General features: G+C 60.7%; 56 protein-coding genes and 5 pseudogenes (2 of these 61 only partly in view). 22 read left to right on the top strand and 39 right to left on the bottom strand.

What is annotated here, in order from left to right:
* The 7 genes from MTX19_RS27440 to MTX19_RS27470 all read right to left on the bottom strand — a co-directional run.
* A protein-coding gene (locus MTX19_RS27440) for an ABC transporter ATP-binding protein (RefSeq protein WP_280972780.1) crosses the window boundary here: on the bottom strand, window positions 1–319 show its 5' portion. Its footprint begins 413 nt before the window's first position; only the first 319 of its 732 coding nucleotides appear in the window; its start codon is at window positions 317–319; its stop codon lies off the left edge, out of view.
* The gene (locus MTX19_RS27445; protein WP_280980180.1) at window positions 316–1,395 is read right to left on the bottom strand and encodes an ABC transporter permease; all 1,080 of its coding nucleotides are present in this window, start codon (window positions 1,393–1,395) and stop codon (window positions 316–318) included. The genes MTX19_RS27440 and MTX19_RS27445 overlap by 4 nt, the downstream gene beginning before the upstream one ends.
* The gene (locus MTX19_RS27450) at window positions 1,392–2,291 is read right to left on the bottom strand and encodes a branched-chain amino acid ABC transporter permease (protein WP_280972782.1); all 900 of its coding nucleotides are present in this window, start codon (window positions 2,289–2,291) and stop codon (window positions 1,392–1,394) included. Before MTX19_RS27450 ends, MTX19_RS27445 begins: the two co-directional genes overlap by 4 nt.
* Before the next feature lie 88 nt (window positions 2,292–2,379).
* The gene (locus MTX19_RS27455; protein WP_280972783.1) at window positions 2,380–3,888 is read right to left on the bottom strand and encodes an ABC transporter substrate-binding protein; all 1,509 of its coding nucleotides are present in this window, start codon (window positions 3,886–3,888) and stop codon (window positions 2,380–2,382) included.
* Window positions 3,889–3,918: 30 nt separating this feature from the next.
* Window positions 3,919–4,959 carry a sugar-binding domain-containing protein gene (locus MTX19_RS27460; protein ID WP_280980181.1) on the bottom strand — a complete coding sequence of 347 codons (1,041 nt, stop codon included), beginning with the start codon at window positions 4,957–4,959 and terminating at the stop codon, window positions 3,919–3,921.
* A gap of 565 nt (window positions 4,960–5,524) precedes the next feature.
* Window positions 5,525–6,892: a phenylacetate--CoA ligase family protein gene (locus MTX19_RS27465; protein ID WP_280980182.1), complete on the bottom strand. Its 1,368-nt coding sequence runs from the start codon at window positions 6,890–6,892 to the stop codon at window positions 5,525–5,527.
* A gap of 193 nt (window positions 6,893–7,085) precedes the next feature.
* Window positions 7,086–7,763 (bottom strand): protein-L-isoaspartate(D-aspartate) O-methyltransferase, encoded by a 678-nt coding sequence (locus tag MTX19_RS27470; protein WP_280980183.1) that lies wholly within the window; start codon window positions 7,761–7,763, stop codon window positions 7,086–7,088.
* A gap of 800 nt (window positions 7,764–8,563) precedes the next feature.
* Between MTX19_RS27470 and soxC the strand changes: the two genes are divergently transcribed.
* The 3 genes from soxC (at window position 8,564) to MTX19_RS27485 (ending at window position 10,749) form a co-directional block, all read left to right on the top strand.
* Window positions 8,564–9,853 carry a sulfite dehydrogenase gene (gene soxC, locus MTX19_RS27475; protein ID WP_280984894.1) on the top strand — a complete coding sequence of 430 codons (1,290 nt, stop codon included), beginning with the start codon at window positions 8,564–8,566 and terminating at the stop codon, window positions 9,851–9,853.
* Window positions 9,840–10,412 carry a cytochrome c gene (locus tag MTX19_RS27480; RefSeq protein ID WP_280980184.1) on the top strand — a complete coding sequence of 191 codons (573 nt, stop codon included), beginning with the start codon at window positions 9,840–9,842 and terminating at the stop codon, window positions 10,410–10,412. Before soxC ends, MTX19_RS27480 begins: the two co-directional genes overlap by 14 nt.
* Before the next feature lie 100 nt (window positions 10,413–10,512).
* Entirely contained in the window at window positions 10,513–10,749 is a 237-nt protein-coding gene (locus MTX19_RS27485; RefSeq protein WP_280980185.1) for a hypothetical protein, read from the top strand.
* A 583-nt stretch (window positions 10,750–11,332) separates the two neighbouring features.
* Here MTX19_RS27485 and tnpA read toward each other — a convergent pair.
* Window positions 11,333–11,797 carry an IS200/IS605 family transposase gene (gene tnpA / locus MTX19_RS27490; protein WP_280984622.1) on the bottom strand — a complete coding sequence of 155 codons (465 nt, stop codon included), beginning with the start codon at window positions 11,795–11,797 and terminating at the stop codon, window positions 11,333–11,335.
* A gap of 194 nt (window positions 11,798–11,991) precedes the next feature.
* Between tnpA and MTX19_RS27495 the strand changes: the two genes are divergently transcribed.
* Window positions 11,992–12,603: a mechanosensitive ion channel family protein gene (locus MTX19_RS27495; protein ID WP_280980186.1), complete on the top strand. Its 612-nt coding sequence runs from the start codon at window positions 11,992–11,994 to the stop codon at window positions 12,601–12,603.
* A gap of 14 nt (window positions 12,604–12,617) precedes the next feature.
* Window positions 12,618–13,163 carry a DUF4337 domain-containing protein gene (locus MTX19_RS27500; protein WP_280980187.1) on the top strand — a complete coding sequence of 182 codons (546 nt, stop codon included), beginning with the start codon at window positions 12,618–12,620 and terminating at the stop codon, window positions 13,161–13,163.
* 130 nt (window positions 13,164–13,293) lie between these two features.
* Here MTX19_RS27500 and MTX19_RS27505 read toward each other — a convergent pair whose 3' ends face one another.
* The 5 genes and pseudogenes from MTX19_RS27505 to MTX19_RS27525 form a co-directional block, all read right to left on the bottom strand.
* On the bottom strand, window positions 13,294–13,536 hold the full coding sequence (locus MTX19_RS27505; protein WP_280980188.1) for a hypothetical protein: 243 nt from the start codon (window positions 13,534–13,536) through the stop codon (window positions 13,294–13,296).
* 138 nt (window positions 13,537–13,674) lie between these two features.
* Window positions 13,675–14,118, bottom strand: a complete 444-nt coding sequence (locus tag MTX19_RS27510) for an OsmC family protein (protein ID WP_280980189.1) — start codon at window positions 14,116–14,118, stop codon at window positions 13,675–13,677.
* A gap of 444 nt (window positions 14,119–14,562) precedes the next feature.
* Window positions 14,563–15,054 (bottom strand): hypothetical protein, encoded by a 492-nt coding sequence (locus MTX19_RS27515; protein ID WP_280980190.1) that lies wholly within the window; start codon window positions 15,052–15,054, stop codon window positions 14,563–14,565.
* A 673-nt stretch (window positions 15,055–15,727) separates the two neighbouring features.
* Window positions 15,728–18,109 carry a hypothetical protein gene (locus MTX19_RS27520; RefSeq protein ID WP_280985560.1) on the bottom strand — a complete coding sequence of 794 codons (2,382 nt, stop codon included), beginning with the start codon at window positions 18,107–18,109 and terminating at the stop codon, window positions 15,728–15,730.
* A gap of 295 nt (window positions 18,110–18,404) precedes the next feature.
* A pseudogene (locus MTX19_RS27525) lies at window positions 18,405–18,959 on the bottom strand (ParB/Srx family N-terminal domain-containing protein); the annotation flags it as partial.
* Between the two features lie 310 nt (window positions 18,960–19,269).
* On the opposite strand from MTX19_RS27525, the gene MTX19_RS27530 reads away from it, so the two are divergent.
* The 4 genes from MTX19_RS27530 to MTX19_RS27545 all read left to right on the top strand — a co-directional run bounded on the left by MTX19_RS27530 (window position 19,270) and on the right by MTX19_RS27545 (window position 22,781).
* Complete coding sequence (locus tag MTX19_RS27530; protein WP_280980193.1) at window positions 19,270–19,674, top strand: hypothetical protein; 405 nt, start codon at window positions 19,270–19,272, stop codon at window positions 19,672–19,674.
* The gene (locus MTX19_RS27535; RefSeq protein ID WP_280980194.1) at window positions 19,637–20,731 is read left to right on the top strand and encodes a tetratricopeptide repeat protein; all 1,095 of its coding nucleotides are present in this window, start codon (window positions 19,637–19,639) and stop codon (window positions 20,729–20,731) included. Before MTX19_RS27530 ends, MTX19_RS27535 begins: the two co-directional genes overlap by 38 nt.
* Before the next feature lie 1,006 nt (window positions 20,732–21,737).
* The gene (locus MTX19_RS27540) at window positions 21,738–21,959 is read left to right on the top strand and encodes a hypothetical protein (RefSeq protein ID WP_280980195.1); all 222 of its coding nucleotides are present in this window, start codon (window positions 21,738–21,740) and stop codon (window positions 21,957–21,959) included.
* A gap of 639 nt (window positions 21,960–22,598) precedes the next feature.
* Complete coding sequence (locus MTX19_RS27545; RefSeq protein WP_280980196.1) at window positions 22,599–22,781, top strand: hypothetical protein; 183 nt, start codon at window positions 22,599–22,601, stop codon at window positions 22,779–22,781.
* 13 nt (window positions 22,782–22,794) lie between these two features.
* On the opposite strand, the gene MTX19_RS27550 is transcribed toward MTX19_RS27545, so the two are convergent.
* The 5 genes from MTX19_RS27550 to MTX19_RS27570 form a co-directional block, all read right to left on the bottom strand.
* Window positions 22,795–22,977 (bottom strand): hypothetical protein, encoded by a 183-nt coding sequence (locus MTX19_RS27550; protein ID WP_280980197.1) that lies wholly within the window; start codon window positions 22,975–22,977, stop codon window positions 22,795–22,797.
* 688 nt (window positions 22,978–23,665) lie between these two features.
* Window positions 23,666–24,070, bottom strand: a complete 405-nt coding sequence (locus tag MTX19_RS27555; protein WP_280980198.1) for a hypothetical protein — start codon at window positions 24,068–24,070, stop codon at window positions 23,666–23,668.
* 384 nt (window positions 24,071–24,454) lie between these two features.
* Window positions 24,455–24,649, bottom strand: a complete 195-nt coding sequence (locus MTX19_RS27560) for a hypothetical protein (protein ID WP_280980199.1) — start codon at window positions 24,647–24,649, stop codon at window positions 24,455–24,457.
* A 21-nt stretch (window positions 24,650–24,670) separates the two neighbouring features.
* A complete protein-coding gene (locus tag MTX19_RS27565; RefSeq protein ID WP_348638206.1) occupies window positions 24,671–25,069 on the bottom strand; it encodes an SGNH/GDSL hydrolase family protein in 399 nt (132 codons plus the stop codon).
* A gap of 32 nt (window positions 25,070–25,101) precedes the next feature.
* On the bottom strand, window positions 25,102–25,683 hold the full coding sequence (locus tag MTX19_RS27570; protein WP_280980201.1) for a hypothetical protein: 582 nt from the start codon (window positions 25,681–25,683) through the stop codon (window positions 25,102–25,104).
* Between the two features lie 450 nt (window positions 25,684–26,133).
* Between MTX19_RS27570 and MTX19_RS27575 the strand changes: the two genes are divergently transcribed.
* The 3 genes and pseudogenes from MTX19_RS27575 to MTX19_RS39310 form a co-directional block, all read left to right on the top strand.
* Window positions 26,134–27,858, top strand: a complete 1,725-nt coding sequence (locus MTX19_RS27575) for an adenylate/guanylate cyclase domain-containing protein (RefSeq protein WP_280980202.1) — start codon at window positions 26,134–26,136, stop codon at window positions 27,856–27,858.
* A gap of 75 nt (window positions 27,859–27,933) precedes the next feature.
* Complete coding sequence (locus MTX19_RS27580) at window positions 27,934–28,383, top strand: nuclear transport factor 2 family protein (RefSeq protein WP_280980203.1); 450 nt, start codon at window positions 27,934–27,936, stop codon at window positions 28,381–28,383.
* A gap of 345 nt (window positions 28,384–28,728) precedes the next feature.
* Window positions 28,729–28,803: pseudogene (locus MTX19_RS39310) on the top strand (PRC-barrel domain containing protein); the annotation flags it as partial.
* A gap of 602 nt (window positions 28,804–29,405) precedes the next feature.
* On the opposite strand, the gene MTX19_RS27585 reads toward MTX19_RS39310, so the two are convergent.
* The 8 genes from MTX19_RS27585 to MTX19_RS27620 form a co-directional block, all read right to left on the bottom strand.
* Window positions 29,406–29,561 carry a hypothetical protein gene (locus tag MTX19_RS27585; RefSeq protein ID WP_280980204.1) on the bottom strand — a complete coding sequence of 52 codons (156 nt, stop codon included), beginning with the start codon at window positions 29,559–29,561 and terminating at the stop codon, window positions 29,406–29,408.
* A 109-nt stretch (window positions 29,562–29,670) separates the two neighbouring features.
* Complete coding sequence (locus MTX19_RS27590; protein WP_280986142.1) at window positions 29,671–30,051, bottom strand: DUF2255 family protein; 381 nt, start codon at window positions 30,049–30,051, stop codon at window positions 29,671–29,673.
* Window positions 30,052–30,093: 42 nt separating this feature from the next.
* Window positions 30,094–30,858: a glucose 1-dehydrogenase gene (locus MTX19_RS27595; protein ID WP_280980205.1), complete on the bottom strand. Its 765-nt coding sequence runs from the start codon at window positions 30,856–30,858 to the stop codon at window positions 30,094–30,096.
* An 8-nt stretch (window positions 30,859–30,866) separates the two neighbouring features.
* Window positions 30,867–31,112 carry an aldo/keto reductase gene (locus tag MTX19_RS27600; RefSeq protein ID WP_280980206.1) on the bottom strand — a complete coding sequence of 82 codons (246 nt, stop codon included), beginning with the start codon at window positions 31,110–31,112 and terminating at the stop codon, window positions 30,867–30,869.
* A gap of 13 nt (window positions 31,113–31,125) precedes the next feature.
* Entirely contained in the window at window positions 31,126–31,521 is a 396-nt protein-coding gene (locus MTX19_RS27605) for a cupin domain-containing protein (RefSeq protein WP_280984895.1), read from the bottom strand.
* Between the two features lie 122 nt (window positions 31,522–31,643).
* On the bottom strand, window positions 31,644–32,342 hold the full coding sequence (locus MTX19_RS27610) for a carboxymuconolactone decarboxylase family protein (protein ID WP_348638365.1): 699 nt from the start codon (window positions 32,340–32,342) through the stop codon (window positions 31,644–31,646).
* 89 nt (window positions 32,343–32,431) lie between these two features.
* Window positions 32,432–33,637 (bottom strand): arabinose transporter, encoded by a 1,206-nt coding sequence (locus MTX19_RS27615; protein WP_280985563.1) that lies wholly within the window; start codon window positions 33,635–33,637, stop codon window positions 32,432–32,434.
* Between the two features lie 12 nt (window positions 33,638–33,649).
* Window positions 33,650–34,396, bottom strand: a complete 747-nt coding sequence (locus tag MTX19_RS27620) for an SDR family oxidoreductase (protein WP_280980208.1) — start codon at window positions 34,394–34,396, stop codon at window positions 33,650–33,652.
* A gap of 117 nt (window positions 34,397–34,513) precedes the next feature.
* Between MTX19_RS27620 and MTX19_RS27625 the strand changes: the two are divergent.
* The 3 genes and pseudogenes from MTX19_RS27625 to MTX19_RS27635 all read left to right on the top strand — a co-directional run bounded on the left by MTX19_RS27625 (window position 34,514) and on the right by MTX19_RS27635 (window position 36,415).
* Window positions 34,514–35,374 (top strand): annotated as a pseudogene (locus MTX19_RS27625) (LysR family transcriptional regulator).
* A gap of 455 nt (window positions 35,375–35,829) precedes the next feature.
* Window positions 35,830–36,102, top strand: coding sequence for a hypothetical protein (locus MTX19_RS27630; RefSeq protein ID WP_280980209.1), 273 nt, complete (start codon window positions 35,830–35,832; stop codon window positions 36,100–36,102).
* A gap of 136 nt (window positions 36,103–36,238) precedes the next feature.
* Complete coding sequence (locus MTX19_RS27635; RefSeq protein WP_280985007.1) at window positions 36,239–36,415, top strand: hypothetical protein; 177 nt, start codon at window positions 36,239–36,241, stop codon at window positions 36,413–36,415.
* A 187-nt stretch (window positions 36,416–36,602) separates the two neighbouring features.
* Here the strand turns inward: MTX19_RS27635 and MTX19_RS27640 are convergent.
* A pseudogene (locus MTX19_RS27640) lies at window positions 36,603–36,917 on the bottom strand (FAD-binding protein); the annotation flags it as partial.
* Between the two features lie 214 nt (window positions 36,918–37,131).
* Between MTX19_RS27640 and MTX19_RS27645 the strand changes: the two are divergent.
* Both MTX19_RS27645 and MTX19_RS27650 read left to right on the top strand, forming a co-directional pair.
* Window positions 37,132–37,509: pseudogene (locus MTX19_RS27645) on the top strand (AraC family ligand binding domain-containing protein); the annotation flags it as partial.
* 71 nt (window positions 37,510–37,580) lie between these two features.
* Window positions 37,581–37,940, top strand: coding sequence for a helix-turn-helix domain-containing protein (locus MTX19_RS27650; RefSeq protein WP_280980210.1), 360 nt, complete (start codon window positions 37,581–37,583; stop codon window positions 37,938–37,940).
* Window positions 37,941–38,336: 396 nt separating this feature from the next.
* Here MTX19_RS27650 and MTX19_RS27655 read toward each other — a convergent pair whose 3' ends face one another.
* The 7 genes from MTX19_RS27655 to MTX19_RS27685 form a co-directional block, all read right to left on the bottom strand.
* Window positions 38,337–38,798: a zinc ribbon domain-containing protein gene (locus MTX19_RS27655; protein ID WP_348638207.1), complete on the bottom strand. Its 462-nt coding sequence runs from the start codon at window positions 38,796–38,798 to the stop codon at window positions 38,337–38,339.
* Window positions 38,795–39,991: an acetyl-CoA acetyltransferase gene (locus tag MTX19_RS27660; protein WP_280980212.1), complete on the bottom strand. Its 1,197-nt coding sequence runs from the start codon at window positions 39,989–39,991 to the stop codon at window positions 38,795–38,797. Before MTX19_RS27660 ends, MTX19_RS27655 begins: the two co-directional genes overlap by 4 nt.
* A complete protein-coding gene (locus tag MTX19_RS27665; protein WP_280980213.1) occupies window positions 39,988–41,280 on the bottom strand; it encodes a CoA transferase in 1,293 nt (430 codons plus the stop codon). Before MTX19_RS27665 ends, MTX19_RS27660 begins: the two co-directional genes overlap by 4 nt.
* A 73-nt stretch (window positions 41,281–41,353) precedes the next feature.
* A complete protein-coding gene (locus MTX19_RS27670; RefSeq protein ID WP_348638208.1) occupies window positions 41,354–42,541 on the bottom strand; it encodes an ABC transporter substrate-binding protein in 1,188 nt (395 codons plus the stop codon).
* A 69-nt stretch (window positions 42,542–42,610) separates the two neighbouring features.
* Window positions 42,611–43,573 (bottom strand): PDR/VanB family oxidoreductase, encoded by a 963-nt coding sequence (locus tag MTX19_RS27675; protein ID WP_280980215.1) that lies wholly within the window; start codon window positions 43,571–43,573, stop codon window positions 42,611–42,613.
* Window positions 43,574–43,627: 54 nt separating this feature from the next.
* A complete protein-coding gene (locus tag MTX19_RS27680) occupies window positions 43,628–44,857 on the bottom strand; it encodes a Rieske 2Fe-2S domain-containing protein (RefSeq protein WP_280980216.1) in 1,230 nt (409 codons plus the stop codon).
* Window positions 44,858–44,983: 126 nt separating this feature from the next.
* Window positions 44,984–45,295, bottom strand: coding sequence for a hypothetical protein (locus MTX19_RS27685; protein WP_280980217.1), 312 nt, complete (start codon window positions 45,293–45,295; stop codon window positions 44,984–44,986).
* Window positions 45,296–45,504: 209 nt separating this feature from the next.
* Here MTX19_RS27685 and MTX19_RS27690 point away from each other — a divergent pair, with 209 nt between their 5' ends.
* Window positions 45,505–46,002, top strand: a complete 498-nt coding sequence (locus MTX19_RS27690) for a MarR family transcriptional regulator (RefSeq protein ID WP_280980218.1) — start codon at window positions 45,505–45,507, stop codon at window positions 46,000–46,002.
* Here the strand turns inward: MTX19_RS27690 and MTX19_RS27695 are convergent.
* From MTX19_RS27695 to MTX19_RS27710, 4 genes are read right to left on the bottom strand one after another with little or no spacing between them, the layout of a single operon-like run.
* The gene (locus tag MTX19_RS27695; RefSeq protein WP_280980219.1) at window positions 45,999–47,192 is read right to left on the bottom strand and encodes a CaiB/BaiF CoA-transferase family protein; all 1,194 of its coding nucleotides are present in this window, start codon (window positions 47,190–47,192) and stop codon (window positions 45,999–46,001) included. The two genes, MTX19_RS27690 and MTX19_RS27695, sit on opposite strands and share 4 nt — an antisense overlap.
* Window positions 47,193–47,201: 9 nt before the next feature.
* A complete protein-coding gene (locus MTX19_RS27700; protein ID WP_280980220.1) occupies window positions 47,202–49,442 on the bottom strand; it encodes an acyl-CoA dehydrogenase in 2,241 nt (746 codons plus the stop codon).
* Between the two features lie 8 nt (window positions 49,443–49,450).
* Window positions 49,451–50,260 (bottom strand): enoyl-CoA hydratase-related protein, encoded by an 810-nt coding sequence (locus tag MTX19_RS27705; protein WP_280980221.1) that lies wholly within the window; start codon window positions 50,258–50,260, stop codon window positions 49,451–49,453.
* Window positions 50,261–50,316: 56 nt separating this feature from the next.
* Window positions 50,317–51,243, bottom strand: coding sequence for a GntR family transcriptional regulator (locus tag MTX19_RS27710; protein ID WP_280985564.1), 927 nt, complete (start codon window positions 51,241–51,243; stop codon window positions 50,317–50,319).
* A 22-nt stretch (window positions 51,244–51,265) separates the two neighbouring features.
* Here MTX19_RS27710 and MTX19_RS27715 point away from each other — a divergent pair, with 22 nt between their 5' ends.
* Window positions 51,266–52,405, top strand: coding sequence for an acyl-CoA dehydrogenase family protein (locus MTX19_RS27715; RefSeq protein ID WP_280980224.1), 1,140 nt, complete (start codon window positions 51,266–51,268; stop codon window positions 52,403–52,405).
* A gap of 41 nt (window positions 52,406–52,446) precedes the next feature.
* Entirely contained in the window at window positions 52,447–53,658 is a 1,212-nt protein-coding gene (locus tag MTX19_RS27720) for an ABC transporter substrate-binding protein (RefSeq protein WP_280980225.1), read from the top strand.
* A gap of 238 nt (window positions 53,659–53,896) precedes the next feature.
* Here MTX19_RS27720 and MTX19_RS27725 read toward each other — a convergent pair whose 3' ends face one another.
* Window positions 53,897–54,532, bottom strand: a complete 636-nt coding sequence (locus MTX19_RS27725; protein WP_280980226.1) for a TetR/AcrR family transcriptional regulator — start codon at window positions 54,530–54,532, stop codon at window positions 53,897–53,899.
* Window positions 54,533–54,783: 251 nt separating this feature from the next.
* On the opposite strand from MTX19_RS27725, the gene MTX19_RS27730 reads away from it, so the two are divergent.
* Together MTX19_RS27730 and MTX19_RS27735 are read left to right on the top strand one after the other, a co-directional pair.
* Window positions 54,784–56,094, top strand: a complete 1,311-nt coding sequence (locus MTX19_RS27730; protein ID WP_280985565.1) for an FAD-dependent oxidoreductase — start codon at window positions 54,784–54,786, stop codon at window positions 56,092–56,094.
* A gap of 5 nt (window positions 56,095–56,099) precedes the next feature.
* A protein-coding gene (locus MTX19_RS27735; RefSeq protein ID WP_280980229.1) for an ABC transporter ATP-binding protein crosses the window boundary here: on the top strand, window positions 56,100–56,630 show its 5' portion. The gene runs 324 nt beyond the window's last position; 531 of the gene's 855 nt are visible here — the first part of the coding sequence; its start codon is at window positions 56,100–56,102; its stop codon lies beyond the right edge, outside the window.

Consider the following 56,630-nt stretch of genomic DNA (forward strand, 5'->3'; position numbering starts at 1 on the left):
TCTGTGCGACCGTCAGGTCGCGATAGATGCGGGTGGTCTGAAATTTCTGGCACAAGCCCTTGCGGACCCGGCGATGAGGCGGTAGCCGGGTGATGTCCTCGCCCTTGAACCAGATGTGACCCCGGTCTGGTCGGTGAAGGCCTGACAACAAGCCGAACAACGTTGACTTTCCTGCTCCATTTGGACCGATGAGGCAACGTAACTCGCCAGCAGACACCAGCAAACTGAGATGATCGACGGCCATAACGCCGCCGAAGGATTTCACGAGATCTTCGGTCCGCAACAGCGGTCGCGCATCTCGATCAGTGAGCTCGCTCATTGCCGCACCCGCATCACATCATGTGCCTTCGGTCGCCAACGCCGGTAACCGCGCGCCAACGACATGATGATCCCTTCCGGGAAGAACACCATGGTCAGGAGCAATAGAACTCCCATGATCAGAAAGGCATATTCACCGCCTCTGACCGCCAATGTGTCTGCCAACCAACGCAGGATCAATGTTGATACCAAAACAGCGACCAAACTCTTGCGTCCGCCAACCGCCGTCCAGATCACCGGCAAGGTTGCCATCAGCATTCCCGTGCTTGCGGGGTTGATGTAGTTTCCCCAGGAGACGTAGAGGACACCACTGAGTCCAGCCAATGCCGCGGCCAGGACAAACACCTGGATTTGAATGATGGCAACGTTGTATCCAAGCGAGCGCGTACGCTCAGAATCGTCCCGGATCGCGATCACAACGTGTCCGTATCGGGAATTCACCAAGATCCGAAGGCCGAGATAAATCATCAGCGTCAGCACGACGACGAGGTAATAAAGGGCTGCGCTCGCGCTGACGAAAGTGATCGAGCCGATTTGAATCGACGGAATTCCGGTCATCCCATTGTAACCGCCCAACAGCACGCCGCCGACACGCCACTGGTAACCCGCCGTTTGCCCGAGGAAGGTTTCCAGGATCAACGACAGTACCAGAAGCAGCAGCGGGATGATCCATCCACTGACCTGTCCGTAAAAGACGAAGTATCCGAAGACGACGGCCACCAGGGCAGACGCCGAAATTCCCGCCGCCACGCCGACGAGCGTGCCGCCTGGAACGTCGCTCAGGTTGCCCGCCACCAATCCATAAACGTAACCGGCGATCACGAAGAACGCGCTCTGCCCGAAGCTGAGCACGCCGTTATAGCCCCACAAGAGCGAAAGCCCGAGTGCCATCGGAACGTAAAGACAAAAGTTCGCAATATTGGATAGACCGAACGCTGAGCCAAACGTCGGATACGCCAGGGCAATCACCGTCACCGCCACGAAACAGGTCCAGAACGCGGGTCCGTGTCCGAGCTCTTGGGGGCCATTGAGGATCCGCCACATCCTCGTCCCGGTGTTGGTGATTGGTGCTTTCACACCGACGCCCTCCCCATGCGCTGGTAACGCAGCTCCTGCCAATAGCCGGATAATCCGCGCGGAAGAAACCTGATCACCACGAGTGCCGCGACGAGTAGGCCGATGCGCCCGATGAAGGTGCCGAGAACACTGGACAGAGGCGTCGAGATCACGGCCAGCAACGCGGCGCTCGATAGCGCTCCAATGATGGGGTTGGCGCCGCCCCCGATCACGACGGTGATGAATGCGACATCGACGAATTGCGTACCCATCAGCGGAACAATCGTCGTGGTGGGGGCGTACAGCGCACCGGTGAGGCCGGCCAAGGCAGAACCGGCACCGAATGTGAGCAGGTAGATGTGGCGGGTGTCTACGCCGAGGGCGCGCGCCATATCCGCATTTTGCATTGTCGCCCGCGTGCGCACCCCGATCTTGGTGCGATAGAATGCCCACCAGGTCGCAAAAATCGCCGCAAGCGCGATGGCGAAAAGAAGAAGCCGATAGCCCCCGAACGAGTAGCCCCCATACGAGAAGGTCCACGCCGGCAGCGGCACGGACTGCATCGACGGACCAAGCGTCAGCAGAGTGCCCTGGCTCAGGATCAGACCGACGCTCCAGGTGGCGACAAGCGCGCCGAGCCTGTCACCGTAGAAGCGCCGGACAATGAACCGCTCCAGCGCCATGCCGAACAGACCAACGCCGACGACGCTGAGCATCATGCAAATCGGCAGTGGAAGATGGGCGCGGTTGTAAGCAAGCGTCGTGATATACGCGCCGAGCATTATCAACTCGCCATGAGCAAGATTGATGACGTTCACCACCCCAAGGATGATGATCAACCCGAGCGCGGCCAACAGCAGAAATGCCATGTTGTCCACGTACTGATACGCGAGGCTCACGAGGTCGGCATAGCTCATCGGTCCACCTTCCTCCAAGGAACATGCAATCCACGAGATCGGCGCACACCGGCGCTCGCTCCCCTGTCCCTCGACGTCCCGAATCGGACTAGGTCTTCTTCGCAAACTTCTTGAAGAACGGATCCTCATCCGGGATGTACTGTTTGGACTCCGACTTCCGCACCAGGTTCACGCCGAGCCGGCGCGTCCACCAGGGCTCTATGTGGGGCCATTCCGTCACGAACTGGATGTTATGCTTCTCGTCACAACGCGCGAGGCGGATGTATTGGCTGAGATGATGCGTGGCGGGATCCATAAAAACCCAGCCAGCCGGCGCCTCAACGCCGATGCCGGATTCCAGCGCCTCGATTACGGCCTCTTTCTGCGTCGAGCCGGCGAGGCGGACGGCCTTGGCATAGAGATGGGTCGCGACGTAGGCGCTATGGCCTTCCATGGCCATGTAGGGCTCGTCGGGGAACATCGCGCGCCAACGTTGCACGAACTTGTGATTACGCGGGGTTGGTATCTCCTCCATGTAACTTGCGGTCACGTGGAAGCGATCGAGAGACGGCGGTTGGAAGCGCCTATGCTCGTAGCCTTGCGCGATATTGATGCTCGACCCCATGGGGATTTTGAGGCCCGCGGCATTTGCTTGCGGATAGTAATTCGAGTGGTTCTGGCCCGTGATGTACATCATGAGCCAATCGGGCTTTGCCTGCTGAATACGCGCGATACTTGACGAAAATTGCGAAACGCTGAGCGGGATAAACTCCTCGCCAATCACCGTTGCCTTGAGCAGTGGAGCCATCGCCCGCGTCCACGCGGCGCTCAACTGGCCGAAATTGTAGTCCGCCGCCAAGGTGTAGATCTTTGGACCAAAGTTTTTGATCATGTATTGCATGACCGGTACGATCTGCTGTTCAGGGATTGCACCGGTGCAGAAGGTGTATTTGTCGGCTACGCCGCCTTCGTACTGGTTGTTGTAGAAGTAGAGCATCTTGTTTTGATACATGATCGGACGGATCGCCTCGCGCTCCGCGCTGGCGAATCCCGCCATGATGACGTCCACCTTGTCTTCGAGAATGAGTCGCCGTGATAAGGCCTGGAACTGGGTATTATCGGATTGCGGGTCGGGCGCAATGAGTTCAATCGAGCGACCGAGCACCCCCTTCTCGCCGGATTGGACCAGATACTCGTCGCCTTCCTTCCAAACCGTCGCGTCGAGCGTCTCGTCACCACCTCGGTCCACCACCTCCTTGATGTTGGCGGTCGGCGGATTTGCCGCGGTTTTGGCGAACACGCCAGGACCACCAGGCCCCTGAACACCGCCGTCGAGCGTCCAGCCATCGTTGATTTCCTTGATAGCCAATTGGGTCCCGTGCCACTTGTTGAGGCCGAAGATGGCGAAGTTGCCTGATCTATCTTCGAGAAGACCGAACTTGATCGAGGGTGTCTCAGCAGCGTTGGCCTGAATGTACGGAAAGGAACCGATGGCGGTCGCAGCGCCGGCCACTGCCGCGGCCTTCACGAAGTCTCGCCGCGAGACAGAGTCTTTGGGGGTGCGATCAGGAGACATACCAGCACCCTGTTCGGTAACGACAGAGAAATTAGCACTCATGTCTTCCTCCCTAGGATTTGGGACAATCGTTTAGTCGCATGTCCTCCGCAGATTAACTTTCGGTACTTTACTCGCGGGCGCAATGCGCGCCTTGGGCGCTGCGCGGACCTTGCCAGCCTTCGGCTGCAACGCCAGCACGGCGCGGGCCAGCGAACTGTCCGCGATCAGCGTATTGATAAATCCGCCCCGCATGGCCGCAGCAAGGGCTCGTGCCTTCGCCGCGCCAGTGGCTACACCCAAGGTGGTTGGAATGCGGCGAACATCGGCAAGGCCAATCGTGATCAGCCGATCGTAGAGCTCGGTTCGTACGACCTCTCCGTCATCGTCAATGAAATAGGAAAAGACATCGCCGACGGCTCCTGCCCTTTTCAAGGACTTCAATTCCGTCGCGGAAATGTACCCGCTCGCGATTAGCATGGACTGAATTGCCGGCCTAATCGCGCCGATACCGACAATCGCCAAATCGAGCTCACCGAAATATCTAAAAGTATCGCGGATATTGCTATCCCGCATCAGCAGTTCGCGCGTCCGACTGTTATCGACGATTCCTGGCGCATGCAGCAGGATGGGCTGCACATGAAGCTTCTGCGCAAGGCGACGCGTGACTTCGTGGCAATCGAACTGCATCGACAGCCTTTTGTTGCCGCCGGTGATTTGCACGACCTTCGTATTCGAAAGATCTAGAGGCTCGAGCGCGTTAATTAGTTCAAATGTCGTACTTCCCCATCCCACTCCGATCGTCCGATGCACGCTTAGCCTGTCTCTAAGAAACGAGACCGCCGATCGGCAAGTCACCTGCTTCATCTGATCCGGTGAAATGTCGGGCGGCACATCGACGATCAGGGCTGCCTTGAGCTTGAACGCTGTTTCGAGCGCCTTCCGGAGCTCAACGTTTTCGCCAGATGGGACGCGGATCTCGATATTGACCACGCCTGTGGCGACGGCCGCCTTAAGAAGTCGACCAACGCGGTGCCTCGAAATACCGAGACGATTTCCGATCTCAGCCATGGTGAGGTGGCTGCGATAATAGTGATGCGACACCCGCATCATCAGGTCGTAAGGGGTCGCCATGGGGCGTACCATCTGAGCAGACGACGCTCAATTGTACGGCGAGGTGGAAGCGCAGGTCAATACACGCGCCAGGAAAGTGTCCTGGGCGTGCAAATAGGCTTTATTTCTTATGCCTTCCGCGCTTTAGGGTAACGACGATGGGAACGGAACGAGGCTATCTTTAGGCGGGCTGCTGCAGATGAGTTCGCGGCGCTCAATATCGGGCACAGCGAGAGGCAGGGATCCCAAAATCGACAGGCCGATGCCACCACGTGACCGCATGTTCGCGGCTTCCGTTCCGCGTCAGCACACCATCTGCACTGCATGAGCCTTTTGTGCCCGAGCCTTTTGCATATGCGAAGGGTACGCCGTCGCGGGTTCAGCTTTTACGTCCTTAAATGCGAATATTGGAAGACCACGAACCTCAGATCGGGCGAAAGCCACGGTTATCGCGGAGACACGGAAGGAAGCGCAACTTGTAGCTGGCGGCTCGGCGACGGGGTGCAGCGGGCAGCAACGGATCCACAAAGATTGCGGGTGCAGCCGCTTTAGCAGCAGCGCGATCCGCCCCAAGTCTCATGAGTCTTCAAGCACCCAGAACCAGTGGGATCACGGTGCGGTACTTTCCGGCGGAGGATGGAACTGGCGGTTCGGCGCCCAACTCAACAGACACGTGACCAAGCCCATGCTCATTCAGCAGCTTGGTCAATTCGGAATGCACCGCCCGCCAAACCCGGTTTGGGTCCGCGTCGGCTGCGGGACGCAAGCGAACGCGCAATTGTGTTGGCGCAGTCTGCACTATCTGAAACAACTCCACACCGGGTACATGATCGATCTCAAGCACGAGCAGTGGCACTGCGACTTTCTCGCCGCGTTCGGTTGGAAACGTAAGGATGTCGGCGGCGCGGCCCCGCACGCGGATCGCCGGAAGCGGGTTGCCGCAAGGGCAAGGATCAGGTCGTTGCAGGATGCGGTCGCCGAGATCGTAGCGGAGGATCGGCTGCACGCGATTGGCGAGGTTGCTCACGAGGACCGTATGCGACTCCTCGCCGGGCGGAACCGGCCGATAGTTCGCATCGACGGGTTCGAGGATCACCCAATCGCTGTTGACGTGCTGCCAACCGTGTTCACAGCCGATGGCCATGAACAGGCATTCCGTCGCGGCGTAAACGGTCCGGACCTTGGCGTGGAATGCCCTTGCGATCCGGTCGTATCCGTCCTGCAAAAGCCCTTCCGAACTCGGAAGGACCAGCACCGGCCGAATATGCAGGCGACCGCCCTCCTGCTCGGCGGCCAATAGTGCCATGACGCTGGCGTATCCGACGAGCAGCGCCGGGCGGAACCGATTGAGTTCGGCGACCAGATCGCGTAACGGCGCCTGTGCCGGGAGCGCCCGGAATCGTCGGGCCGACCATTTTGTGCGGATTGCAGCAAAGCTGGTTGCGCCGATGTAATGGCCCCCCATTGCCAGCACCGACGCCGCGCGGCCGCCGCGGACGAGAAGACGAAACATGTCGCTGGCGCTAAGCCAGCCCATCATCATGCGCAGCGAAAAAGCGAGCGTCACCGTCCAATTGGGTTTGTCCAACAGAAATATTCCAGGTGTCCCGGTGCTGCCCGAAGTGGTTGCCACCGAATACTTGCCAATGAGCCGTTGCCCGATCAGCTCAGGGTTATCGACGAACGCTTGCACTGCCGCGAAACTAACCTCGCGGTCGGTGACCCAGTCGTCAAAATGACGCATTAGCTCTTGCTTATTAACCACCGGCAGCACGGACGAGCACTCAATTCGCTCCGGTAGATCCTGATAGAGTTCGCGATAATAGGGCGAATTGGCGCGAGCGAAGGCCACGACCTCGCCAAGGCGAGCCCGTTGTCGCTGCGCGATGGCGTTGAGACCTTGTGTCCTTGCGCGGCGCGCATCGAGCAACACTGATGAGATGCTTTCGCTCATGATAAGCGAACCCACTGCAGGCGAGCGCGTGGCGATGACATTCGACTTCGAACAACCGAGCCCGCCGTCGAGACATTGGCCTATAGTGACCTCGCGCGGTCGGAGTACACGTCGCGCGATATCTCGCCGGTCGCGGGGCGACCGCGGCTGATCCTCTCGATCATTGTGCGTTACGGATGCATCACCGGGCTCATCACAAGTCGGATCCAGTCCCTTCGAGTTGAGAGAACCGAACGGACAGAATCTCTTTCATCGTCATTCTGCCGTTGGCGAGCTTCTCGGCCAGAATGAGCTTCTGCGCATCGGGCAGGCCGGCCGGTATCACCATTTTTCCACCCGCTTTCAATTGGTGGATCAGCGGAGGAGGAATGAGATCGGGAGCGGCCGTCACGATCACCTTGTCAAAGGGTGCGTGCTCTGACCAACCGTGATAGCCATCGGCAATTTTGAGTTCGACATTGCTGCAGCGCTGCTGTCGGAGTCGTTGTTTCGCCGCTTGGCCGAGCTCTTCGATGATTTCAACGGAGTATACTTTGCGCGCCAGCTGCGCGAGGATGGCGGCCTGATAGCCAAGACCGGTACCGATTTCGAGAACGCTGTCGTGGGGCTCGATGTCGAGCAGATCGGTCATTAAGGCGACGATAAACGGCTGCGAGATCGTCTTTGCGAAGCCGATGGGAAGTGGAATATTGGCATATGCGTAGGGCTGAAGTTCGATTGGCACAAACTCATGCCGCGGCACCTTGCCCATGGCAGTCATGACGTGTTCGTCAAGCGCACTCTTGCCGATGGTGCCACGCAGCGTAAAGGCGCTGGCGGCGATGACCGTGAGCATATCTTCACGCAGGACCTCAAGGTCTTCTGCTCGCATTGACACCTTTCACGGGCGCACGATCGCAAAGCTTGCCCGACCTGATGCTCGCGGCGGTTTGCCCGCGAATCGCATCGGCATTGCGGAAAACCAAATCAGCGCTGGCCTCGCGCAGGCTATTGCAATAACCGGCCACCTGTCACGACGGCTCCCGCGGACGATGCAGGCGAGGGTTCCTCAAGTGGAACCCTGTCGCCCATGACGTGCTGAGGACCGTGAGACCGTGCAGGTGATTGAGGAGCGGAGACGCCTTCGAACGAGCTGGAAAGATTGTACAATTTCCGAGCCGCCCTCGAACTGGACATGTCGAAATCTTCGGGGTGGAGCGGGTCGCGACCATGCCGTCGGTAGGCATTTTTTTCACCAGCAATCCGGCACCGTTCCTTTGCTCACGCTACCCCATTTACATTTCAAGGCTCGTGCTGCTGCGGCGCGCCGGCGCGCTGCACGTGTGCGGGCGCTCCGTCACCACCGTGCGCGTGGCGAGACGACAGAAGGTGCCTTGGTCTCTGCCTCCCCAGCTGTTTGCGATGTCATCCACCTTAAACGCGAGATACAAGGGGTTGCGGTGTTTGCCGACACGACAATCGAAATTAGGCAGAGCTTTCTACCCTTTAGCGGGATATCATGAGCACGGAGGCCGATGAGAGCCAGAAAATTTCAGGGAGGAGGTCGTGAACAACGCGCCCGCTCTGATATTGGACGACAGGACCCGGCGAATGATCAATGAGATCATCACCGCCGAAGCGCGTCACTTGGCGCAACGCCGCGCACAGGGAGAATGCGCCTGCAAAGAGGGAATGTTCCCTGGCCGTGTGCCAACCGATCGCCGTGCATTCCTGTTTGCCGCCGGATCGACCGCGGGCGCCGCAGCTGCGGCCGTGCTTGGCAGCACGGCTCGTGCCGCAGACCAGAGGGCGCCGCCCGGCGCGCAGTATTTCGAGATTCCGGCCGATCCGACCAAAGAATTGGGGCGCGCGGTCGCGGCCGACGGCGGATATGGATCGCGGTCACAGTTCGAAAGCGAGGTGCGCTGGCGGTACCCTACGCCCAACGAATACACCTCGTGGAGCATGACGCCGCTCGACAAAATGCTCGGCAATCTGACGGCTTCGGGGCTGCATTTCGAACGTCACCACGGCGGTATCCCGACCATCGATCCGTTGCGGCACATGCTGCTTGTGCACGGCATGGTCAGTACGGCCAAGAAGTTCTCGATGGCGGACATAAAGCGGTTTCCCTCTGTGACCCGCAAGTATTTTATCGAATGCTCGGGCAATGGCCTGACCGAGTGGAACAAGCCGACGCTGAAGACCGTACAGGGCACGCATGGCCTGCTTAGCACCTCCGAATGGACCGGCGTACAGTTTGCCACCATCGCCCGCGAAGTTGGCCTCGATGACGGCGGCACCTGGGTGCTCGCTGAGGGCGCCGATGCGGCGGTGATGACGCGCAGCATCCCGCTGGAGAAGATGCTTAAGAATGGGCTCCTCGCCTACGGTCAGAATGGCGAGGCAATCCGTCCGGAGCAGGGCTACCCGCTGCGGCTGATCCTGCCGGGCTATGAAGGCAATACGCACATCAAATGGCTTCGCCGGCTTGAGGTCAGCGACAAGCCGTTCATGACCCGCGAAGAGACATCGAAATACACCGACCTGATGGCGAACGGGAAAGCGCGCCAATTTACTTTCGAAATGGAGGCGAAGTCGGTCATCACCTTCCCTTCGGGCGAGATGAAGCTGCCAGGACCTGGCTTCTACGACGTCACTGGTCTCGCATGGTCGGGCCGCGGCCGCGTCCAGTCGGTGGAAGTGTCGAGTGACGCCGGCAAGACCTGGTATCCGGCCCATATGGAGTCGATCCCGGAACCGATCTGCACCGTACGCTTCAGCTTTCCCTGGATCTGGGACGGCAAGCCCGCCGTGCTGCAAAGCCGCTGCACCGACGAGACCGGCTATATTCAGCCCACGCTGGCGCAACTGGTCGCCATCCGCGGAGCGAACGGGCCGTTCGGCTCGATCTATCATCTGAACGCCATCCAGAGCTGGGCCGTCGCCGCCGATGGGAGTGTGACCAATGTTCACGCGTGACGCCTGCGTCGGCGCAGCGTCGCTGTGCCTGGCTGCTCTTCCATTGACGGTTGGCGCGCTGGCGCAGGACACTCCTCCCTTCGGCTTCGGATCGCCGACGACGCAGCAAGAGCTTGCGAAATTCTTTGCGATCCCGCCTGACGGACGCGGCTTGCCGCCGGGCAGCGGCGACGCCACCTTGGGCGCCAAGATCTATGCGCAGAACTGCACCTCGTGCCACGGCGATCATCTGGAAGGCAATCCGGCGAAGGGCGTCGGCGGCGACAAACTGATCGGAGGGCGCGGCACGCTTGCCACAAAAACTCCGATCAAGACTGTCGAAAGTTACTGGCCCTATGCCACGACACTTTTCGATTACGTGAAGCGGGCGATGCCGTTCAACGCGCCCGGGTCGCTAAGCGACGACGACGTTTATAGCGTCGTCGCCTATATCCTCGCGCAAGCAACGATCATCAATCCGACCGAGACGATGAATGCGACCACCTTGCCCAAAGTGGTTATGCCCAATCGCGACGGCTTCGAGCCGGATCCGCGACCGGAGATGCAGCTTTATCGGTAAGCGGTAAGGAACGTTTTGCGACGACTCGCACGAAGCAGAGCGCGACCGCGGCAAGCCATTCGCCGCAGCGCGAAGCGCAATGCATCGTAGAACACCAATAATGCTTTTGATCATCCGCAGCGCGATCGAGAGCGCGCGGCTTTCGCTGTTGCGGGGCAGCGCTTCCGAGAACGCCAGCCGGTTCAATTCGAGAAAGCCATTCCAAGCAGTATCGCGCACCAGCCCGAGAATGTTGCCCTTGTCCATCGACGGGCCGAATGTCATCGCGCCTTCAAGCCGCCCGCCGATAAAAACGCCGAGCGCGAGGAACGCATTGTTGACGGTCTTGTGGCTGTAGTGCAGCCGGATGATCAGCGCGTCGGCCTCTTTTTTCGCGATCGGCGCGACGCGGATGTCCCTAGCCTGTCCCATGGTTAGTCACTGAGTTCGTAGCGCATGATTCGAGACTCCGGTTCGGGGGTTGCGGCGGTACATCAACCCACAACGGCCCGTCGCGGAGGCGCCAATGCTCAGTGAGACATGCGGGAGCGGCCGAACGTCCGGTTTGCGCCACAAGCGTCCCTTCCCGAGACGGGACGTTTTGACCCGGACCGTAATTTTCGATCTGCGGGACAGAATAAGGGCAACCACTCCGTCCCGAAGCCGCGACCACTCCCGTAGCGGAGTCTAATGCGTAAGTGCGCTGGGGGGCTGCTGAAGCCCCTCAGGCGCGGCTCCTGTAGCAGGCGCCGCCCTCGGACAAACGACTCGAATCTCACGATACCTTTGAAGCGCTCCCCCATTTCCCTCGACAACAACGCGGCCGCCTCCCGGACCGCGCGGACGTCGCTGGAAACGGCTCGGTCCTCCCTAGTAAGCCAATAACCTCCAGCAAAGCTGGAGGTTTGATTGGGAACCGCCAAAGGCGGTTTTAAGGGATGTTAGGACGATTGCTTGGATTTTGGGGCAGCTGAAATCTTTAGCTCAAACTGATCCAGTTGCTGGTCGGCCATTTCCTGATTCTTGATGTAGGCCCGGATCATTTCCTCATCGCGGCCGACGGTCGTGACAAAATATCCGCGTGCCCAGAATTTGTGGCCCAGGAAATTTCGCATCTTCCGTTCGACGTTCTGCGCGATCCAGATCGAACTCTTCCCCTTCATATACCCGATGATCTGCGCCACCGAATATTTCGGAGGTATCGATATCAGCATGTGGACATGATCCGGCATCAGGTGACCTTCCTCGATCCGGCACTCCTTCCGTCGTGCCAGATCGTGAAATACCTGGCCCAGATGTCGCTTGATCTTCCCGAACAGCAGCTTCTTGCGGTACTTCGGCGTAAACACGACGTGGTACTTGCACTCCCAAGTCGCGTGATTAAGATGATTGTACTCTGCTTCCATCATGGTCTCCTTGAGGGTTCTTGGCGGTTCCCCAAGGAGACTCCATGACTTCATTCCCGCAGCTGTAGAACTGCCGGTTTTCGCCCCGCCATAGGCGGGGGCTTAGCAGGCTTGGTTAGTCGGAACTCGCAAGGCGATATTCGCGTTCTAATAGGGTCGATCGTGTGTCTTGCTCCAAATGACTGGTTGACGTTATGACCCAGGTCGCCGAATGGCTTGATCACCATAACATCAATATCGTGACCGTCGCCGGGACCGTCGTGATCCTGATTGCGGCTGCAATTATCGTTCTTGTCCTCAGCCGGCTTCTTCAGCGGTGGCTGTCATATCTCCAGGGTCGCATACAGCTAACCAATGAGACCACTCTTATCATCAACCGCATCGTCGTTGTCGTTCTCTGGATCCTAACCGCGTTTGCCGTTCTCAACGTTTGGGGTGTCGGACTTGGTGGTATCTGGGCGGTTCTGGTCAGCGTCATAACGGTTATTGGCGTGGGCTTCCTTGCCACCTGGGCGATGGTCAGCAATTTTACCGCCAGCTTCTTTCTTTTGCTCTGGCGGCCGTTTCATTTCGGCCAGACCGTCGAGATTCTTCCTGAGAATTTGAAGGGACGGGTTACCGAGCGGAATCTGATGTTCACGACACTACGCGAAGAGAGCGGAAGTGTGCTGCAGATTCCAAATAACCTCTTCTTTCAGAAGATGTTTAGAGTGAGCGGTCGTGCCGTGGCTTCGACGGATGGTCCGCGCAAGCATGCCGGCTCTGCTCCTCTCGCTCCCGAGATGGACGATGCCACCAGACAATGAGTCCGTGCAGACAAATGGGTGATGAGCTGGACGTTCCGCATATTCCCGCCGGGGATCATCCGCTCGGCAAGTGGGTTGCAATCTTCACCGCAATCGTTGCGACTATGGGCGGCATAGTAGGCCACGAGGCCAGTCATATCGCAAACGAAGCGATCCTTTATAAGAACCAGGCGGTGTTGAAAAAGACCGATGCTTCCAATCAATGGGCCTACTACCAAGCGGTCAGCACCAAGTCGCACCTGATGGAATTGGCTAAGGAATTGACATCTCCACAAAGTCATCCGGGCTATGACGAAAAACTCGCGAAATATGCTCAGCAGAAGGATGAGATTCAGCAGAGGGCCAACGGGCTTGAGGAGCAGGTCAAGGCGGCGGACGCAAAGAGTGCGGCCCTACGGGAGCCACGGCAAAGCTTGTTTCTTGCGCTCGCCCTGTTTCAAATCGCAATTAGCGTCGCTTCTGTGACCGTATTAACTCGACAGGCATGGCTGTTTGCAATCGCAGGATTGGGAGCCCTGAGCGGCATCGGGTTTTGGATATCAGCTATCGCAAGCCACTGAAAAAGACCGCCTTGTTCTTGCGCCGCTGAAGTTTCTGCTGAAATCGCTGCAGTGCGTGAGTCTATTCGTGGCCATTCGCGTCATTTCGGCGCATTGCGGGGGCATAGCGGACATCAGTAAGCCGCACCAATCAAAAGGATGTCCGGACTATTGCTGGCAGCTGACATGCGGCTTCAGCGTTGTCCAACCCGCCGAGGGCTGCGGTGCGGCAACTCTTGATCGCCGACATCACCTTCAGCTGGTCGAGGCTGAGACGGCCGCCATGCCGGACCATGCGGAAGATATCTAGCAAGACTCGTCCTGATATTTCAAAATGGCTCAGCGGTGCAAAGGTCAGCCCGTATCGATGACCTCGTCTGGTCATCGAGATCAACTAGCTTCTCGGCGGGACGCCGAAGCGGCGGAGGACGCTCAAGAGGAAGAGTGATGCATATGCGAGGCCGAGAACTGGCGGTCAGCGCATTGCTCAAGGTTCGCGTCCGTCACGCTAGCTGCGCCGCGCGCGCCTTCGCTACGGTTCAATCCGAAGTTCAACTTGCACATCGGGGATGGCAGCTGCGATCGTGCCATATAGGGGGCATGCGGCCTGGTAGCCCTCGATGAGTTGCCGACCTTGCTGATCGGCGACTCCTTTCATCGTGAACCGCAGGCGTAAGGCATTGATTACCGTAAGATCTCGTCGTATCGGTCGGGAACGATCCACTCTGCCCGTGATCTCTACCATCACAGCTTTTAGCGGGATGCTCTCCCGCTTGGCGAGTGCTTGAACCAGTTCAACGCCACAGGCCGCCACGCCTGACAGGAGAACTTCGCCGTGGTTGATCGCTTCGCCGGGACCGCTTTCTCCCATGCCGTCGACGACAAAGTAGTGATTTCGTGCATTACAGAGCACGCGTCCGGACGTGTTAGTGGAAGCTGCTGTTGCAGCAGCTTCTTGGACTTCGGTCTGAGTCATTGCTCAACCTCGCATCGACGCCAACTCGCTTCACTTCTGCAGCCGGCGCTGCCGCTCGCATCGAGACCGAACGGTGGACGACGACACAGATCATCACGCACTGTTCAGAACCCAAGCTCATGGCGCTCGCCCCGCTAGAGACCGTTGCGCGTCGGATATCGCTCTCGGTTCTCTCGGTGAACTCAGATATTTGATGCCCGCCGCTATCCCAACTATCAAAAAGGTGATGAGAAGGAGCCCGAACAAGCTGCAGGCTATCAACATACCAGTCGACATAGTCGTCATATCCATGGGATTTTGCCTCCGCTCTGATTGGCGCAGCCGTCCCTCAGATCACGAGATAGCGATGCCAAATATGGAACCGGAGACCGCCGCTTTTAGCTAATTGAGAACAGCAAGTCGCTAGGCAGCGACTTTTGGCTAACCGCGACAACGCCGTACTAATTACCGGCGAGCGGTGGTTTCATGTTGCTTAAAACCGGACAGGGGTTTTCGTTCCCTTGATCTCGGGTAACCAAGGTGTCGGTTCAAAACTGGAGCGTGGTGGTCGCCGCTGCCGCGCCGCTGTTCCGATTGGTGATCGGCCATCGCCTGCTTACCACGCGCAATGCCGCGATGCACGCCCGCGCCACGCCGCTCGATTTCCGCATACGGGATTTCTTTCGGCATCAACCGCGCACGGGCATCGGGATTGAGAAAATAGATATAACGCATCTGGTAGCCATCGAGCGGCGTGCCCTGACCCGACCATGATCCGCCAGTCTTGGCGAAATGCGCAGCGCGGTCCTTGCCGGTGACTTGCGTCATCTTGTGCGTCACCGAGCCATCGGGCAATCGCAGCAGGCTTTTGTTCAGCTTGAGCCCCGTGAGCGTGAAACCGGCCGCGCGATAGATCGTCCCGTCGCCGCACTGGCATCCATCGGCGAACGAGATCACCCATTCGATGTGCGGATAATGCTTTTTTGATCATCCGCAGCGCGATCGAGAGCGCGCGGCTTTCGCTGTTGAGCGGCAGCGCCTCCGAGAACGCCAGCCGGTTCAGTTCGAGAAAGCCATTCCATGCCGTATCGCGCACCAGCCCGAGAATGTTGCCCTTGTCCATCGACGGACCAAACGTCATCGCGCCTTCAAGCCGCCCGCCTATAAAGACGCCGAGCGCGAGGAAGGCATTGTTGACAGTCTTGTGGCTGTAGTGCAGCCGAATTATCAGCGCGTCGGCGTCCTTCTTCGCGATCGGCGCGACGCGGATTTCTTTAGCCTGTCCCATGGTTAGTCGCTGAGTTCGAAGCGCATGATTCGAGACTCCGGGAGTCGCGGCGATACATCAACCTACAACGGCTGGTCGCGGAGGCGCCAACGCTCTGAATTCACTTCCGCTTTTGTGGCATAACGGACATTGCCGGACTTGGTGCTGGCTACGACCCGTCGAGAATGACCCTAACCTAACCTGCGTGGAAGGAACGCGTCGGCACGTCAGTCTTCAATCAGCACGAGGTTGCCGAAGAAGAATGTACACACATCAGTAGTTTCCCGTCGGCCCGGCGGCCTCCGCCGCGGTGTCTTATCGCGTCGGCGCCTTTTGCTGGACCTTGGCCCAGCGCGATAACATCTACGCATGAGGAGCGGTGCGGCTGGATGGCGTGCCGGCGCACACCAACAACACTCCGGGAGCGGCGATCAGGAGGTAGCATACGGCTCCGATCCTGAGCGTCGTATCGATACTGAAGGCAATGCTGGTGACCACGGCAACACTCGCGGCCAGAACGCCCGCCGCGCCATTGATGCCCCAGAACCACGGCGTGGGACCCGTGCTGATCGCCGAGACCAATCGCATGCCGGTGGGAAATCCAAAGCCCATCAGAAAGCCTGCCGGGGCCACGACAAGAACACAGAAGCCGGCGCGAACGAGAAGGCCCGCTCCATCGAGGTCGACCAGCAGCGCGGGTAGCCAGAACGGCAACGCAAACGAGTAAGCCGCACTCGCCACGCTCCAAGCCACGAGCCTGCCGGCCCCGGCAAGGCGCATGCGCTCGGATGCCATGCTGCCGAAGCCTGTCCAGAGGATCAGGCTGAACAGAACGACACTCAGCGCGTAGACGGGATGACCGAGGAAGACGCTCATTCGCTGCAAGAGAGCGATCTCAATCATCATGAAGCCGACCCCGATCAGGGCGAAATAGACGGTGCCGCCGATGGCCAACTGCCAGCCGGCTTCTCTGACCGTCGACCGCAACGGAATGATGATCGTAGCGGCGACGAGCGCAACCGAAATCACAACGAGCATGGCGAGGGTCAGCGTCGCGATGAGGTTTCCGGCGAACACCCCGGTGTGAGTGAAATGCGAGAACACGTTCGGATCGAACAGGGTGGTGAATCTCAACTGATTAAAAAAGAAGGGGCGCGCATCGGTCGGCGCCGTGAGGTCGAGATAGAAGCCGGTCGTCGCCTGGTCGAGTGAGCGACGGTCCGGAGCACTGACGATTTTCTCCAGCATAATGGAGAGCGCCGCCACGTCCGGGCTTAACAGCACCGTGAATTCATTGGCTGCGGCGGCGTCCTTGAGCACTCCGAGCGTCGCCGGAGAGAGTGGCGACTTCGTCACGATCAGTGTCGCCACGTTCCCTGCCGTGGCGAGGAATAGGTAGCGCCTGGGCTCAGCGGCGCCGTTTGCAAGAAGTGACGCGACGCCAAGACTGACCAATCGCCCGGTCTCGTTCACCTCGCCGGGCGCATACCAGCGGCTCACGGTAAACAGGCCGCCTGGATTCAGTCGACCGAGAAAACGTTGCCAGGCCTCAACGGTGTAAAGACCATTCTCCGTGAGCGTGAAGGCGCCGGCGCCCGTTGCCGCCCAGGTATCGATCAGGCTCATTTGGATGACATCGTAGGAGCGCCGGGTGCGTGCAAACCAGCTGCGCGCCTCGTCGACCTCGAACTTCACCCCATCCAACGCGGCGATCGCCGTATAGCCGGAAAACTGGTGCTCCAGGACGTCGATGATGATCGGATTGATCTCGACGCCCGTGATATCCCGCAGGCCGAAGAGACGTTGCGACAAGATGTCCCGACCGCCACCGACACCGATCACGGCACCGGTCTTCAGGCCCGGAATGGCGTAGGCGAGGTTGGTCACATCATAGCGCAGAAACTCCAGACTCGCGAGGTCTCCGTCGAAGCGGTACAGGGCAGTGCCGGCGCCGCCGTCGATATTCAGCGCTCGCTGCTCGATGGTCGAGCGCGGCAAGCGCGGAGAGGCGCCGAACATCGCTGGCGGGACCGTTTCGCTCTGCTTGACGGTGATGCGGGAAAATGAGTTCCAGCGATCGTAGGCAAGATCGGCGGACCGCTCCAAGTGATCCTTGATCATTGTGGGTCGAACGCCATGGGCTGTGAGCGTGTTGGCAATCGCAAAGAACAGGCACCCTGTGACGATGCTTCGGCGGTAGCGAAATAGCCTGGAACCAAGCGAAGCGGATTCGGGCAGGATGCCGAGTCCGGAGCCCGCGAACCCGAGCGCCGCGAATCCGATCAGCGCACCGACCCACAAGACCGCGGATGGCCCGCTCGTTACATTCAGGAGCACGAGGACACCGATGCACCCAGCGGCCGCGCCGACCAGATCCGCTCCGTAGACCTTTCCGATCGGGTGGGGGCTGCGCGTCAGCGCAAGGCTCACGACGATGCCCGAAAAGAAGAACGGAACGGCGAGACAGAGCGCGAATTCCGCCCAGGCGACCAGAGAGGTGACTGACGGCGAGGCGCCTGTCACCAACGTCAGCTGCACGAGGATGGCAAGATCGGTCGTTAACCCGAACGCCAGCGCCGCCACGGCTAAATCGTAGGACAATCGCTCCGGCCCGAACCTCTCCTTGCGGAAATAGACAAAAACTGCGCCCGCGGTCAGGCCGAACATGGCAATACTGATGACGAAGAAGGCCAGGTAGTACCAGGAGGTAACGGAAATGATCCTGGTCTCAATGATCTGCAGCATCAGCGTCGCTGCCGTCACCAGACCAAGGGCAACATAGAACCGGACGCGTGCTATTCCAAATCGCCACCGACGCTGCAGAGCGTCATCCGCAATTTCATCAAGTGTATGCTCTAAGGGATCCACATCCCCTACTCCGCACACACGCCCCCGTGTAAAATGAGTTGTGCCAATTCGTTTGTGGTTCAATGGGACTGAAAGCAAAAAGCCCGTGGCTCGCGTCATTTCGGCGCGCTGCGGTATTTGGTCGGTATCGGGGCATAGCGGACATCAGTAAGCCGCACGAACCAAACTCGATTTATGCGACGCGCCCTAGATATTCGGCGCAGATCGCGGCGAGCGCATTACCTTGCGGCGATCGGTTGGGATTGTCCGGGTCGTGCGGCTTGGTCGCCTTGGCGATGGCGCGCTCGACGATCCCGAATTGCTCTCCGTACAGAATGAACGTCATATCTCGGAATGGCGACCGATCGCCGTCCGGCAATTCGGGCATCTGCTCCAACTCGCTAACCCCAACGGACAGGCGCGATAGCTCGTCCTCGATTATGCCGGTCAGCGCGATCTCGAAACCGCCCTCGACGAGGTCGGCTAATTCGAGCCGCAGCATCTCGTCATCCCAATCGCTGGCATCGGTCAGGCGATTATCGGCGATGACGTAAGCGCGCTTTTGCTGATCGGTCCATCCGCGCGCCACGATGACCGGGACCTCGGTAAATCCCAACAGCTTGCCGGCGGCCAATCGGCCGCGCCCAGCCAGCACCATGCCGTCATCGGCCAACAAGATCGGCATCGTCCAGACCCATTGCCGGATTGGCGCCGCGATCTGCTCGAATTGCGCGGGCGAATGTCGGCGCGAATTGCGCTCAAGGGCCGTAAACGATCAACCGGCCATGTTTCCACGGCCGGCTTGCTGGTCATTGCATCCATGATTTGCCGCCTGTAGGGCCGCTTAACGGACGTCGGGTTTTGGGAAGCGAAGCGGAAATCATATGCTCCTTCCGAGCCTTGCCGGTTGTGATCCTCATTAGCGGGCGTCCGACAACCGGTGGATTGACGAAGCGAAAACTGGCCGAACTTTAGTCAGCGTCATTGACGGACCTTAAGCTCTGAAAATCTGCTATCTTCTCAGACGCGACTTCAACTCTCCGGGGCGGGAGGCGGAGGTGACGAACTCCGAGGTAAACGAGCCATCAGAGAAACCGGCGCCTGAAAGTGATCCGCCGGACAAAGCGCCATCAGACCGCAATTTCAAACGCCGGCTTTGGGCACGCTTGCGGTCTATCGGCGGCGCGCTTGCCTCGGTTGCCGCCGTCGGTGCGGTGGCCGGCGGCCTCGTTGGTTATTGGAATGTCTGGAAGACGGTCCGTACCGACGTTTTTCAGGAAGGGCAAAAGACACAGAGAGAGGCCACGGCTCGGCCGGATATTGTTCCTCGCCTGTCGCTTGTCGTGCTGCCATTTGCGAACCTCAACAATGATCCGGAGCAAGATTATTTCGCTGACGGTATTGCGACTGACCTGACGACCGATATTGCGCAAATGCCCGGCGCGTACGGCGTTTACCTATAAGAGCAAGCAGGTCGCCCTTAAGACGCTCGGCAAGGACCTTGGCATTCGCTGGGCCGTACAGGGCGCGGTGCAGCGGGCCGGAGATCAGGTTCGTTTGAATGTGTCACTTGTCGACCTGTCGACTGCCCGCAATGTCTGGTCGGACCGCTTTGACGGTGATCGGTCGAATCTTGCAGTCCTGCAGGAGCGGGTCACGGCGCGGCTCGCCCGCTCTCTCAACGTCCAACTCGTCGAGGCCGAAAGCCGGCGCGGCCGAATGGACAAGTCAACGAACCCAGATGCTGTTGATTTCAGCATGCGCGGCTGGGCGAAGCTCTATGAGCCCCGGACCAAGATAACGAACGCACAGGCAGAGGAACTGTTCGACAGCGCGCTGCGCCTCGATCCGGATAATATTGACGCAATGCTCGGGAAAGCGTCCTGCCTATCCGGTCGCGTGCTCAGCGGATGGTCAACGTCCGTGGTGGAGGACAAGAAGATCGCGACCAGCCTCATTGACATTGACCAAGTTCTTGCAAAACGCCCAGCAACCGCAAGCGCGCACGTAGCCCAGGGAAACATCTTGCAATATGGAAATCCCGAGGGGGCGTTGGCCGAATACGACGCCGCTTTGGAAATCGACCCTAATTCGCCGGTCGCGTATGGACAAAAGGGAGGCGCACTTATCTTGGTGGGACGTGCGCGCGAGGCGTTTTCCCCAGTTAAGATCGCTCTGCGCTTGAGTCCGAAGGATCCGTCCGCTGGCCTTTGGCACTTCTTCCTCTGTCATGCTCACACGCATCTACGCGAATATAACGAAGCCATGGAAGAATGTAGGCGTTCGATCGATCTGAACAAATCAATCTGGCCCTATGTCGATCTGGTTTCGGCTTACGGGGCCATGGGGCAACCGGAAATGGCCCAGAACATGTTAGGCGAATTGAATGCAATCCGACCGGACTTCACAGTCCATTGGCTCCAGCAATTCGGCTACGGCCTTTCGAGCAATCCGCAGTTTCGTCGGGAGTTCGACGGCATCCTCGATGGACTGAGAAAGGCTGGCGTTCGCGAGCAATAAGGCACCCCGACAGCTCGGTTCGCAGGGAGTTTGCGAGGAACCAAAGCCCAAAAACGCGGTCCCGAAATACGCAAAAGGCGGGCGGTCCCGCGTACCGCGTCGCCCTCCCTCCATTCAGGGGAACCACGGAAAGCTTGCGCGGCCCCTGTAGCGGTTGTTTCCCGTGACTGGAAACACGGTAAGGGATTCAAGGCATGGAGATACTTCGGTCCCGTTCTCGGGCCGCAAGAACTTCCCCCGAGAGAAAGAGTAAGGGTTCCTTCCGTAGTTCTCCGGCCGTGAACAAAGTTCCAGCCGCCTAGGTAACAATCCTGAATTTCGCGGTCAGGCCGAACGGCGCATAAATCCGGACATGACGCGCAACCTGCTTTTCAAGTGCCCGACTTCCGGCCTGAAGGTGCAGTCGGCTGGATGTCGTTGACGAAAATGAGCGTGCCGGCGACTATCGGGAAGTCGATTGCCCGGCTTGCGGCTCTTGCCATTTTATCAACAGGAAGACCGGCAAGGTCTTGGGCCAGAAGTAAGGTCGCCTCGCGGCGTCGCTGGTGGATGAGTTGCTAACGCTGCCCCGGGTGGCGGCCTTTTCTCGTCTGGTGCTGCCCTGGGTCTCCTAAGTAAGTAGCATTGCGGTGCATCAAATTCTGCCGCAACCTCAACCAAGGAGCGTGCAGCCGACGGGGGCAGCCTTGAAGCCATTGGCCCGATTTCCAATGCGATACATTTTGACGTCGGTTCTATTGGGTCTTGCTGTTTGGCTGACCATGGGACCGCCTCCGACGAATGGCGTGAAGCCCGGGCCGCTCGCGCACCGAACACCATAAAAGCATAGCCGCCTCTGGTCGATCGCGAGCTAGTCGACGGCCGTCACCGACGCGAAACACGGCCGCTCGCAGAGAGGTCGCGATCGCCATGGCGAGCCCACTCCGCCCAAACGCCTGCCGATTTTTCCGCAGGCCACCGGTTCCTGCGTTACAGTTCCTTTGGAACTGGGCTGGAGGGCGAGCACATGTCGATCTACCTGCACTTGCAAACCGACGCCATGGCGCCGAAAGAGGCCAGTCTTGTTACAAAGGCTTACGAGCAAGCGTTGCATACGTTGTGCGTCAAAGACCGCAATGATCCACTCACGGAGATGATCGCGAAGAAGATCATCGAGATCGCGCAGACCGGGGTCAAAGACGCGGCCCAGATTTCCGCTCTCGCGATCCATGAACTCGAAATACGGTAACGATCCTCGACGCTTGGAACCGAAACATTTTCGTCCTCGGGCGGTTTTCGGCTTATGGGACTTCGCAACATGCGAGGCGCGCTATGACCCGTCTGCCGCCGAGCGACATATTTCTCACCGTCACGATTATGAGCGTCACTTTCCTGATCGAGATCGCTTTTTTCGCCTATATCGGAGTGTTTTGAGCGGACATCGCGCGGAACCATCGAGGTTGCGGTTCCCGTCTGGACCCGTTGCGACGGCTTGTTCGTTAATCGTCATCACCGGCAAACTTTCCCGGCGCCGGTGGCTGAGAGAACCAACGACTCTCGCCGAACCCACACAGGAGAGAGCGATGCCCCGCAAGCGCTCTATCCCCCCTACGTTCCACGAACTCCTGTCCGCAGAGAAGGCGCGGCTCCAAGAGCAATTGAGCAATGCGCGTCAAAGACAAGAACGAGGATTGATCGAGCGAAGGCTGCGCCAGATCGAAACGGCGCTTCGGACGAACCGGTGGATGGCATCGGCCGAATTGCAGCCGCCCAGCTAAGCATGCCGACTGACCTCGGAGAGGGCGCCTCAATTCCGGCGAAAATTTTCCAAAGTTCCCCGCAACCATCCCTTTCGTTCGGCGTCATTGCTCGAAGTGCGGAGCGCGCTATGGACGACAACGCGGAACAACGAGAGCTTCAGGACCGCATCATGCGCTACCGCATGATGGAGCGCGAGGTGACTGATCCGCTCGCGCTCCGCCTGTTGCACGACATCGTTGCCGAATTAGAGGCGGCTCTGCCCCAACGGGTAGCCGATCGCTCGATCCGGTTCTCCGACCGTGAACGTTGAGATGGCCCCCGGGTTACGCAGCCCTTTTTGACGTGAGCTCCGACGCGGCCGCTCGCGCGGCCTCGGTGAGGCCGCCAAGGGTTCGATCGCCAGCCTCCGCGCATTTGATGATCCGGCGCGCGATGTGCCGGCGGGCCTTATGATCATCGGCACCCTTCGGCAGATGCTGACAGGCCCTTTCCAGCGCGACGTCCATATTGGCAAGGGTCCGACTGTCAAACCGGTCTGCAATGAGCATGATCGACTTCCCAAGTGATTGCTTCGGTGGAATGGGAGCTAGGCGGAAAGCGATACGCTAACTTGGCTTCGGTGCGGCGTCGATAGCTCAGTGATTACGCAAGAAATAAATCCGCCGCTCCCGCCCTGGCGGGACAGAATAACGGACAGTATTACTACGGCTCAAAAAGCGACCGCGACCCGGCCGGCCGCACGTAAGATCGCGACCTAGCTCCGATCGCAAAGGGAGAGACGCCATGTCGTCGCCCGTGTGTTCCGCATGCCACGTGGAACGGAAGCTCATCGCCGTCGTGCCTTTCACCAAGGATCACGACCTCCAGTCATTTGAATGTCCGGTCTGCTATTCTACCTTGCACCTGGTGGTACGACGGAAAGCGATGTCGGACCGAGTGCAAGGCCACGCCTAAGCGCCACCTGCCACCCGTAGTCTTTCGGATAGAAGTTCTACTCACACCGCAGCACAATCGCGGCATTCATAAAATTCATATTTTCCGTTCGCCCGGCCGTCTTTATTGGCGGCCGGGCTATTGCCTGCCCTATTACGTAAAAAACGCAGGTTCCGTAACGGAACGTTCACATGCAGGTCTTGGGTCTTGTAATGTCGGCTGGTCCCGCGCTCATCGGAAACCCCGCCATGTCAGTATCAATCAGCGCGAGCGCTTCGGTAGTTTCGGGAGTCTGTCAGGATTGAACGTTGGCAGCGGCGCGGCCTGCTCTGGCGCTGACGGCTGTTGTTCGCTGTAAATCAGCGTCCCCTCAAGGAGCACCCCCGGCGTCTGATCCGCCGTCGCCACGTAAGTGCCTATGTTTCCAGAGCACGTTCCCTCAAGTCGAAGCGTAAGGTCATCGGCGCCAAACACTGTTGCATGTCCTTCGGTATGCCGCTTGAGCGTTATGATCGCGGTGAACCTATCTCCGTCGACTTCACAAGAACCGCTATAGGACATGATGCTGTCACGGCCCCAAATTTTCCCGTCTGCAACATGGGCAATGCCGGTGCCTTGTCCCAGCGGGGTCTTGAACCACGCTGCATAAGTTCCGTCTTTGAGCATGGGAGTAGCCTCCCTCGGTGTTCGCAAGACCACCGAGATGATCGGCGCAACAGGGCTAAGGCTTGGTTAAATATCCGAAGGCTTAGTTAGTCTCCCAACGCCACGACTAACACGGGGATGGCGGTCCAGACGTCGCGCTCCTCGTTGGCCGGTCGGCATAGGCCATGACGCGCAGTCGATCCCACGCGAGCCGTAGGGGGGCACGGGCGCCGCACGCATGACCCTCACCGAGGTGCGGTTGATAACGACCGCAGAACGTCGGTGCTTTGATGACAATCATGGCCCCCGCCGCTGTTGCTGTACCGCTTCCTGCTGCGCAATGGAGAGCCGCCGCTCACCCCGGGACACGATCATCTTTGCCATTTCATCGAGCCGCGACTGCTTTCACTTGATCGCATCGTCAATGATGCGCCACTTCTCCTCATGCTCGCCACGCGGAACAAGCGATTTCGACAGCGCTTCGATCGCGCTGGCATTGCGCTTGCTGCGGTCTTCGGATTGCCGCTGCTCAAGGTTGAAGACGCGCTGCTCGATTGCAGCCGGTTCCAACCGATACCCCATTTCTCGCGCGTTGGGCACGATGGCATCCTTCGCCGCCGTCTATGCAGCCCACGCGGCGAGCGTATCGCCGACGAACGTCCCGAGCGCTGCATAGCCGGCCGTGTTGGGATGGTTCTTGTTGTACATGTAGCCGAGCGCGTTCATCGCATCCCAGCTTGTGAACTTCGCATACTGGTCGAGCAGCGGCAGATTGTTCGATTGCGCCACCGACGTGATCGCCTGCCGGACATTCTGCTGAGTCGTATCGGTGATGTTCGAGACCGTGTTGCAGGGATTGCCCGTCATGAGCATGACCGCTGCGCCGCCGGCTTTCGCTGTGTTGATCAACGTCTGCAGATTGGTCGGGTAGGTCGTGTTATACGTGGTCGGCGAAAGCAGCGCGTCGTTGATCGTAAAGTCGAGGATGACAAGATCGGCCGTCGCGCAGAGGTCCTGCATGCACGGCAAGGGCGACCATGGATTTGCGTTGACTAGCCCATCGGATGCTTGGCTGGACCCACGGCCGATGTTGATCGCATCGATCTGCGCCAGCGTGCTGTTATAGGCGCGATAGCCGATAAAGAACGCGTGCTAGTGACGCGCTTGATCGCAAGTTTATGCGTGCCGACCGATCCGCAGCGGATCGTCGTTTTCCGCAACAGGCTCGAACCCGCCTGATTGAGCATAACCGCGGCGCCGCCATCGACCACATAGGAGATTGAGCCGCCGGTCGAGACGATGAGATCGAATATCTCGAAGTTATCGACCGGCATCTGCGGCGTGATCGAGATCGCGCCGGTGGTGTCGGCCGTATTCGTGAAGCAGCAGCCGCCGGCCGTGGTCGAGGTCGAAAGTGCCCAACCGCCGGAGCAGGAAAAACCGGACTCGTACGATGTCGGCGACTGAAAGTCCGAGATCAGTGTAACGGTCGAGTTCGCACTACTCGCGAATAGGTTCTCGTAGTTGTCCGGGATGCCGAGCGCCGCAAGGCGCTTCGCCAGGATGGTCGGCCGGCACCGCTCTTTTGCGTTGATCCGGTTGTTGGTGCCGCTGTCGCCCCGCCCTCGCCCCATGTCGTGCTATCGCCGACGCAAACGATGCGCCCGCGCCCGGTGCCGCCCTGCACGCGCGCAATTGCCGTCTTGAGTCTCGCGAACTGCGCTGTGCTGAAATTAACTTGTCCAGCCTGCATCGTCGGGCCCGGCGGGATCGCGATCCGTTTGGCGCGGCTTCCGAGCCGCAGACCGTGCTGGAGAGACCAATCCGCCTCACGCCAGCTTCCACGCGATCCTGTCGCCCGAATTCACGAAGATGTCCTCGGGTCGACCCCATGCCGGGTCGTAGTAGCGCAGCGAATGCGAAGACCCTGGCCGCGGATTCCGTCCTACCACGTGGGGCCCTCCCGCGATTAGCGCTCACAGCTGCGCAACAAAGTGCTAAACTGCTTTCCGTCCGGTGGTTAGTCTGGTCGTTTAGAGGGTACCGTGACCGAGCAGCGGGTTCAAAGGCGACTAGCCGCAATCTTGGCCGCTGACGTGGTCGGTTATTCCGCGCTCATGGAACGCGACGAGGAAGCCACCTACGCCGAGTTCGAACGGCTTAAGCAAGAGCTGATCGGGCCTAGCCTCTCCCGCCATGAGGGCCGACTTATCAAGACAACGGGTGACGGCGCCCTCGCCGAATTCGCGAGTCCCTTAGCCGCTGTGAGATGTGCGGTTGAGATACAGGATCGTCCCGCCTCAGACCGCAGTCGCCTCAAGTTGCGCGTCGGGCTTAACCTTGGTGACGTCATCGTTGGTCAGGAGGGTGACCTTTACGGCGACGGGATCAACATTGCTGTTCGGCTGGAGGGCATCGCCGATCCGGGCGGCATCCTGATTTCTGAGAAGGTGTTCAGCGAAGTCGAAGGTAAGCTGGACGTTGGCTTCGAGGATCGCGGCGAGCAGCAGCTCAAGAACATCTCCAAGCCAGTCCGCGCTTACGCTGTACGCTCGGGAGCGCACAGCACGCTGGCCGAGAGGCTAAGTGAGGCTCCTACACTCCCGGACAAGCCTTCTATCGCCGTGCTGCCGTTCGAAAACATGAGCGGCGATCCCGAGCAGGAGTATTTCGCCGATGGCATCGTCGAGGACATCATAACTGCCTTGTCGCGCGTGCCCTCGATCTTCGTGATCGCGCGCAATTCGAGCTTTTCGTACAAGGGGATGAGCCCCGACATTCGCCAGGTTGGGCGCGAATTGGGCGTGCGCTACGTGCTGGAAGGAAGCGTACGCAAGTCGGGGGCCCGCGTGCGCATCACCGGTCAGCTGGTTGAGGCCGCGACGGGCGCGCACATCTGGGCCGAAAAGATCGACGGCGGCGTCGAGGACGTGTTCGACTTACAGGATAAGGTGACCGCAAGTGTGGTGGCGGCGATCGAGCCGCGGCTGCTCACCCGCGAGATGGAACGCGCACGCCAAAAGCCAACCGGGAATCTCAAGGCCTATGATTTCTTCCTCCGCGCGCTCGCGAACCTACATCGGGCGACGCGGGAGCCAATCGAAGAGGCACTGCGACTGGTGGAGCGGGCGATTGCCCTCGATCCCGATTACGCGATGGCGATCGCGCTCAAGGCGCGGCTTGTCTACCGATTGAAGGTGATCGGCGTCATCGCACCCTCCGACCCGCGGCTCGAGGAGGCCGCTATGTTCGCGTGGGCTGCTGCCGAGAAGAGACACGACGACCCCGACGTGCTGTGGCTTGCAGGATTCGTGATCGCTCTCGCGGGCGGAGACTTCGCAGGCGGCACGGCGCTCATCGAGCGCTCCCTTGCGTTGCATCCGAACTCCGCCGATGCGCTTGCGGCGCACGGCCTGATACAGGCCTATCTCGGAAAGGCGGAGAGCGCGACAGCGAGTCTCGACAAGGCGATGCGGCTCAACCCCGTGCTGAGCGCCGCCTATCTGGCGCTTGTCGGGTACGCCACCCTCTCGTTCGTGCAGGGCGATTACGAAACGGCGCTCGCGTGGGTGACGAAGTCGCTCCACGAGAACCCGCGCTGGCGGATTGCGCTACAGCTGCGCGCTGCCTGCCTCGGGTTGTTGGGCCGTATCGACGAGGCGCGCGAGGCCATGCGAAACTTCCTCGCGGCGAACCCGAACGAGACACTTGCCACCATGCGCGCCTATCTGCAGACCTCATTTCAAGATGCCGCAAGCCTCGACGCCTATCTGGAGGGCCTTCGGAGGGCTGGTTTGCCCGCGGCATGACGCTAGAGCATGGCGGTGCGGCTATGGCGAGCGCCGCCCGCGCACGCCACCAGGTGGTCGAACGAGGACAAGGCCATGACACGGACATCTTTGGCTTCGATGGTTCTGCTTTGCGTTGTTATGTTCAGCATCGCTCCTGAGTCGCACGCCGAATCCCTCACAGACGAGATGGCGGCCCTCAATGCTCGATGGGATGCCGCCATCAACGATCCGAATCCCGATGCTTTGCTGCCCATGTATTCTTCTGACGCAAGATTGATGCCGCCTGGCGCGCCGCCGGCCACTGGTCCAGTCGCGATCCGAGATTTCTTCGCCGCCAGAGGAAAAAGCGTCAGAGACCACAGGCTTCAGCTTGTGGACGTATTGGAAATCGGGAACTACGCCTACGTCAGTTCCCGGTTCACCGCACTATTGGTGAAGGACGGCGGAGAAACAACAAGACTGTCGGGAAGCACCGTCAAATTGTATGAGCACCAGATAGACGGCCAATGGAAGATCAAGTCCCATATGTTTGTTCGGGAATAGCCTTCTGAATGTCGGCAAGCGATCGACGACACTCCTTCTTCAAGACCGGGACTTGGCGTTTACTCCGGCGCGATCACGAAGGCCGCCGTAAGTCTCGTGTGTCGGCGTAGAAGATCGTAGAAACGGCTACATTCGGCGGCCTTGGCGCGCCATTCAGAACAAAACTGCGAACTCATATGTAATTGAAATTGTTATCTAAATCCTTTTCAAGAAATCATATGGGCAGCTTAGCAGCGTCCCTTTCTTCGTCGAGCTGCTCATGTCGAGGGTTCCGGTTGGCTCATCAACCCGCCCTCTTGGACGAGCACGCCCGGAAATGGTCCGGATGCTCGGCTTTAAGCCACGGAATTGCACGGCCTACGAATTTCGATCAGAGGCCACGAAGGCAGGTGGCCAGTCTCAACGATCAAGTTGGCGCAGATGGATTCACCCCGCTCGCGCTCAGTGGCAGGAGCAGCGGCGCTTCTAGCTTCTCGAGGCCTGCGTATCGCATCGATCGGCAGACTCGCGCACGTCTTGCGGCGATGCTGCGCTAGATCACCTCCCCGGGCATCTCCTCGGCTTCCTCTTTCGCTAGCTAGCAGCAACAGCATCTCAATCCCCATCTCACCTTCCTGAGGTGACGTGATGAATTTGATTTCCTCCGCCCTTTCCTGAAGCGCAGCAATCATCGCGAGAGCTTGGTTAGCTGTCGGCGCTTCAGCCGCCGAGACCTCTCGTTGGTTCTTCGGTATAAACCCAATTGTGTAGGACATTGCTCCCTCCCTGCAGAAAGCTGTCCGATAGTAGATCGTAATAGTGGCGTGATTTCTACGAAAATCCCGGGGTAACTACGGGGTCGGCCTCCGGTTTGCGGCATAGATTTACGGGAAGTTTGGCTCTGCGTGATGTGACACGAAGGCGCGGCGGCTGGTGCAAGCGCATAGGCGAGCCCGGCTGGCAGGGGCAGTCGCAGTTCGCCCCGCGCCGCCTTCTGGCGTTCCCCTTGGTGAAGGCGCATCCGAAGCTGATGCCAGTCCCGGTTATTGCGGGCCAAGCGAGAAGCGTCGAGGCTCACCACAAGACCGGCGTTGCCAAGGCCGATCTCGGCGCTCCGATCGGATCGCCGCTTCGATCTGCTCTTTCACCGCCGCCTTGTAGGCATCGAGTTGTGCCGGATCAATCTCGATCTCGGCCACTCGCACGTAAGGTTCGTTGGAGTCCTGAGCGACGGCGGGAGCGCTTAGCGATTCCATCATTGTCGCACCGAGGACGAGAAGTTGCCTCGCGTCCGAATTAACCTCCTTTTCAGCCCGCGTCGGAGCGGGGATTGATTCTGATCGTCGCCAACCTCGCGCGTTCGCCGATCATGGGATCGAGATATGGGCTGGTGCGATACTTCGACCGATAGGCCTCGTCGATGCGGTCGTTGATTTTGCCCTCGACCGGCTCGAAGGTGACTTCCTTTGTCATTCCTGCGGCAGTGATCCGACCGGCCTTTTGGGTCAGGGCCGCCTGATACCAACGGGATTGTCGGCCGCTGTAGGCCCGCACATACAGAGTGTCGTCGACAACGACCGACCAGATCCATGTCGGAGTGCCATAGGTCTTCCCGTCGGGCCGGAACGGCGCGATGTGGAGATCGTCGCTGACGGCGATCTCGCGAAGCTCGTCTTTGGACCAAGACATGGCATGTCTCCTCAAATACTGAACAAACGGGATCATAACCGGTTACTGCGCTAACACGCCTCCATCGACAGCCATGGCATGGCCGACCATGAAACTGGCGGCCGGAGTGCAGAGCCACACGATGGCCGATGCGATTTCTTGGGGCTCGCCGAAACGTCCGATTGGCTCCCGCGCCATCATGGCCTTCACGATCTCAGGATCGTAATTCTTGGTGACCGCGGCAGCCATCGGAGTGTTGATGATTCCCGGGCACACCGCGTTTATACGAATCCCTTGCGCAGCGTAGTCGAGCGCAGCCGAACGCGTCAGGCCAATGACGGCGTGCTTGCTTGCCGAATAGGCACTTCGCCCTTTCGAACCAACCATCCCGCCAATCGAGGAGCAATTGACAATTGCACCGCTCCCCTGCGCGGTCATTTGACGAAGTTCCGCCTTCATACAGTTCCAGACGCCGCGAAGATTCACATTGATGATGCGATCGAACTCCTCGTCGCTTGTATCCATCAAGGATCGGCTCTCACAATTGACACCCGCATTGTTGACCGCCGCATCCAGCCGGCCGAACGTGGACATCGTCTGATCAATCATTGCCGCGACATTGGAGCTGTGGGCGACGTTGCAGCAGATTGCGAGCGCCTTGCGGCCGGCAGCGAGCAGCCTCTCTGCAGCGGAGCGGACGGCATCCTCATTCACATCAGCCAGTGCGACGGCCGCTCCGGTTTCGGCGAAGGCTTGTGCTGTCGCGAGGCCGATTCCAGCGCCCGCGCCAGTAACGAGAGCCACCTTCCCTTCCAGGCAAATATTCATGGCAAGGTTCACTCCTCAACTGTGATTGGGAAAGTCGCCACGTGCACCAGTTCGGGGTCGGGGCCGCTACGCCTCCCAGAGTCCAGGGCGTCTATCGCGGCGATGTCTTCCGCACTCAGCCTGAAATCGAAAATTTCGAAATTCTCGGCTATGCGAGCTGGTCGAAACAACTTGCGGATTGCGCAAATCCTGTGCTCGATGTGCCAGCGCAGGGCGACGCTGGCGGCCATGTGACAGATGACGTGCGGCTTCATGCCGGCCTCGCAATCACTTGCGGTACTGCTCGTCGCTGACTTTCTCCAGCCAGTCGCCGTTCTTGCCGTTGAGCGATTCCTGGATGGCAATGTGGCTCATCGCGGTGGTCGGCGTCGCGCCGTGCCAATGCTTGAGCCCCGGTGGAATCCAGATGACGTCGCCAGGCCGGACTTCCTCAATCGGCCCGCCGTCGCGTTGCACCCATCCCAGTCCTGACGTGATGACCAGTGTCTGGCCGAGTGGATGCGTGTGCCAATTGGTGCGAGCGCCAGGCTCGAAGGTGACGTGGCCCGCTCCCACTCGTGCCGGCTCGGGCGCCTGAAACAGCGGATCCACACGGACCGATCCGGTGAACCAGTCCGCCGGGCCCTTGGTGGCGGGGCGCGAGCCGTTCCGTTTGATCTCGATATCCATATCCGTCCTCCTTGCGTCGGTGGTCGGCATTTCCGCCGCCGACGTGTCGATTGCAGTCAAGGCCGCGAATCCAGCTGCGGTTGCGGCTATGACTCTCCGGCGCGAGTACGTCCGCATCATTTGCTGGCGGGCCGTTTCTCGATGACGTCCTTGACGACGGGCGCCGCGGAGAATGCGTGAGGCCAGCCGGCATAGAAGGCGAGATGGCCGAGTAGTTCGCCCGCCTCTTCGCGCGTCAATCCATTATCCATCGCCCGGTTCAGGTGGTACGTGATCTGAGCGACCTGTCCGGTCGCGACGAGCGCGCTGACGGTAACGAGACTGCGATCCCGCGGAGCGAGGCCCGGCCTCAACCAGAGATCCCTAAACAGCACGTCGGTCGTGTACTGGACGAGGCTTGGCGTGATCTGGGCGAATTGTTCTCCGACACGCGTCGCCCTCTGCTTCTCCGCCGCTTCGTCGATGAGCAGTTGCGGTCCCGATGCTGGCGGGAGTTGATCAGCTCCGATGTTGCGGCTCTTGAAGATGCTCCGTGTCGCCGGAAGCGCATCCATCGCGTTGGCCCAGCCAGTGTAGAACGCCAAGTGTGTAACGATTTCGGAGATCTCGGCCGGCTTGACACCATTGTCGAGCGCGAGATTGAGATAGAAGGGCAGTTCGACGGTCTGATCGCGTGCGATCAGAGCCGCAAGAGTGACGATGCTACGATCTCGGGGCGAAAGGCTCGGCCGCTTCCAGAGATCGCCCAGAACAACCTTTTGGGCATACTTCTCGAGCGCCGGCGCGACGGTACGGATGTCTTCGGATTCTGACATGGGATTAGCTCCTTCGACGGTTGTCTGTTGCCCAGCGGCTGCTCCGCCAATGATCAAGCAGAACGAAAACAAGGATGCTGCGAGCAATCTCATTGCGGCCCTCCCTCCAGCTTTGCCGGGTGCACGATTAGCCATGACGCGACGATTGCAGCGCAGAGCACGGTGACGGCGCTGGCAAGGAACACGACGTTCAGCCTTGCACCAATCGCGATCAGTCCGAGCGCCGGGCTCGCAACGCCTTGGGCGAAGTCGAGAAACGCGGTGTATGCTCCCATAGCCAAACCGCGGCTCTGTGCGGGCACGCGGCGGACCGCTTCCACGCCCAAGCCGGGATAGACCAGTGAGAAACCGAATCCTGTGAGCGCGGCTCCGAGCAGGGCCATCTCGGGCCCGGCGGCCAGCCAGATGAGCGCCTGGCCAGCTGCTTCAGTCAATGCACAGACCAGCGCGACTCTCGCGCCACCGATTGTATCCGCCATATGGCTGAAGAAGATGCGCGCCAGAATGAATGCGATGGCATAAGCGGTGTAGGCGAGCCATCCGTTGGACCATCCCCGGTTTGCGAACAGCAAGGCGGCGAACGTGGTCACCGCGCCGAAGCCTACGCTGCCAAGCGCCGAGCCGAAGCCCGGTACCCATACCGCACCCAGCACCTTGAGGAACGAGAGGCGAGTTCGGGGCGCCGGAGCAACTGCGGGAAGGAACGCGACCAACGCCAGTGTGGCGAGTGGAGCCAACGCCGTGCCAAACGCGATCGCCGCAAAGCCGTAATCGGCATAGAGCGCGGATCCAGCCGGCGCACCGATCGCGAAGGCTGCGAACATCGCGGAGCCGACCCAGGCGATGACCCTGCCCGTGTTTCTGGAATCGACGAGCGCCAGCCCCCAACTCACCGTAGCCGTGATGATGAAACTCTCGGCGCCTCCGAGCAAGCCTCGCCCAACCAAGAGAATCGAGACCGAGGTGAGCGGAGCACTCTCTAAGCAGAGCGACAGCAGATAAAGCAAACCGGACGCCGCTGCTGCCAGCAGGCCGACGATCACTGCACGCTTTGCTCCGCGGCTGTCCGAATATTGGCCCGCCCATGGCCGCAAGATCAGGGATGCACCGAACTGACTGCCGGCGACGAGGCCGACTACGAATGTGCCAAAACCCAGCCCATTGTGGACGTGAAGTGGGAGGACCGGCATCGCGGCACCGATCACGAGAAAGGCGACGAAGACCACCGCCATGATCGGCAACAACGTCGCCGCAATGCGATGGGCAACCATCTCTTCCACAGCAATGACCGACATGCTGGCCGCGCTTCAGAGTTCTTGCCTGGTCGGCCGGTAGAGGATTTCGTTGATGTCCACGTCCTCCGGCTGGCTGATCGCGAACGCGACGGCTCGTGCGAACGAGTCGGCTGGCACGGCTACCTGCGAATAGAAGGTACTGACACGCGTCCTGGCATCGGGATCGGTGATGCTGTTGGGAAGCTCGGTGGCGACAGCGCCTGGTGAAATCACCGTCGTCCGGATGTTGTACGGTTTGACCTCCTGGCGCAGCCCCTCGGACAGCGCGCGCACGGCATGTTTCGTTGCTGCATAGACGGCAAAGCCAGGCCCGACCCTGTGGCCTGCTACCGAAGAAACGTTGATGAAGTGGCCAGACTTCTGCCGCTGCATATGTGGCAGCGCCGCGGCGATCCCGTACAGCACGCCCTTGATGTTGACGTCGATCATACGGTCCCACTCGTCCACCTTTAGTCGTTCGAGCAGTGCCTGCGGCATCAGGCCTGCGTTGTTGATCATGACATCGACGCGACCATAGGTCTGAACTGCTGAATCGACGAGAGCCTTGACCTGCTCGCGCCGGGTAACGTCCGTCGTGACGGCGAGGGCCTTGCCCCGACGGGACTCCAGCTCCTTCGCCAGCGACTGCAGCCGGTCGGCGCGCCTGGCCCCGAGCACGACGGTTGCGCCTTGGGCGGAAAGCAGCCGCGCCGTGGCCTCGCCCAACCCGCTGCTCGCCCCTGTCACCACCACGATCTTGTCTTTGATTCCTTCGGTCATTGCCTCGTGTCTCCCTGTTGACACGCCGTCTCCTGGCTGCTGACCCAAACCTAAGCCTTCCGCCCTCCCCTGATTAGGTGATAGATTTCGAATGCAGTCATTAGGAGCGCTAATCAAATGCATCGAGAAGACGCGAGCGATCTCCTGGCCTTCCTGGCAGTGGCAAGAGAACGCAATTTCACGCGCGCAGCGGCCAAGCTCGGTATGACGCAGTCGGCACGAGCTAGATCATCCGCAACCTCGAAGAACGCATGAATCGCACGACCCGGAGCGTCACCCCAACTCGTTCCTAAAGATCGGGCCGAAGTTCGAGGAGATGGATGCCGAGCTGGCGGGCTTGAGCGAATTGCGGGAGAAGCCCGCCGGCACGATCCGGATCACGGCGACGGAATACGCGGCTCAGGCCATTCTGATGCCGGGAAGATTCTTCCGAGCTACCCCGACATCAAGGTCGAGGTGCTGATCGACTACGGCCTCACGAACATCGTCGCCGCCCAGTACGATGCGGGGATTCGTCCCGGCGAATTGGTCGCGAAGGATATGATCGCCGTGAGAGTGGGGCCGGATCTTCGCATGGCTGTCGTCGGCGCACCGTCCCATTTCGAGGGCCGGAAGAGGCCTCGCACCCCGCAGGACCTGACGCAACACAACTGCATCAACCTGCGCCTACCTACGCACGGCGGCAGTTTGTACGCTTGGGAGTTCGAGAAGAACGGGCGCGATCTTCACGTCCGTGTCGATGGGCAACTGGTTTTCAACGGGGCGCGCGCGCTGCTCGACGCCGCGCTAAAGGGTTTCGGTCTGGCCTATCTGATGGAAGGCCACGTTCAGCCTTATCTCTCACAAGGCCGCCTTATACGGGTGCTCGCGGACTGGTGCCCGCCGTTCTCTGGGTACCACCTATACTACCCCAGCCGACGGCAGCCTTCGCCGGCTTTCTCCCTCCTGGTGGACACGCTTCGCTACAAGGGACGCTGACTCGAGCCCAGATTGCGGTGGGGCTGCCGCGTTGTAGCCATCACAGCAGCTGCGATACGCACCCAATATGTAATGGCTCTTTCCCTGTTCTCATCGTCCAATGCAATTCGCACCTCGTGCTCTAATTGCCACCATCAGGAGCACAAGATCGTGGTGGATCATACGTTTGGTGTCGAAAATCGTGGCGCAGCGTAGCGGGGGAGGGACGCGCTACCAGGTCCAAAACGCAAGCGAAATCCTTAAGTTTTCCAGCACGTTGGCCGGATTGGGGTAGCGGAAGTGTCGGTGTTACATCCCACCCGGATGTCTCACCGTCCCCGCGCCCCGGAAAGGCTCTTCGTGGCTCGTCCCTCCTATCTCGCCCGGCGCGGCGACGGTCGCTACTTCCTGCAAATTCGGTTGTCCGTCCTGCTGCAGGAGTTTCTGCGGCCGGCGGGGCGCAACGCCAGCACAAGATGAAAGGCCGGGGCGAGGCAGAGGCGGTCGTTCGGTTCGCGATCGATTTCCTCGGCGATCCGCGCATGAACGAGCTCACCGACGAGAAGTGGAAGCTGCTCGACGATGCGCTCCCGGACATTCCCAACCGCGACAACATCCCAGCTGAATCTTCGAAGTCGCTGTTCCAGCGCTACAAATACGCTGAAACTCACGGCTGGTCGCAGCTCACTCGCGTCAGGCTGAAGCGCATCCTGCGGCCTCGAAGCAGTTTGCGCATTCATCCGGTGTGAAGGTGTGGAAGGCGTCTGCGATAGCTGTTTCCAAGGTTTCGATAGTTCTGGCGGCGGCCTTGCGCAGCCGCGATTGTGTCGACTGCGATTGGATCTGAGTCATTCGTGCTCGATTGGAGTCTGCAGGCGGGCCGTGGTGGACATGTCGTTGCCACGCATTCGCCGAGGAAAGCGACACCCAAGCGACATCCGCCTGATGCTGCCGCAGGACGGGCAATACGACACGGCGAAGCCCCAGAAAGTCCACATCGTCGACGTCGGCATCGCCATCCAGAAGCGCCGCGGCGTCGAGGTCGGCCCAAGTGGGTGTTGAGGAGAACAAATTTCCCTGAAAGCCGGCGCGGCGCAGTGCGAGCCGTGCAGCGGACTAGGTCCAGTCGCCCGAGAAGGTCAATCACCACCCTGCTCCCGGGCGGCAGTCCGTAGGCGCGCGCTACGCGCGCTGCGTCGTGCGGGAAGCCGCCACTCGCCAGCACCACCGCACGGCGGGCGACGATGCTGTACTCACCCCTCGCATCTCGCACCACGACGCCCGTGACGGCACCATTCTCAGTGACGAGCCGCTGCGCGGGCGTTGCTGTAAGCAGAGGAATGCGCAGATCGAACACGGTCTTCGCCAGACGCGCTGCGAGCGCATTACCACTCGTAATCTTGACGCCGCGACTGTAGAGAACGAGATCTTTGATGTGACTAGCAAGCCGCTTGGCAACATAGATCGCTGAAGTCACCACGAGCACATCGCACGACAGATCACGATCCTGTCCTGGCATTGGCATGTCCTCCTGCGGCCATCGCTTGTTTCGCAACGCGCTCATACGGAGTCTGGATAGGTCCGCGATCCGACTTGGCCAATGGACGAAATCCCTTTTGTGTTGTACTTTTCATGAGTGCGCGGGCGAACGGCCGTCACCCCAACACGTCCTGGAGAGGTCACCGATATGATCCCGCACTACTTCCTCTACGAGGAATCGGCACCGAAGGTCGAACCTTCATTCCTGCACATCGAGCCAATTCCCGTGCGTACATAATTGGACAATTCAGACGCACGCACACCCCGATCACCATCAAGTACCGGCGATCAGCAAGGGCGGCGGTGCGATCGAGGTTGAAGGGCAAAGTTGGGAGCTTTCGCCGCCGGCGCTGGTGATCATCCCGGCGCTCACGATCCACGCAATTCGCTTCAAGCCTGGCACCGACGGATACGTCGTCACGGTGACTCCGCCTTTCCTTCAATCCGCGCTCGACGACGATCCCGAGCCTGTCGGCGGCTTTCGTCTCCCGGCGCGGTTTCTCCCGGAGCAAATCGGGAGCGACATCGACCTGATCGGGCTCTTTGCCGCGCTCGAGCATGAGTTCGTCTGGTTCGCTCCAGGTCGGCGCGCGGCAATTAAGGCCTATCTGCGCTGATCGCGGTCACAAATTGCCGCCTGCTCGCCCAGGAACGCGCCCGCCCCGTTGCTATGGCGCGCGATGCCGATATGGTGATGCGTTTTCGCGAACTCATCGAGCAGCATTATCGCGACCACCCGCCACTCGGCTTCTATGCCCGCAAGTTGGGGGTCACCACTGCACGTCTCAATTCGTGTTGCCGTGTCACGACAGGCAGGTCGTCATTAGCGCTAATCAACGATCGGTTGCTAACTGAGGCCAAGCGCAGCCTGCTCTATTCCGATATGACCGTGAATGAAATCGGCGTCGCGCTCGGCTATGATGACGCGGCCTACTTCAACCGGTTCTTCTCCCGAAGAGTAGGCCTGCCGCCCGGCCGCTTCCGCGACACCCCCTATCTCGGAACGGCCGAAGTTGACCGCGTTCATTGGATCAAGCTCGAGCTCTGACTCCGTCCAGAGAACATTCAGCCCCACGCCCTGATAGCTTCTTCAGCAGAGATGCTCTCCGCCATGGAAGAAGAGTGGATCATCCATGGCGTGCAAGACAATCGGGGAGCGGGACGCCGGCTGCAATAGGCCCGCATGCTCAATGAACGACTTTCGTGCTACGAGAGGCCGATGCTTTGTGGCCTCCTCCATCGACAGAATGCTTATGGCGCAAGCATCGGCCCCCCCAAGAACTGATGCCCGCTCGTCAGGTCTCCGGACACCCGCACGCCCACTTCTTCGCTTTCTGCAAGCAGCGTTCTCCTTGTCCAGCCGCTCGCACTAAATCACCGAATTTCTTTGGATGTTCATCATAGGGCGATCTTTGATGAACATGTTTCAACGCCCATTGTCCGGTCAGGAGCGTAGCCGTAGCCGCCATTGCAGCAAAGAGAACGATGGATCGGACTCCGGGTGATGCTCGAACACCCCTTCAACCTCAGCTCCGATAACGACGGGCTGCTGGGGATCGCCCAGCAGATTGCCCACCAAGCGTACGCTGCCGGCGTGTGGCAACTCGACAAGCACTGCGACGTACGGACCGTGGTGCCTCAGCGCCGCGTGCGAGGGATGCCACACACGTTCCCAACTGAAGATCCGGCCGGTCGGTTCGACCTCAGTCCATGTGGGATCGAAAGCGTGACAATGATGGCATATCCATTCCGGCCCGAACTGCCAGGTAGCACAGCGGTCACAGCGTTGCACCAGTAGCCGGCCTTCGCGCAAGCCCGCCCAGTACGGTGCGGAGAGGCCATCCAGCTCGCTCACTGGAATGGGCAACCCGGCAGGAAGATAGTGCGCACGCGCCGGCCCACTCACAGCGTAGCCTCCGAGCCCAGAATAAGGTTGCTGGCGGGCGTCACCATCGGGCCGCCGATGACCAAGGCTACATCGTTTCGTCGAACCTGGCTCATCGATGTCCCACGTACCTGACGGACGGCTTCCAGAACGAGCTCAAAACCATGCATGTAGCATTCTGCGAGGTTGCCACCGCTAGTGTTGAGCGGTAGTCGGCCGGACGGCGCTATCAGGTTTTCGACCGTAAGAAAGTCATTCGCCTCGTCCGGTTTGAAGAACCCGTGTTCCGCCAAGGCCATAACGACGCCGCCTGTGAAGTTCTCGTAGCTCTGGACTACGCCGATGTCGGATGGACCAACCCTTGCCATGCGATAAAGATCGGGTGCGACTGTATCGAAGCTTGCACTGGCATAGCGTGACGAATTGTGGGCCGTCGCTGCGGCACGATGCCCAGATCCCATGGCCGCTCCGAGCACATAGGCAGGCCGCTGCCGGAACTCATTGGCTCGTTCTTCAGCGACGAGCAGGATGGCAGCGGCGCCGTCGTTCTCCATGCAGCAATCGTACAGATGAAACGGCTCAACGATCCAGCGTGAGGCATCATACTTGTCCGGATCCAGTGGTTTTCCGTACATCACCGCGCGGGGATTGCTCTGAGCGTGATGGTAGGAGGCAAGTGCGACTGCGCGCAAAGCCTCTTGGCGAACGCCGTGCTCGTGCATGTAGCGGCGAACGCGCATCGCAAACCGCTGGGGAGGCGCCAGCACGCCATACGGCATCAGATAGGCTTTCTCACCGGAGATGGTGTCGATCCCGCCAGCCTGTCCGAAGCGGCCGTGCTGACCTTGCGCCAGCGAGCGAAAGACCACGACACAATCGGCGAGGCCTCCAGCGATCGAAGCGGCTGCGTTGGCAACCGCGGCGCAACACCCTCCACCTCCTCCGCCCCACTGCATCGTTGCGGCCCGCAACCGACGTATGCCGAGCGCCGCGGCCAGACGTGATGCTTCGCTGCGATCGTCGCTGTAGGAGGAGAATCCGTCGATATCACGGGGATCGAGGCCGGCGTCATCGCAGGCGGCCAAGATCGCCTTGAGGGCGAGCTTGAATTCCGGATCCGGCGATGCGCCATGGCGGTAGTAGTCAGTTTCGCCGATCCCGATCACGGCAACCCGGCCCCTGAGAGAACGTTCAGTTGTCGGCCGCACCATCATTGTTTTGCGTCCCGTCGCGACTGGCTCCCCACATCGGCACCGAACGCACCGGTCTCGGCGAGGCGCGCCAAGTGTGCATCGTCATAGCCAAGTACCTCGCGCAGCACGCGTTCGGTGTGCTGCCCCACGGCTGGGGCTGCAACCGGATCGACGATTGGCGTTCGAGAATATCGGATCGGCAGGTTGACGTTCGGGATCCAGCCCAGCCTGTCGTGAGGAATGCGGCTGACGAGCCGGCGCTCGCGCGCTTCGGGCGAGCGGATGGCCTCTCCGACGGTCCGCACCTGCCCGCAAGGAACCCCGGCGGACCGCATCCTTGATTGCCAGTGCGACCAGGGCTGCTGCGCGAATGCTTCCCCAAGGATCGTAAACAGCTCATCGCGTCGTCGGATGCGGTCCGGTCCGGTCGCATAGATCACTGCCGACGCCAGATCCTCGCGATCGATTACCTGCGACATGAGGCGCTGGAAGATCTTGTCGTTGCCGCAGTTGATGTAGAAGGCACAGTCGCTCGCCTGAAATACGCCCGACGGACACGTGTCAGGGCTGGTATTGCCGTGGCGCTGCGGGTTGGCGCCGCTGAATAGATGCTGCATCGTCGCGTAACCGGTCATCAGCACCGCGTTGTCGAACAGCGATATCTCGACCGACTGACCGAGGCCGCTGCGCTCCCGGGCGACCAGCGCGCCGAGAATGGCATTGCAGGCCATCATCGCCGTGCTGATGTCCATGACCGGCGCCAGCGCCCGCACCCCCTCGCGATCGGCGTAGCCATTCATCGACACGAAGCCGCTCTCGACCTGCGCGATCGGATCGAAGCCGAGCCGATCGGCGAAGCTGCCTTCCCGTCCATAGGCCGACACCGAACAGTAGATGATCTCGGGCCTGATTCTCCGGCAGGCCTCATAGTCGAGCCCGAACCGTTCCATGACACCTGTCGAGAAGTTCTCGACGACGACATCAGCGGTCGCGACCAACTCTCGCGCGACCGTGACGCCCTCCGGTGACTTGAGATCGAGCGCGACGCTCCGCTTATTCCGATTGGTCCAGGCGAACGGCGCGCCATGCTTGAGGTCTGCATGCACCGGCGGATAGCGACGCAGATCGTCGCCGCGGCCGGGCGCCTCAACCTTGATGACCTCGGCGCCCATGTCGGCCAGGATCATGGTCGCAAAGGGGCCGGCAATGAAGTGCGAGAAATCGACGACCCGTATTCCGTCGAGCGCCTTCGGCGCGTGCGACGGGCGCGGCGTATGCTCGGGAAACTCCGCTTCGAGATTGTCCAACATGTCTATATCCACTGGTTTTCCGGAAGGGCTGTCGTGACGTTCGGCCTCCGAGCGTCCTCACTCCTGCATGGCGTCAGTTACTCTTCGGCTGCTCGACCATCGCGCATCCACCCTGATCGACTGGTCGAAACGCCTCCGGCCCACTCAGCACACCGATATTCTCGAGAAGATCCCACTTGCCCTTCGAAGCGTTCGGATCCTTTACCTTCAGGATGTACATGTTGTGGATGGCCCGGCCGTCTGCGCGCACGATGACAGGTCCGAACAGGGCGTCATCGATCGGTTTCTCCTTCATCTTATGGATCACCGCCGGAGCGTCATTGGTGCCCGCAGCAAGCGCCGCGTTTAGATAGGCAAGTAGCGACGAATAGACCCCGGCATGGAACGCGGTGGGTGACTGCCCGTGCTGTCGCTCACCGAACCTCGCCGACCAGGCCCGGCTGGCATCGTTCAGGTCCCAGTAGAACGGCTGGGTGATGATGAGCCCCCGCCCCACGGCGAGTCCGCTGGCCTCGACGTCGTTCGTGGTGGTGAGCAGCGCAGCGAAAGTCCGGCCGTTCTGCTTCAGCCCGAATTCCGAGGACTGCTTGATCAAGTTGACGGTGTCGCCCCCGGCGGTCGCGAAAGCGATCACGTCGGCGCCAGAGCTGTCCGCTTGCAGGATGAACGACGCATAATCCGCATTGTTGATGGGAACGTTGACCGAGCCGAGAACGGTGCCGCCGCCGGCGTTGATGACGGACGTTCCGTCCCGCACCATCGACTTTCCAAGCGCGTTGTCGGTTGCGATGAAATACCACTTCTTGCCAGCGTGATGCACGAGGTAGCTGCCGATCGTGTGCGAGGCCGCCCAAGTGTCGAAGGTCCATTGGATCGTGTTCGGCGAGCAGTATTTGCCCGTCAGGTCGGACGAGGCTGCGCTTGACGCGATCAACGCCGCCTTGCTGCCGCGCACCACCTCGTTGACGGCGAGACCGACGGCCGAGTTCGGTACGTCGGCGATTGCGTCGACCTTATCCTGGTCGATCCATCGACGCGCAATGCCGGCCCCAACGTCAGCCTTGTTCTGGTGGTCCGCCGAAACGATCTCGACCTTGAAGTCGGGATGCTGGTGCATGAAATCTTCAGCGGCCATCCTGGCCGCCGTGACCGAGCCTTCGCCAGCATTGTCCGAATACGGGCCGGACGCATCATTGAGGACACCGATCTTGATCGCGCGCGCCGCGTCGGCCAGCGCCGGCGGAGACGTGCTGAGAGCCAAAAGGCAAGCTCCGACAAGGTACGAGAGAGGCTTCATTGATTTCCACCCATTGACGACGTTGTTGTTCATTCAGAGGTCCAGGACGAGCGCGCCGGACTTGGCGCCCGAGCAGCAGATCATGATGGTCTTGTTCGCCGCCTGCTCTTCCTTGCTCAGAAATTGATCGCGATGGTCCGGCGTGCCTTCGAGCACGCGCGTCTCGCAGGTACCGCAGACGCCTTCGGTGCAGGCGTAGTTCGCGGCTATCCCCGCTTCCAGCAGGGCATCCAGGATAGTCTTGCCGGCCTCCACCACAATCGAGCGATTGCTCCGCGCGAGCCTGACCTCGAATCCGCCTTCGATTGCCGGCGCTTGCCCGGCCTTGAAATATTCCACATGGACGTGATCTGCCGGACGATTGGCGGTTGCCGCCTCGAATGCATGCAGCATCGGTACCGGGCCGCAGCAGTAGAGATGCGCGTGTGCGGGCGCGCTGCCGACAATTGCGGGAAGATCGAACAGGCGCCCGGACCGCTCATCGTCGAAATCGACATGCACGTTCGCGTGCAGGGTCGGTGGAAGAGCGCTTAATGCGTCGAGGAATCCGGCGGCAGCGCGCGTTCTTGCGGCGTAGAACAGTTGCCACGAGCGTCCCAGATCTGTCAGGCGGCGGACCATCGACAACAGCGGTGTAATGCCAATGCCACCTGCGATAAGGATCGAGTGCTCGGCGTCTTCATGAAGCGCGAAATTATTCCGCGGCTCGGAGATCGTGACGACGTCGCCGACCCTGACGGTATCGTGCACGAACTTCGAGCCACCCCGGCCGGCACTCTCCTTGTTGACCGCGATGACATAGCGGTGCCGCTCTCGCTGATCGTTCACCAGCGAATAGCTACGGATCATCCCGTTCGACAGATGCAGGTCGATGTGACCGCCGGCCGTGAAAGGAACGAGATCGTCGCCGGCCAGAGACATCAATTCGTACGAATTGATGTTTTCGGCCTCGTAGCTGATGCGCTTGACCCGGACCTCGAGAAGGCGGTCAGCCATGGCGACGACCCCTCCCGCGGCGGCGAAGGATGCGTGGCCAATGGCGTGGAGCGCTCATAGCTCGTACCCGAAATCGGCGCCGAGCTTCGCCCGCATGAAGGGCGCACCGACGTCGACCCAGGAATCCTCGGGGGGCAGTCGCAGCGACACGGCCCTCACCATGAAGACATCGGGGTCGGTCACGCCCTTGGGCCGAAGCCCGTGATCACGGTGGGCCCCAAGCGCCTCCAGAATGAACCGCCTCGTCATAGCGATTCCGGTATCGCTCGCGCACAGATTCTCTTTGGTGCGATCAAAGATCGGCGACACACCGCTCTGGCAGGCGCCGTCCTGCACCCAAAGTCCGGGAAGGCCTGAGAACCAGGTGGTCTGCTGCGCCTCATAATCGAACTGAAAGCCGTTCGGCGGATTGTATTTGGTCCAGTATCCTGCGTACGGGACCGTCACCGGATGCTGAACCAGCGAATGTCGGCTGGCGTGACCACTCTCGCGGCCGTTGTGGCCTTCCGCGAAGATCAGCCGCGTCTTCGGACGCAGCGGCTCAGAGGGATGATACGAGAACATGATGCAAAGCGTGTTCTCGTCGTCGATCGGCACCCACGCGTGGCCGCTCAGATCCGGGAATGGCGACAGCGGCGGGACCAGCGTGTAGAACGGCAGCATGAATTGATTGACGCGCCAGTACAGCGTGTTGGCGTCATAGTTGCGCCGCGCGGCGATGCTCATCCCAAAATCCTGCTTGACGCACTCGAAGGTCGGGCGGAGGTCGCGCTTCTGAATCCAAGCACTCGTCGTGCCCTGAGAATCCAGGCGACCGTGCAGCAGGGGCGCATGCGCGGAATCAATCTCGCCCTCGACCGCTTGGAGCCAGTTGCACTCCTGGACGCGGAGGGAGATGTGCACCTGGTCCTGCGGAACCAGATTCCACTCGACGTTCGGCATTGGCGGAAGATCGGCCTGGTCCGGTCCCATGTAGGCCCAGATCATCCCGTTACGCTCCTTGCAAGCGTAGGCCTTGATCCGCACGCGTTCCTTGAGGCGGCTGCGCACCGGCTCCGCCGGCATATCAGTCACGGCACCGGTCACGTCGAATTTCCAGCCGTGGTAAACGCAGCGCAGACCGCAATCCTCGTTTCGTCCGAAGATCAGCGGCGCACCGCGGTGCGGACAGGCCTGGTCGACCAACCCGACGCGCCCCTCGGAATCCCGGAAGGCGACCAGATCTTCCCCGAGCAGCCGGATTCGCTTCGGCTGTCCGTCCTTGACCAGATCCGCCGATGGCAAGAAGGGAATCCAATAAAGACGAAAAAGCTCTCCGAGTGGAGTTCCCTTGCCAACCCTGACCAGGCGTTCATTGTCTTCACGCGAGAGCATGAGCTTCCTCCATTAAATGTCGCGTATCCATGCGCGCTACCTCACCGTGCGACGCAGCAGGGGCGCGACTCGGCCTGACATTCCGAGATCCTGAGCGGTCCAGAGCGGGTCGGAGGCAGCGAGCGGCCTTCGCGGGATTGGGGGTTCCTTGCCTTGCTCGACGAGGCTGACGATCAGCTCGATCCGCCGCCGCTCGAGATCCTTCAGCACGTCCTCGACGACCGCGCCTTCCGCGGTGCAATCAGGCAACTCCGGATGGGCAAGCCGCACCAGCCATTTGCCGGGCTCACTTTCCACCGCCTCGGCCTCAAGCAGATAGGGAATCGACAGCAGCTCGTGCAGATTCAAGCAGTCCTCCCTGCGTCGCGGCGTCCTCAGCACCTCTTATTAATACGTATACGTACTACTTTGTCGAATGGGTTGCAAGAGCCAATGCGGTGATCGATGATGATTTCCAATGGACAGCCCGCGTCCCGTCCGGCTCAGGGTTGAGAGCCGTTGGTCAAGCTGCTAACGGCTTAGCCAAGTTTCAAAGTCACAACCTGGTCAACGACGGCATGCCAGCCGACAAGGCAACGAAAGCGAAGGCAGCGGATCTCGCGCGCAACTGGCGACTGGAGGGAGGCATCGGATTTCTGCTCCGATTGCTCGAAGCCCGCTATGATGTGCTTTATCAGGACCTGACGGGCCAGAGCGACGTCACGCCGCGGCAGTTCGGCGTGCTGCTCGCGCTCCATCAGAACGGGCCCCTCTCGGCCTCCGCGCTTGCCGAGCGCATCAGCAGCGATCGGAATACGTTGAGCGAGATGCTCAAGCGAATGACCGCGCGGAAGCTGATCTCGAAACGGAGCAATTCGGAAGACCGCCGGTCGATCCAGGTTCAGATCACAGCAAAGGGCGAAGACGCCCTGCTCGGCGTAATCCCGGCCGCAGCCGAGCTGCAGGACTTGATGCTGGCGCCCCTGAGCAAGGAAGATCGCGCACATTTCCTCAAATGCATGCTGGCGATCGCAAAGACCGCATCGGACGGTTCGCCCCCGCCATCGGACGATTAGCGATCCTTCCCGAATACTCCCGCCTCTGCCAGGCTGGAGATCCCCTCGCCGGACAGGCCGAGGACCCCTGACAGTACCTCGTCCCGATGCGCTCCGACCGCGGGAATCTCGCGCTGCATGGATGTCTCTGCGCCCGACATCTTCCAGGGCGCATTCACGCCCATGAACTCCCCTGCACCGTCAACGATCGATGCAAATGCGCCGCGCTGCAGAAGATGCGGATCGGTCAACGCCGCGCCGGGATCGCGATATTCCGCACTGGGCACACCGGCCTTGTCGAGCGCGGCCATGCACTCGCGCACCGTGTGCCGCTCCGTCCACCGTTCGATGACCTGCATCATCGCCGTCCAGTTCGCGCCGCGCCCTGGCACGGTCTTGAACCGCGCATCGTTGGCAAGCTCGCTCTGCCCCGTCACCTCGCAGAGCGCCGCAAAGTTTCGCGGCGTGATCGGCGCGATCAGAATGTCGCCATCGAGGGTCCGCACCGGCCCATAGGTCGGACGCGGCGCACTGATAGGAAACTGAGCCTCCTGCAATTCATAGACGAGCAGATTGAGCATGCAATCCATCAAGGCAACATCAATCCGCTGACCGTTCCCGGTCCGCTCGCGCTGGACCAGGGCCGTCTGGATCGCTGAGTAACCAAAGATACCGCCGAGCACGTCTGCGACGAAGATCGCTCCGGCGGCCGGCCGGTCGCGATCTCCGGCATAACGCGCCAGCGACCGGTCGAACCCGCTCTCGGCATGCACGATCATGGCGTAGGCCGCGCGCTCGGTTGCGGGCCCAGACTGTCCGTATCCCGAGATCGAGCAGTAGATCAGCCGTGGGTTGATCGCGCGCAGCGTCTCGTAGCCGAGGCCAAGCCGATCCATCACGCCTGGACGGAAGTTCTCCACGAGGATGTCCGTCTCCGTAACCAGCCGACGGACCAGCTTGATGGCATCTGCGTTCTTCAGATCCAGCGCCAGGCTTCGCTTGCCGGCGTTGAGCTGACCGAAATAGGCGCTGTGGCCATCGCGTATCGGCGTGCGCAAGCGCATGTCGTCGCCCTCCGGTGGCTCGATCTTGATAACGTCGGCGCCAACGTCTGCCAGCAGGCGCGCGCAATAGGGTCCCGCCAGCATGATCGAGAAATCGAGCACCCGCATACCCGCGAGCGGCGCCGTTCCCTTGTCCTGCTCCTGCATGCAATCCTCCTACCTGGGCAGCCCAAGCGCCTTCTGCGCGATCAGGCTGCGCTGAATTTCATTCGTCCCGATGCTGATGACCCACATCAGCGAATGCCGGAGGTTCTGCTCGAACCGGCCGTTGTCGATCGCGCCCGGCATCTGCTCGGACAACGTGGCGCGCATCCCGAGGATATCGAGCGCCGCCTCCCCAAAGCGTTCCATCAGCTCGCCGGAGAACACCTTGCTGATCGCCCCATATTCCGGCGGCGTCAGCCCATCGGCGGCGAGCTCGGCGCAATGCATCATCAGGAGACGGCCGACCTCGATCTCGCAGGCCAGCGTCGCCATCTGGTCGCGTACCATCGGATCCTCGGCCAGTGGAGGCTCGTCGCCGTCCTTCGCCATCACATGCAAGCGCAACTGCTCGAAAGCATGCGCGACCTTCAGGACGATGCCGCCACCGACCAGGCCGCGCTCGAACGCGAGCGCGCCCGTCAGTACCTTCCAACCGCCATTGACCTCGCCGACCAGGTTCTCGGTGGGAATACGAACATTGTCGTAGAAGATGTTGGCGAAGGTGCCATCATACATGGTCGTGGACGGCCGGATCGTGATGCCTGGCGCATTCATCGGAACGATGAACATGCTGATGCCGGCGTGAGGCGATTTGGCGTCCTTGTCCGTTCGCGCGGCGAGGAACATGTATTTTCCCCACCAGGTGGTGGTCCATATCTTCTGCCCGTTGATGACCCAATGGTCACCATCCCGAACCGCGCTGGTCTTGAGCGCGGCGAGGTCGGAACCGGCCTGGGGTTCGCTGTAGCCCATGCCATGCATGGCCTCGCCTCGGAGGATCTCCGGCAGATATGTTCGCTGCTGCTCCGGCGTGCCGAACATCATCAACGCATTGGCCTGGATCGCTGCGCCGATCCGCGGCGCCTCGCCATGCTCCATCGTCTCCATAAAGGCGATCTGCTCCAGCGGCGAGCGCGCCTGCCCACCAAATTCGCTGGGCCATCCGAGTCCGATCCAACCCATTCGGCCGACGTCGCGCGCGAAATCGGCATCAAATTCCCGCTTCGAGAACGGCCTGCGATCGAATTCGGCCTTCCGGTCCTCCGACCAGTTTTCCTCGAGCCACCGTTTGATCTGCCTGCGCAGCTCATTTCCGGCAGCACCAAGGTCATATTCGGGCAAACCCACACCGCCGGGATCCAGCAAGCGGGATGCCACCGACCGCTTCGCATGTGCCGACCCACCCAGCGCGATCGTGTCGAGGTGCACGCGTTTGAAGTGCAATGGCGCCTCATGCTCGTCGGCATAGCCGATGGCGCCGAACGCGTGGTGTGTTTCAAGCGAGACCCGCCGCAGGGCTTCGCCTGCGAACGCGACCGCGCAGCCCGCGAAGTAACGCCAATCGCGATCGCCCTCGTCATGTAGCCTCGTGGCATGATCGAGGACCAGGCGGACGCCCTCCAACGCAATCAGGCCATTTGCGAGCTTGTGCTGGATCGCCTGGAATTTGCCGATCGGCTGCCCGAATTGGTGCCGCTCCCTGGCATAGTCGGTCACAAGCTCAAAGGCACGGCTTGCAGCGCCGTGCGCCCGCGCACTTAGCGCCAGCTTGGCCTTGATCAGGAGATCGTCGAGGACACCGGCTTCGATGGGGATCAGAGTCGCCGGCACAGAATTGAGCCGGACCTCATAAAGGCTCCAGGCCCCCATGGCACGGCTCGGCACGACATTGACGCCTGCAATGTCCAGCGCAACGAGCGCGAGCTCGCGCGGATTGGCCACGACAACAAGATGCGTGCAGCTTCCGGCGGCCTCCACAAAGCGGAGCACTCCGCTCGCACGGTCTCCCGCAACCTTGATCGCGCCCGCGCCGGGATCCGGATCGAGGCTTCCAAAGCAGAACGCCAGCCGGGCTGTGCCGCCATGCAGCCCAGTCAGCAGACCCGACGCCGCCTCTGAAGGTGCTGTCGAAAGCGCAAGATTGGCAAGGGCCGCGGCCCACATCGGGGCCGGGCACGCCGCGCGGCCGAGCTCAGCGAGCACAAGCGCAATCTCTCGAAGTCCGCCCTGGCCAGGATCACTGCCGAGCGCAGCAATCCCCTGCCCGACCAGCTTGGACCATATCGCCGCGACGTCGTCTGGAGCCGGCCCGTAGCGCACGCAATCCGCGTTCCACTGCTCGCCGAGAAAGCCGCGCAGGGAATCCCTGAGCATCTCCCTGATGTCGTCGGATGGGAGCTCTACTGCGCTCATGGGACGCACTAGCCCTGACCGAATTTGGGCTTGCGCTTCTCCTTGAACGACATTGTTGCCTCCTTGTGATCGGCGGTCTCGAACGTGACCTGTTCCAGCGCCATCGACGCTTCCAGCAGCATGTTCACCCGATCCTTGACGATCTGGTTGATCGAAAGCTTGGTCCAGCGGATCGCCCAGCTCGGACCATTGGCCAATTCGATCGCGATTTCGCGAGCCTTTGCCAACACCTCCGCACGCGGCACGACATGATTGACCAGGCCGATCCGTTCCGCCTCCGGCCCCTTCAACAGCGTCCCGCGGATCAGGAACTCCTTCGCCTTGTTGACGCCGACAAGCAGCGGCCAGATCACCGTGCCGCCGTCGCCTGCGACCAGACCGACCCGCGAGACATGCGTGTCCCCGATCCGGGCGTCCTCGGCCATGACCGAGATGTCACAGAGCAACGCATGGGTCGCCGCCAAGCCGATGGCGTCGCCGTTGATGGCGGCAATGATCGGCTTGTCGAGCTCAAGCTGACGGGTGACGCCGCGCCGGCTGATCATGGGGTCGTGCACCTCTCCTTCTTCGAGCACGTCGCCGCCCGGCCGTTCCGACATCGCCTTCACGTCGCCGCCAACGCTGAAGAAGTCACCCGAACCCGTCAGCACCACGACATTGACGGCATAATCATCGGCAAGATCGTCCCAGATCGTTCGCAGCTCGCGGATCAGCTTCTGATTGATTGCATTGCGCGCCTGCGGGCGGTTCAGGGTCACGGTCGCGACCTTGTCCGCGACCTCGACCTTCAGACATTCATATTTGGCGTAGTTGGACACGTTTGCCTCCGTCGTTATTGCCGTTTGAGTGTTGATTTGGCTGCCGGCGGTACGCGCTATCGGCGCATTCCCGGCTGCACATCCGCCAATGCGACATGCAGCGACATGGCTCCGGGGTCCTGCTCCAGCATTCGCTGCACGGATTCCAGATGCGACCGCAGCAGCCGGCTCGCCAACGCGACGTTCCTTTCGCTCAGGGCCGACAGGAACTGCCGTCGCTTCTCCGCGAGGCGCGCCATCGCGACGCCGCTTGACGCTACCTTCGCATAGACGAAGCGCATGTGGATCTCGGTGACAGAATCCACGATCATCGCGATCACCTTGTTCCCCGTCGAGGCCGCGAGCAGCTTGTAGAATTCGCGGGAGCATTCGACCCGATCGAGCAGCCGCCCCTCCTTCGTGGCCAGTTCTGTCCGCTCAATATTGGCCTCGAGCGCATCGAGATCGGCCCGCCGCGCATTCGCGCAGGCCAACTGCACTACGAGTTCGAGCACGTGAACGCGCGCCTCCGACAATTCCCGCACTGAAATCGTCCCCAGGCTCAGCATGTCCCGCATGACCTCGTTCATGCGGCGCGTGTCGCCCTCCTGGATGAAGGCCCCGCCCTTGACGCCCTTTTGCAGTCGCAGCACGCCCGCCATCTCAAGGCTACGTAACGCCTCCCTCAGCACGTTGCGGCTTACGCCGAGCTGCTGTGCAAGGTCGCGCTCGGGGGGCAACTTGTCGCCGGGCTTGAGAATGCCGAGCGCCAACTGCTCGCGAATCCGCTCGCAAATCTCCTCGAACGTCCGCCTGGTGTGGATCGGCTTGAAGGTCGGCGCGGCCGGCGCGCCGGCCGCACGGAGCTCGGAGGCTCGCTCACGCCGGCCCGGCGCAGCGGTTCGGAGACGCATGGGCGCCCGAGGGCTTGACTTGGTGTTCATGGGATGAATTATTAAATGGATCACCCATTCAATGGAAGCCCCTTTTTCAGCTTCCGGCAAAGAAAACGATCAGGGAGTTCGCATGAGTTTCTCCGAAGAGCAGGTCGCGTTCCGAGACAACGTCCGGAAGATGGCCGTCAAGCATGTGGCGCCGATTGCAGCGGAGATCGACGAGACCGATCGCTTTCCGCTCGAACTCGTGAAGCTGTTCGGCGAGATGGGCCTGATGCAGCTTTGGGTCCCCGAGCAGTACGGCGGCCCCAACGGTAATCTGACGATGGCTTGCATCGCGCGCGAGGAACTCTCCAGGTTTTCACCGGCCTGCGCGTCCATCGCGTGCCTCAACACGATGTTCATCATGCCCCTCCTCCATTTCGGCTCCGAGGAGCAGCGGAAGAAATACCTGCCGATCATTGCGAAGGGCGGCGTCGTGACCGCGATCGCGATTTCGGAGCCGCAGGCGGGCTCCGACGTCACCGCCATCAACACGCGGGCGAGGAAGGATGGCGACTGCTATGTCCTCAACGGCCGCAAGCAATGGTGCAGCTATGGCGTCGTTGCCGATTTCATCGTTGTGATGGCGCGTACAAGCGATAGTCCGGGTGCCGACGGCATCAGCGCCTTCATCGTCGAGCCCAAGAAAATGCCGGGGATCACCTTCGGGCGCCATGAGCGCAAGATGGGTTTTCGTGGTGCGCCGAATACGCCGATCTTCTTCGACAATGTCCGCGTGCCGGTCGAGAACCTCGTCGGAGAGGAAGGCAAAGGCTTCCGTGCTTCGATGCGTGCACTCGACCTCAACCGTCCGACCATCGGCGCCCAGTCGGTCGGCTTGGCTCAGGGCGCGCTCGATGCCTGCGTCGCGTATGCAAAGGAACGCAAGCAATTCAAGAAGTCGATCTCCGAATTCCAGGGCGTGCAATTCATGCTGGCCGATATGGCCATGCAGATCGAGGCAGCACGCGCGCTGGTCTACGAGTGCGCTCGAGCTGGCGATGCCGGCGACTGGAAGCGCCTGAACGTCCTCGCCAGCATGGCGAAATGCGTCGGCAGTGACATGGCCATGAAGGTGACGACCGACGCGGTCCAGATCTTCGGCGGCTATGGCTACACGATGGACTATCCGGTCGAGCGCATGATGCGTGATGCAAAACTGACCCAGATCTTCGAGGGCACCAACCAGATTCAACGAATGGTCATTGCCCGCGAGCTGCTGCGATAGCGCAGAACTCAAAACCATAACACAACAGGGAGGAAATCATCTTGAATCATATCATCACCCGCACGTCGGCAGCGATTGCGCTGTCAGCCCTGCTGGCGACACCTGCCTTCGCACAGAAGGCCTATGGCCCGGGCGCCAGCGATACCGAAATCAAGCTTGGCCAGTCGACGCCCTTAAGCGGCCCGGCTTCCGCGTTCGGTGCAGGCGCAGGGCACGCTGTCGTCGGCTATTTCGAGATGTTGAACGCACAAGGCGGGATCAACGGCCGCAAAATTAATTTTACGCAGCTCGACAATGCGTATAGCGCGCCGAAGGCGGTCGAGCAGAGCCGCAAGCTGGTCGAGGATGTCGGTGTGATGGCCGAGGTCGGAACCATCGGAACCGCGCCCAATGTCGCGATCCAGAAATATCTGAACGGAAAGCAGGTGCCGCAACTATTCATCACTGCCGGCGGGCGCCGCTTCAACGATCCAAAAGCGTTCCCGTGGACGATCCCGCTCTACCCCGATTTCGAGACCGAAGGCCGCGTCGTCGCAAAGTACATTCTCACCGCCAAGCCAGACGCCAGGATCGGCGTGCTCTATCAGAATGACGACTATGGCAAGGATTATCTCAAAGGCATTCGCGCGGGCCTCGGCGCCAAGGCGTCGCAGATCATAGCGCAAGCTTCTTATGAGCTCACCGACCCCACGATCGATTCACAGATTGTCCAGCTGAAGGCAGCCGGCGTCGACACCCTGATCGAGCAGTCATCTTCAAAAGCGGCAGCGCAATCGATTCGCAAGGTCTACGAACTCAACTGGAAACCCCTGCACGTAATCGGTGGCTCGACGGCGTCGGTCGACACCATCCTGAAACCGGCGGGACTCGAGGCCTCGAAAGGATTGGTGACCACCCAATTCCTCAAGCAGCCCGGCGACCCGGCCTGGGCCAACGACGACGAGGTCAAGGCCTACAAGGACTTTCTCAAAGAGTACGCCCCTTCAGCAAATCCGGACGACTACTCCGTTCTGGTCGCCTATATGAACGTCCACGCTGTGACGCTGGCCTTGCGCAAATGCGGCGATCAACTGACCCGCGAGAATCTGATCAAGCAGGCCACCTCTCTCAACGGCGAACGGCTGCCGATGATGCTCCCGGGCATCTCGATCAGCACTAGGCCCGGCGACTACACGCCATTCAAGACGCTCCGGATCGCGACGTTCAATGGAACGAGTTGGTCTCTGACCGGTGAGCCGCTGTCGGCGGATTAGGAACTCAGGCGAAAAGCTCTCACGAGGTTTTTCGCCTGTCCCCGGAAGGCGCATCCGACCCTCAGGACCTATTCCGTCGGGATCGGTCACGTCGCCGATTGTGCGACATCAATATCCACGGTTGGAGCGCGTGACAGTTGGAACCCAATCAACTTGGCCACGCGGAATCTGGATCACGCCGCTGCGCTCTCTCGATTCAGGAGAACGGATAGCCTCACACCGACCGCACCTGTCAGCGCTACGCGCGCTGGCGCTGCGCTTGCATCCCTCCGTTGGTAGAAGCCGGCGCTGTGAATCCATAGAGAAACAGGTCCACCACCATATCGGCGAACTCTTTCGGATCGACTCCACCCTTCGGATCGTACCAGGTGTGGCTGAAGTTCAGGATGCCGAACAGCATCATGCTGTAGACCTTCTTGGTCCGCTTCACGACCTTGCCTTCCTTATCGAGTCGGATCAGAAGGTCCGAGATCACGTCGACCAGCTGGCGCTCCAGCGCCTTGATAGCATCCTGCTCGGTCTCCCCCAGGAACGACAGGTCATTCAAGATTACCCGCTGCTCGTCGCTAGAGCGCGCATTGAGCGCGACAATGGCCTGGATTGCGGCGCGGAACTGCTCCAACGTTGTCGCCTTGCCAGCCATCGATACCTCGACATCCGCGATCATCTCGTGAATGTGCGCATCGAGGATCGCGAATAGGATCGCCTCCTTGGACTCGAAATAATGGTACAGCGCGCCGCGCGACAGCTTGCAAGCATCCGCAAGGTCCGCAATCGAGGCACGCATATAGCCCTGCCGCGCGAACAGGCCGCAGGCGGTGGTGAGAATGCCCCGCTGGATTTCGTCGTAATTCTCTGAGCGCGTCCGCGCCATTACCGTCTCTCTCGTGCACCATCGGCGCCGCCGGAATCGGGCGACTTCCGTCCCTCTATACTACCGCCGCCCGGCGCTCTCCTCCCCTTTGCGGGCACCATCCACCAGAACTCTTCCATCGCTCGTGATGACGGGCGACCTGCGCCAAAAAATAATTTGAACGACCGGTCGGATTATATTATCGTGACCGTCATCAAGCAAGTGGATTGCGCATGCCGGGACCAACCCGGCGGCATCGAGGGAGGCTGCGCGTGGATGCTCATAAGGTCGATGCTGTCGTGATCGGAGCCGGCGCCGGCGGGCTGTGCGCCGCGGCGCGTCTCGCCCATGGCGGGCTGCATACGCTCGTCGTCGACGACAAGGACCGGCTCGGCGGCCGCGCCTCGACCGAGGAGATCGACGGCTTCAAGGTCAATATCGGCGCGATCGCGATCGAGTTCGGCGGGGTGTTCGAGGAGACCTTCCACACTGTCGGCGCGCCGCTCGATATCCGGGCGCCGGAGCCCGCGAGCTCGTTCTTCATCGACGGCAAGGTGATCGATGTCGGCCGCGGCGGCTGGTCGCTGCTGCTCGGCCAACTGACCAAGCAGGCCTCGCGCATCCTGGAGAAATTCGCCGACGCCCGCTCCGGCAACCTGCCCGACGGGCGGCAATCGACCGAGGACTGGCTCAAGGGCTACACCAGCAACGCCACGGTGCATGCGCTGTTCCGCAACCTCTGCGCGGCGATCTTCGCCTGCAACGCCGCAGAGCTTCCGGCGCGCGCCTTCCTCACCTATTTCACCAGCAAGGGCGCCTTCAAGAAGTTCGGCTTCTGCCCGCAGGGCACGATCGGCGTCTGGAACAGCCTCGGCAGCGCGATCAGACGCAATGGCGACATCTGGCTCGGCACGCCGGCGACGACGATCCACACCTCGAATGGCAAGGTCGAAGGCGTCACCGTGCTGCGCAACGGCGAGAAGATGCGGATCGACACCGATCTCGTCATCAGCAATGCGGGACCGAAGGCCACCGTCGCGCTGGCCGGCAGCGCGGCATTTCCGACGGACTACATCGCGAAGGTCAAGAACGACCTGCGCCCGGCCGCCAATATCGTCATCAATGTCGCGAGCCGTGAGCCGCTGATCAATCATCCCGGCATCGTCACCTTCGGCAAGACGCGCCGGCTCTGCAACATGGCGAACCTCAGCGCCACCTGTCCGGAGCTCGCACCACCTGGTTGGCACCTCTATGTCGCCTATGCCGTGCCGGTGCCGGCACTCGGCGATTTCGACTCCGATGGTGAGGTCGCGCTCGCGCTCGAGGATCTACGCGAGCAATTCGCGAATTTCGACCAGGCGAGGATCCTGTCGATCCGGGTGATGCGCGACGACTGGCCGGCGCAACGCAGCTGCGCCGGCTACGATCTGCCGCGCGAAACCGGTGTCGTGGGCCTGTGGTGCGTCGGTGACGCGGTGAAGAAATATGGCAATGGCGGCACCCAGGCTTGCGCCGAGACCGCCAAGATCGTCACCGATGCGATCCTCGCCGCGCGGCCGCGTCGCTCAGCCGGCCGGGTCTGAACGCGATGCCGACGACCATCCCGCATCCGACGCCGCAGGCAGCGCCACAGGCCACGCCAGCGCCGGATGCCCTGCTCGAATTCCGCAACATCCGGATCGTCTACGACAACGCGATCGAGGCGATCCGCGATGTCTCGATCGCAGTGCCCGAAGGCAGCATCGTCGCCCTGCTCGGCTCCAACGGCGCCGGCAAGTCGACGCTGCTGAAGGCGATGTCCGGCATCCTCTACACCGAGGAAGGCGTGATCGAGAACGGCAGCATCCGTTTCCGCAATGACGAGGTGCATCGCCTCGCGCCCGACGAGCTGGTCCGCCGCGGCATCGTGCAGGTGCCGGAGGGCCGCCGCGTGTTCGCGGCGCTGACCATCGACGAGAATTTGCAGATGGGCGGCTACACCAGGACCGGCGCCGAGGCGCGCGAGCGCCGCGACAAGGTGTTCGCGCTGTTTCCACGCCTTCATGAGCGGCGCGACCAGATCGCGGGCTACATGTCCGGCGGCGAGCAGCAGATGCTCGCGATCGGCCGCGCGCTGATG

The sequence above is a fragment of the Bradyrhizobium sp. ISRA464 genome (genome assembly GCF_029910095.1).
Taxonomy (GTDB): Bacteria; Pseudomonadota; Alphaproteobacteria; order Rhizobiales; family Xanthobacteraceae; genus Bradyrhizobium.

What these genes read in the sequence shown, in the direction of transcription:
- MTX19_RS27715 (WP_280980224.1), top strand. Translation starts at nt 51,266, where the DNA reads ATGAGTTTCTCCGAAGAGCAGGTCGCGTTCCGAGACAACGTCCGGAAG.
- MTX19_RS27665 (WP_280980213.1), bottom strand. Translation starts at nt 41,280, where the DNA reads ATGTTGGACAATCTCGAAGCGGAGTTTCCCGAGCATACGCCGCGCCCG.
- MTX19_RS27520 (WP_280985560.1), bottom strand. Translation starts at nt 18,109, where the DNA reads ATGCTGCAGATCATTGAGACCAGGATCATTTCCGTTACCTCCTGGTAC.
- MTX19_RS27650 (WP_280980210.1), top strand. Translation starts at nt 37,581, where the DNA reads ATGGTGATGCGTTTTCGCGAACTCATCGAGCAGCATTATCGCGACCAC.
- MTX19_RS27675 (WP_280980215.1), bottom strand. Translation starts at nt 43,573, where the DNA reads ATGGCTGACCGCCTTCTCGAGGTCCGGGTCAAGCGCATCAGCTACGAG.
- MTX19_RS27600 (WP_280980206.1), bottom strand. Translation starts at nt 31,112, where the DNA reads ATGAAGCCGCACGTCATCTGTCACATGGCCGCCAGCGTCGCCCTGCGC.
- MTX19_RS27545 (WP_280980196.1), top strand. Translation starts at nt 22,599, where the DNA reads ATGGACGACAACGCGGAACAACGAGAGCTTCAGGACCGCATCATGCGC.
- MTX19_RS27470 (WP_280980183.1), bottom strand. Translation starts at nt 7,763, where the DNA reads ATGCGAGCAGAAGACCTTGAGGTCCTGCGTGAAGATATGCTCACGGTC.
- MTX19_RS27660 (WP_280980212.1), bottom strand. Translation starts at nt 39,991, where the DNA reads ATGATGGTGCGGCCGACAACTGAACGTTCTCTCAGGGGCCGGGTTGCC.
- MTX19_RS27620 (WP_280980208.1), bottom strand. Translation starts at nt 34,396, where the DNA reads ATGACCGAAGGAATCAAAGACAAGATCGTGGTGGTGACAGGGGCGAGC.
- MTX19_RS27455 (WP_280972783.1), bottom strand. Translation starts at nt 3,888, where the DNA reads ATGAGTGCTAATTTCTCTGTCGTTACCGAACAGGGTGCTGGTATGTCT.
- MTX19_RS27590 (WP_280986142.1), bottom strand. Translation starts at nt 30,051, where the DNA reads ATGTCTTGGTCCAAAGACGAGCTTCGCGAGATCGCCGTCAGCGACGAT.
- tnpA (WP_280984622.1), bottom strand. Translation starts at nt 11,797, where the DNA reads ATGGAAGCAGAGTACAATCATCTTAATCACGCGACTTGGGAGTGCAAG.
- MTX19_RS27460 (WP_280980181.1), bottom strand. Translation starts at nt 4,959, where the DNA reads ATGGCGACCCCTTACGACCTGATGATGCGGGTGTCGCATCACTATTAT.
- MTX19_RS27610 (WP_348638365.1), bottom strand. Translation starts at nt 32,342, where the DNA reads ATGTCAGAATCCGAAGACATCCGTACCGTCGCGCCGGCGCTCGAGAAG.
- MTX19_RS27725 (WP_280980226.1), bottom strand. Translation starts at nt 54,532, where the DNA reads ATGGCGCGGACGCGCTCAGAGAATTACGACGAAATCCAGCGGGGCATT.
- MTX19_RS27540 (WP_280980195.1), top strand. Translation starts at nt 21,738, where the DNA reads ATGTCGATCTACCTGCACTTGCAAACCGACGCCATGGCGCCGAAAGAG.
- MTX19_RS27595 (WP_280980205.1), bottom strand. Translation starts at nt 30,858, where the DNA reads ATGAATATTTGCCTGGAAGGGAAGGTGGCTCTCGTTACTGGCGCGGGC.
- MTX19_RS27550 (WP_280980197.1), bottom strand. Translation starts at nt 22,977, where the DNA reads ATGGACGTCGCGCTGGAAAGGGCCTGTCAGCATCTGCCGAAGGGTGCC.
- MTX19_RS27465 (WP_280980182.1), bottom strand. Translation starts at nt 6,892, where the DNA reads ATGAGCGAAAGCATCTCATCAGTGTTGCTCGATGCGCGCCGCGCAAGG.
- MTX19_RS27580 (WP_280980203.1), top strand. Translation starts at nt 27,934, where the DNA reads ATGACACGGACATCTTTGGCTTCGATGGTTCTGCTTTGCGTTGTTATG.
- MTX19_RS27495 (WP_280980186.1), top strand. Translation starts at nt 11,992, where the DNA reads ATGACCCAGGTCGCCGAATGGCTTGATCACCATAACATCAATATCGTG.
- MTX19_RS27630 (WP_280980209.1), top strand. Translation starts at nt 35,830, where the DNA reads ATGAAAGGCCGGGGCGAGGCAGAGGCGGTCGTTCGGTTCGCGATCGAT.
- MTX19_RS27570 (WP_280980201.1), bottom strand. Translation starts at nt 25,683, where the DNA reads ATGGGGCGAGGGCGGGGCGACAGCGGCACCAACAACCGGATCAACGCA.
- MTX19_RS27485 (WP_280980185.1), top strand. Translation starts at nt 10,513, where the DNA reads ATGCTTTTGATCATCCGCAGCGCGATCGAGAGCGCGCGGCTTTCGCTG.
- MTX19_RS27565 (WP_348638206.1), bottom strand. Translation starts at nt 25,069, where the DNA reads ATGCAGGACCTCTGCGCGACGGCCGATCTTGTCATCCTCGACTTTACG.
- MTX19_RS27555 (WP_280980198.1), bottom strand. Translation starts at nt 24,070, where the DNA reads ATGCTCAAAGACGGAACTTATGCAGCGTGGTTCAAGACCCCGCTGGGA.
- MTX19_RS27450 (WP_280972782.1), bottom strand. Translation starts at nt 2,291, where the DNA reads ATGAGCTATGCCGACCTCGTGAGCCTCGCGTATCAGTACGTGGACAAC.
- soxC (WP_280984894.1), top strand. Translation starts at nt 8,564, where the DNA reads ATGTTCCCTGGCCGTGTGCCAACCGATCGCCGTGCATTCCTGTTTGCC.
- MTX19_RS27615 (WP_280985563.1), bottom strand. Translation starts at nt 33,637, where the DNA reads ATGTCGGTCATTGCTGTGGAAGAGATGGTTGCCCATCGCATTGCGGCG.
- MTX19_RS27480 (WP_280980184.1), top strand. Translation starts at nt 9,840, where the DNA reads ATGTTCACGCGTGACGCCTGCGTCGGCGCAGCGTCGCTGTGCCTGGCT.
- MTX19_RS27690 (WP_280980218.1), top strand. Translation starts at nt 45,505, where the DNA reads ATGCCAGCCGACAAGGCAACGAAAGCGAAGGCAGCGGATCTCGCGCGC.
- MTX19_RS27695 (WP_280980219.1), bottom strand. Translation starts at nt 47,192, where the DNA reads ATGCAGGAGCAGGACAAGGGAACGGCGCCGCTCGCGGGTATGCGGGTG.
- MTX19_RS27700 (WP_280980220.1), bottom strand. Translation starts at nt 49,442, where the DNA reads ATGAGCGCAGTAGAGCTCCCATCCGACGACATCAGGGAGATGCTCAGG.
- MTX19_RS27510 (WP_280980189.1), bottom strand. Translation starts at nt 14,118, where the DNA reads ATGACTCAGACCGAAGTCCAAGAAGCTGCTGCAACAGCAGCTTCCACT.
- MTX19_RS27500 (WP_280980187.1), top strand. Translation starts at nt 12,618, where the DNA reads ATGGGTGATGAGCTGGACGTTCCGCATATTCCCGCCGGGGATCATCCG.